Origin of the sequence: Pseudomonas sp. Q1-7, assembly GCF_028010285.1 — a bacterium.
Classification (GTDB): Bacteria; Pseudomonadota; Gammaproteobacteria; order Pseudomonadales; family Pseudomonadaceae; genus Metapseudomonas.
On record NZ_CP116304.1, the window covers coordinates 4,390,060 to 4,447,730 of the forward strand.

The 57,671-nt window shown below is 65.5% G+C and carries 45 protein-coding genes and 1 tRNA gene (2 of these 46 only partly in view); 21 read left to right on the forward strand and 25 right to left on the reverse strand.

What is annotated here, in order from left to right:
* Both PJW05_RS20370 and PJW05_RS20375 read right to left on the reverse strand, forming a co-directional pair.
* Positions 1–1,402 carry the 5' portion of a type I secretion system permease/ATPase gene (locus PJW05_RS20370; RefSeq protein WP_271408774.1) on the reverse strand. The gene continues 335 nt to the left of window position 1, outside the view, so only the first 1,402 of its 1,737 coding nucleotides appear in the window; it begins with the start codon at positions 1,400–1,402; the stop codon falls past the left edge of the window.
* A 392-nt stretch (positions 1,403–1,794) separates the two neighbouring features.
* Complete coding sequence (locus PJW05_RS20375) at positions 1,795–2,433, reverse strand: TetR family transcriptional regulator (protein WP_271408775.1); 639 nt, start codon at positions 2,431–2,433, stop codon at positions 1,795–1,797.
* A 202-nt stretch (positions 2,434–2,635) separates the two neighbouring features.
* On the opposite strand from PJW05_RS20375, the gene PJW05_RS20380 reads away from it, so the two are divergent.
* From PJW05_RS20380 to PJW05_RS20400, 5 genes are all read left to right on the forward strand, one after another.
* Positions 2,636–3,778, forward strand: a complete 1,143-nt coding sequence (locus PJW05_RS20380) for an efflux RND transporter periplasmic adaptor subunit (RefSeq protein ID WP_271408776.1) — start codon at positions 2,636–2,638, stop codon at positions 3,776–3,778.
* Between the two features lie 10 nt (positions 3,779–3,788).
* Complete coding sequence (locus tag PJW05_RS20385; RefSeq protein ID WP_271408777.1) at positions 3,789–6,923, forward strand: efflux RND transporter permease subunit; 3,135 nt, start codon at positions 3,789–3,791, stop codon at positions 6,921–6,923.
* On the forward strand, positions 6,920–8,353 hold the full coding sequence (locus PJW05_RS20390; RefSeq protein ID WP_271408778.1) for an AdeC/AdeK/OprM family multidrug efflux complex outer membrane factor: 1,434 nt from the start codon (positions 6,920–6,922) through the stop codon (positions 8,351–8,353). Before PJW05_RS20385 ends, PJW05_RS20390 begins: the two co-directional genes overlap by 4 nt.
* 382 nt (positions 8,354–8,735) lie before the next feature.
* Positions 8,736–9,029, forward strand: a complete 294-nt coding sequence (locus tag PJW05_RS20395) for a hypothetical protein (protein ID WP_271408779.1) — start codon at positions 8,736–8,738, stop codon at positions 9,027–9,029.
* Between the two features lie 290 nt (positions 9,030–9,319).
* Positions 9,320–10,021 carry a transglutaminase-like cysteine peptidase gene (locus tag PJW05_RS20400; protein ID WP_271408780.1) on the forward strand — a complete coding sequence of 234 codons (702 nt, stop codon included), beginning with the start codon at positions 9,320–9,322 and terminating at the stop codon, positions 10,019–10,021.
* 86 nt (positions 10,022–10,107) lie between these two features.
* On the opposite strand, the gene fusA is transcribed toward PJW05_RS20400, so the two are convergent.
* Positions 10,108–12,210 carry an elongation factor G gene (gene fusA / locus PJW05_RS20405; protein ID WP_271408781.1) on the reverse strand — a complete coding sequence of 701 codons (2,103 nt, stop codon included), beginning with the start codon at positions 12,208–12,210 and terminating at the stop codon, positions 10,108–10,110.
* Positions 12,211–12,547: 337 nt separating this feature from the next.
* Between fusA and PJW05_RS20410 the strand changes: the two genes are divergently transcribed.
* Complete coding sequence (locus PJW05_RS20410) at positions 12,548–13,201, forward strand: peroxiredoxin (RefSeq protein ID WP_271408782.1); 654 nt, start codon at positions 12,548–12,550, stop codon at positions 13,199–13,201.
* A gap of 55 nt (positions 13,202–13,256) precedes the next feature.
* The gene (locus tag PJW05_RS20415; RefSeq protein ID WP_271408783.1) at positions 13,257–14,015 is read left to right on the forward strand and encodes a Mut7-C RNAse domain-containing protein; all 759 of its coding nucleotides are present in this window, start codon (positions 13,257–13,259) and stop codon (positions 14,013–14,015) included.
* A gap of 272 nt (positions 14,016–14,287) precedes the next feature.
* Here the strand turns inward: PJW05_RS20415 and PJW05_RS20420 are convergent, their stop codons facing one another.
* A complete protein-coding gene (locus PJW05_RS20420; RefSeq protein WP_271408784.1) occupies positions 14,288–18,688 on the reverse strand; it encodes a DEAD/DEAH box helicase in 4,401 nt (1,466 codons plus the stop codon).
* Between the two features lie 300 nt (positions 18,689–18,988).
* Here PJW05_RS20420 and PJW05_RS20425 point away from each other — a divergent pair, with 300 nt between their 5' ends.
* From PJW05_RS20425 to PJW05_RS20435, 3 genes are all read left to right on the forward strand, one after another.
* On the forward strand, positions 18,989–20,035 hold the full coding sequence (locus tag PJW05_RS20425) for a class I SAM-dependent methyltransferase (protein ID WP_271408785.1): 1,047 nt from the start codon (positions 18,989–18,991) through the stop codon (positions 20,033–20,035).
* Between the two features lie 255 nt (positions 20,036–20,290).
* A complete protein-coding gene (ppnN, locus tag PJW05_RS20430; protein ID WP_271408786.1) occupies positions 20,291–21,688 on the forward strand; it encodes a nucleotide 5'-monophosphate nucleosidase PpnN in 1,398 nt (465 codons plus the stop codon).
* A 357-nt stretch (positions 21,689–22,045) separates the two neighbouring features.
* The gene (locus PJW05_RS20435; protein WP_271408787.1) at positions 22,046–23,317 is read left to right on the forward strand and encodes an MFS transporter; all 1,272 of its coding nucleotides are present in this window, start codon (positions 22,046–22,048) and stop codon (positions 23,315–23,317) included.
* A gap of 15 nt (positions 23,318–23,332) precedes the next feature.
* On the opposite strand, the gene PJW05_RS20440 is transcribed toward PJW05_RS20435, so the two are convergent.
* Complete coding sequence (locus PJW05_RS20440; RefSeq protein ID WP_442969183.1) at positions 23,333–24,154, reverse strand: MerR family transcriptional regulator; 822 nt, start codon at positions 24,152–24,154, stop codon at positions 23,333–23,335.
* Between the two features lie 251 nt (positions 24,155–24,405).
* On the opposite strand from PJW05_RS20440, the gene PJW05_RS20445 reads away from it, so the two are divergent.
* Both PJW05_RS20445 and PJW05_RS20450 read left to right on the forward strand, forming a co-directional pair.
* A complete protein-coding gene (locus PJW05_RS20445) occupies positions 24,406–24,612 on the forward strand; it encodes a hypothetical protein (RefSeq protein WP_271408789.1) in 207 nt (68 codons plus the stop codon).
* A complete protein-coding gene (locus PJW05_RS20450) occupies positions 24,609–25,586 on the forward strand; it encodes an alpha/beta fold hydrolase (protein ID WP_271408790.1) in 978 nt (325 codons plus the stop codon). Before PJW05_RS20445 ends, PJW05_RS20450 begins: the two co-directional genes overlap by 4 nt.
* A 122-nt stretch (positions 25,587–25,708) precedes the next feature.
* Here the strand turns inward: PJW05_RS20450 and rmuC are convergent, their stop codons facing one another.
* Together rmuC and PJW05_RS20460 are read right to left on the reverse strand one after the other, a co-directional pair.
* Complete coding sequence (rmuC, locus tag PJW05_RS20455; RefSeq protein WP_271412274.1) at positions 25,709–27,073, reverse strand: DNA recombination protein RmuC; 1,365 nt, start codon at positions 27,071–27,073, stop codon at positions 25,709–25,711.
* A gap of 166 nt (positions 27,074–27,239) precedes the next feature.
* Positions 27,240–27,650: a tetratricopeptide repeat protein gene (locus PJW05_RS20460; protein WP_271412275.1), complete on the reverse strand. Its 411-nt coding sequence runs from the start codon at positions 27,648–27,650 to the stop codon at positions 27,240–27,242.
* Between the two features lie 580 nt (positions 27,651–28,230).
* On the opposite strand from PJW05_RS20460, the gene PJW05_RS20465 reads away from it, so the two are divergent.
* The 3 genes from PJW05_RS20465 (at position 28,231) to PJW05_RS20475 (ending at position 29,451) form a co-directional block, all read left to right on the forward strand.
* A complete protein-coding gene (locus tag PJW05_RS20465; protein WP_271408791.1) occupies positions 28,231–28,713 on the forward strand; it encodes a GreA/GreB family elongation factor in 483 nt (160 codons plus the stop codon).
* Between the two features lie 28 nt (positions 28,714–28,741).
* Complete coding sequence (locus tag PJW05_RS20470; protein WP_271408792.1) at positions 28,742–29,149, forward strand: hypothetical protein; 408 nt, start codon at positions 28,742–28,744, stop codon at positions 29,147–29,149.
* 125 nt (positions 29,150–29,274) lie between these two features.
* Positions 29,275–29,451 carry a hypothetical protein gene (locus tag PJW05_RS20475; protein ID WP_271408793.1) on the forward strand — a complete coding sequence of 59 codons (177 nt, stop codon included), beginning with the start codon at positions 29,275–29,277 and terminating at the stop codon, positions 29,449–29,451.
* 218 nt (positions 29,452–29,669) lie between these two features.
* Here the strand turns inward: PJW05_RS20475 and PJW05_RS20480 are convergent, their stop codons facing one another.
* The 5 genes from PJW05_RS20480 to PJW05_RS20500 form a co-directional block, all read right to left on the reverse strand.
* Entirely contained in the window at positions 29,670–32,753 is a 3,084-nt protein-coding gene (locus PJW05_RS20480) for an error-prone DNA polymerase (protein ID WP_271408794.1), read from the reverse strand.
* Positions 32,750–34,171, reverse strand: coding sequence for a Y-family DNA polymerase (locus PJW05_RS20485; protein WP_271408795.1), 1,422 nt, complete (start codon positions 34,169–34,171; stop codon positions 32,750–32,752). Before PJW05_RS20485 ends, PJW05_RS20480 begins: the two co-directional genes overlap by 4 nt.
* Positions 34,172–34,178: 7 nt before the next feature.
* Positions 34,179–34,793 (reverse strand): translesion DNA synthesis-associated protein ImuA, encoded by a 615-nt coding sequence (gene imuA, locus PJW05_RS20490; protein ID WP_271408796.1) that lies wholly within the window; start codon positions 34,791–34,793, stop codon positions 34,179–34,181.
* Between the two features lie 183 nt (positions 34,794–34,976).
* The gene (locus PJW05_RS20495; RefSeq protein ID WP_271408797.1) at positions 34,977–37,814 is read right to left on the reverse strand and encodes an AMP-binding protein; all 2,838 of its coding nucleotides are present in this window, start codon (positions 37,812–37,814) and stop codon (positions 34,977–34,979) included.
* Positions 37,815–37,967: 153 nt separating this feature from the next.
* Positions 37,968–39,581 carry a M28 family metallopeptidase gene (locus PJW05_RS20500; RefSeq protein ID WP_271408798.1) on the reverse strand — a complete coding sequence of 538 codons (1,614 nt, stop codon included), beginning with the start codon at positions 39,579–39,581 and terminating at the stop codon, positions 37,968–37,970.
* 262 nt (positions 39,582–39,843) lie between these two features.
* On the opposite strand from PJW05_RS20500, the gene PJW05_RS20505 reads away from it, so the two are divergent.
* The gene (locus tag PJW05_RS20505; protein WP_271408799.1) at positions 39,844–40,545 is read left to right on the forward strand and encodes an SOS response-associated peptidase; all 702 of its coding nucleotides are present in this window, start codon (positions 39,844–39,846) and stop codon (positions 40,543–40,545) included.
* A 471-nt stretch (positions 40,546–41,016) separates the two neighbouring features.
* Positions 41,017–41,400 (forward strand): hypothetical protein, encoded by a 384-nt coding sequence (locus PJW05_RS20510; RefSeq protein WP_271408800.1) that lies wholly within the window; start codon positions 41,017–41,019, stop codon positions 41,398–41,400.
* Positions 41,401–41,513: 113 nt separating this feature from the next.
* Here the strand turns inward: PJW05_RS20510 and PJW05_RS20515 are convergent, their stop codons facing one another.
* The 7 genes from PJW05_RS20515 to PJW05_RS20545 form a co-directional block, all read right to left on the reverse strand.
* Positions 41,514–42,941 carry a TolC family protein gene (locus PJW05_RS20515; RefSeq protein WP_271408801.1) on the reverse strand — a complete coding sequence of 476 codons (1,428 nt, stop codon included), beginning with the start codon at positions 42,939–42,941 and terminating at the stop codon, positions 41,514–41,516.
* On the reverse strand, positions 42,941–45,109 hold the full coding sequence (locus PJW05_RS20520) for a peptidase domain-containing ABC transporter (RefSeq protein ID WP_271408802.1): 2,169 nt from the start codon (positions 45,107–45,109) through the stop codon (positions 42,941–42,943). The genes PJW05_RS20515 and PJW05_RS20520 overlap by 1 nt, the downstream gene beginning before the upstream one ends.
* 10 nt (positions 45,110–45,119) lie before the next feature.
* Positions 45,120–46,376 carry an HlyD family secretion protein gene (locus PJW05_RS20525; RefSeq protein ID WP_271412276.1) on the reverse strand — a complete coding sequence of 419 codons (1,257 nt, stop codon included), beginning with the start codon at positions 46,374–46,376 and terminating at the stop codon, positions 45,120–45,122.
* 955 nt (positions 46,377–47,331) lie between these two features.
* Complete coding sequence (locus PJW05_RS20530) at positions 47,332–47,556, reverse strand: hypothetical protein (RefSeq protein WP_271408803.1); 225 nt, start codon at positions 47,554–47,556, stop codon at positions 47,332–47,334.
* 57 nt (positions 47,557–47,613) lie between these two features.
* Complete coding sequence (locus PJW05_RS20535) at positions 47,614–48,933, reverse strand: hypothetical protein (RefSeq protein ID WP_271408804.1); 1,320 nt, start codon at positions 48,931–48,933, stop codon at positions 47,614–47,616.
* On the reverse strand, positions 48,917–50,083 hold the full coding sequence (locus PJW05_RS20540; protein ID WP_271408805.1) for a nucleoid-associated protein: 1,167 nt from the start codon (positions 50,081–50,083) through the stop codon (positions 48,917–48,919). The genes PJW05_RS20535 and PJW05_RS20540 overlap by 17 nt, the downstream gene beginning before the upstream one ends.
* Positions 50,084–50,298: 215 nt before the next feature.
* The gene (locus tag PJW05_RS20545; protein ID WP_271408806.1) at positions 50,299–50,517 is read right to left on the reverse strand and encodes a DNA-binding protein; all 219 of its coding nucleotides are present in this window, start codon (positions 50,515–50,517) and stop codon (positions 50,299–50,301) included.
* A gap of 174 nt (positions 50,518–50,691) precedes the next feature.
* On the opposite strand from PJW05_RS20545, the gene PJW05_RS20550 reads away from it, so the two are divergent.
* Entirely contained in the window at positions 50,692–50,907 is a 216-nt protein-coding gene (locus PJW05_RS20550; protein WP_271408807.1) for a DNA-binding protein, read from the forward strand.
* Positions 50,904–51,182, forward strand: coding sequence for a hypothetical protein (locus PJW05_RS20555; RefSeq protein ID WP_271408808.1), 279 nt, complete (start codon positions 50,904–50,906; stop codon positions 51,180–51,182). The genes PJW05_RS20550 and PJW05_RS20555 overlap by 4 nt, the downstream gene beginning before the upstream one ends.
* Before the next feature lie 94 nt (positions 51,183–51,276).
* Here the strand turns inward: PJW05_RS20555 and PJW05_RS20560 are convergent.
* From PJW05_RS20560 to dapA, 4 genes are all read right to left on the reverse strand, one after another.
* A tRNA-Ser gene (locus PJW05_RS20560) sits at positions 51,277–51,366 on the reverse strand.
* A 146-nt stretch (positions 51,367–51,512) separates the two neighbouring features.
* Positions 51,513–52,382 carry a phosphoribosylaminoimidazolesuccinocarboxamide synthase gene (locus PJW05_RS20565; RefSeq protein WP_271408809.1) on the reverse strand — a complete coding sequence of 290 codons (870 nt, stop codon included), beginning with the start codon at positions 52,380–52,382 and terminating at the stop codon, positions 51,513–51,515.
* 87 nt (positions 52,383–52,469) lie between these two features.
* On the reverse strand, positions 52,470–53,588 hold the full coding sequence (bamC, locus tag PJW05_RS20570) for an outer membrane protein assembly factor BamC (protein WP_271408810.1): 1,119 nt from the start codon (positions 53,586–53,588) through the stop codon (positions 52,470–52,472).
* Between the two features lie 18 nt (positions 53,589–53,606).
* Entirely contained in the window at positions 53,607–54,485 is an 879-nt protein-coding gene (gene dapA, locus PJW05_RS20575; RefSeq protein WP_271408811.1) for a 4-hydroxy-tetrahydrodipicolinate synthase, read from the reverse strand.
* Between the two features lie 177 nt (positions 54,486–54,662).
* On the opposite strand from dapA, the gene PJW05_RS20580 reads away from it, so the two are divergent.
* A complete protein-coding gene (locus PJW05_RS20580; protein WP_271408812.1) occupies positions 54,663–55,220 on the forward strand; it encodes a glycine cleavage system protein R in 558 nt (185 codons plus the stop codon).
* Between the two features lie 13 nt (positions 55,221–55,233).
* A complete protein-coding gene (locus PJW05_RS20585; protein WP_271408813.1) occupies positions 55,234–55,707 on the forward strand; it encodes a peroxiredoxin in 474 nt (157 codons plus the stop codon).
* Positions 55,708–55,751: 44 nt separating this feature from the next.
* Here the strand turns inward: PJW05_RS20585 and PJW05_RS20590 are convergent, their stop codons facing one another.
* Together PJW05_RS20590 and PJW05_RS20595 are read right to left on the reverse strand one after the other, a co-directional pair.
* A complete protein-coding gene (locus PJW05_RS20590; RefSeq protein WP_271407860.1) occupies positions 55,752–57,083 on the reverse strand; it encodes an IS4 family transposase in 1,332 nt (443 codons plus the stop codon).
* Positions 57,084–57,208: 125 nt separating this feature from the next.
* Positions 57,209–57,671, reverse strand: the 3' portion of a protein-coding gene (locus PJW05_RS20595; RefSeq protein WP_271408814.1) for an AI-2E family transporter. 605 nt of this gene lie beyond the right edge of the window; the window shows 463 of its 1,068 coding nt (coding positions 606–1,068); its start codon lies off the right edge, out of view — the gene reads right to left on this strand; it ends in the stop codon at positions 57,209–57,211.

Genomic DNA, 57,671 nt, shown 5'->3' on the forward strand with positions numbered 1-57,671 from the left:
GCGGGCTGCCATCCACGCCCAGCACAGTGTCGTAGCCCTTCTCGAAACGCAGGATCATCTCGTGCACCCCGGCACGCCTGGCGGCCAGGATCACCTCTTCGCTGTTCACCTCGCCGAAGCGAGCGATGTTGTCAGCGATGGTGCCTTCGAACAGCTCCACGTCCTGGGGCAGGTAGCCGATCCAGGGCCCGAGTTCTTCCTTGTCCCACTGGAAGATATCGGCGCCGTCCAGGCGGACCTTGCCCGACTGCGCCGGCCAGACGCCCACCAGCAGGCGGGCCAGGGTGGACTTGCCGGACGCCGAGGGACCGATGATGCCGAGGGCCTCGCCGGGCGCGAGGTTGAAGTTGATGCCGCGCAGGATGGTGATTACACCACCAGGGGCGGCGGTCATGGCCTGTTCCACCGAAAGCATGCCCTGGGGCTTGGGCAGCGACATGGCCTCCTTGCGTGCCGGGAAGTCCTGCAGCAGCTTGGACAGGCGCTCCCAGGAGGCGCGGGCGGAAAGCAACTGCTTCCACACCCCGATGGCCTGCTCCACCGGCGCCATGGCGCGGCCGCTGAGGATCGAGCAGGCGATCATCATCCCCGGCGTGATCTCGCCCTTGATAGCCATCAGCGCGCCAGCACCAAGGATCAGCGATTGCAGGGTGATGCGCACGAAGCGGCTGGCACCGTTGATGTAGGAGGCTCGGTCCGAGGCCAGGGTCTGCTTTTCGAGAATGCGCTTGTGGCTGCCGTACCAGCGTTCGCGGATCGCCGGCAGCATGCCCATGGCTTCGATCACCTCAGTGTTGCGCAGGTTGTTGTTGGCGAAGCTGCCGGAAGCCAGGGATGCCTGGTTGGCTTCCATCAGCGGCCCACGGGTGATCACCTCGGTGAGCAGCGCCAGACTGAAGAGGATCACCGAGCCGACCAGGGTGATCACGCCCAGCAGCGGGTGCACGAGGAAGATCACCAGCAGGTAGATGGGCGTCCAGGGCGCATCGAAGAAGGCGAACAGGCCATTGCCGGTAAGGAACTGGCGGACCAGCGCCAGGTCCTGCAGGGCCTGGGCCGGATTGCCGCCGGCACGCCGCAGGTTGCGCTCGAAGGACGCGTTGAACACGCGCTTGTTCAGGCTCATGTCCAGGCGGTTGCCGAGGCGGATCAACACCGTCGAACGCACCACCTCCAACAGCGACATGAGCAGGTAGAGACCGAGCATCAGTACCGTCAGCATCACCAGGGTGGTGACGTTGCTGCTCGCCAGCACGCGGTCGTACACCTGCAACATGTAGAGGGCCGGCGCCAGCATCATCAGGTTGATGACGCCGCTGAAGCCACCGACCACGTAGAAGGTATGACGCAAGCGGTTCAGGACTTCGGATAACTCGGAACGGGGCTGCGAGAAATTCTTCATCTCGGCGCTCCACTGGCTGAGTGATGGAGTCCGGCCTGGGTCTGGCCGCCTTTTTTGTAGTTCGAGCCCGTGGAGCCAAACGCCCTGCCCCCACAGAAGCCTACAGAAGGCTTAGCCAAGAGTCCCACAGGTCGCCAGCCATGGAGTCCCGTCACCGGACGGTTGCGGGATTAACCCCGACCAGCGTCACCCGCGGCCAGACGAGAGTTTTTCGCATTCATGCCCGAAGCCCCGCCACAGACGGCGCGTCGCCTGGTTTCGGAAGATAATCGGAGATTCCGCGAAGACGGATTGGCGTCAGACTAATGACACAACCCTGATCGCCGGCCGCGAAAGGACGGCGAGGCGGCTGCACGGGAGCGGAGAGTCGAGAGCAGCGGCGCCCTCGATCGTCATGTCCGGACGCGCAGTGCCGGGCTGAAGCGAAGCATGTCGATCAGGCTATCCACCAGTTGCTCGGCCTCCGCCGCCAGGGAATAGCCCTCCGGCACCAGCAGCCAGTTGGTCTGAATGCCTTCCAGATAGGCATGCACGCTGATCGCGGCGCGGCGGCAGTCCAGGTCGGCCGGCAACTGGCCACGACTCACCGTGTTGCGCAGCGCCTTGGCGATGCGCAGGTCGCACTCGGCGCCCAGGTCGCGCATTTTCTGCAGGAGGTCGCCCAGCTCGGCGGTGTACTCCACCTTATGCCGGAGAATCTCGTGGACGCGCCGGCTCTGCGGGTCCAGCTCCACACGCTTGAGCAGACGCACCATGAGTTGGCGCATGCGCCCGAGCGGGTCGGGCTCGTCCTCGCTCTCGCTGGCGCGGGCCAGCTCTTCGATCGGCATATGGATGCGTTCCAGCATGGCCTGGAACAGGTCGGTCTTGTTCTCGAAATGCCAGTAGATCGCGCCCCGGCTCACCCCGGCGGCGGCGGCGATCTCCGCGAGGGAGGCGCGGGAAACGCCCTTTTCGTGGAACACCCGCTCGGTGGCGTCGAGTATCTGCACGCGGGTTTCTTCAGCTTCCTCTTTGGTACGTCTGGCCATTCGCTACTGAAATCTATCCGGTTGCTTTCACAGTAAAAATCCTCGCAGCCGCGCAACAAAATCTGACATCGGCGGCGGAAGATTCGATTTACAAACATTCACGCACGTAAGTATATTCATCCACCTTCGCAAGAATCCACAACCTGCCCTGCGCCAGCCCTCCCCCAGGGCTGTATTCCAGAAAAAATTGAGGTCTCTTCAGATGCCCATGAAGCCAGCCTTTGCCGCCTTGGTTTCCGCCATCGTTCTGGCCACCCTTGGCCTCACCGGTTGCCAGGAAGCCTCGGCGCCTCCGCCCGCTCAGACGCCCAAGGTCGGCGTCGTCACGCTCCAGCCCCAGAGCTTCACCCTCACCACCGAACTCCCCGGTCGCACCAGCGCCTATCGGATCGCCGAAGTACGCCCGCAAGTGAACGGCATCATCCAGAAGCGCCTGTTCACCGAAGGGAGCGAGGTCAAGGCCGGGCAGCAGCTCTATCAGATCGACTCTTCCGTCTATACCGCCACCTACAAGAGCGCCCAGGCCAGCCTGGCGTCGGCGCAGTCCCTGGCGGCGCGCTACAAGGACCTGGTCAGCGACCAGGCCGTGAGCAAGCAGGCCTACGACGAATCCCAGGCCGCCCGCCTGCAAGCCGAGGCCGCGCTGGAAAAGGCGAAGATCGACCTGCGCTACACCAGGGTGCTGGCCCCCATTTCCGGCCGCATCGGCCGTTCGGCGGTGACCGAGGGCGCCCTGGTGAACAACGGCCAGGCCGCTGCCATGGCCACCATCCAGCAACTCGACCCGATCTACGTCGACGTCACCCAGTCCACCAAGGACCTGCTGCGCCTGCGCCGCGAAATGGCCGAGGGCCAGTTGGAGAAGGCCGGCGACAGTGGTGCCAGGGTGTCCCTGCTGCTGGAGGACGGCAGCGAGTACCCGCACAAGGGCAAGCTGGAGTTTTCCGAAGTCGCGGTGGACGAAGGCACCGGTTCGGTGACCCTGCGCGCGGTCTTCCCCAACCCGGAACACACTCTGCTGCCGGGCATGTTCGTCCATGCCCGCCTGGGTTCGGCGGTCAAGCAGGAAGCCATCCTCGCGCCGCAACAGGGCGTGACCCGCGACCTCAAGGGCCAGGCCACCGCCCTGGTGGTGAACGCCGAGAACAAGGTGGAACTGCGCCGCCTCAAGGCCGAACGCACCGTCGGCGACCGTTGGCTGGTCAGCGAGGGGCTCGCCCCCGGCGACCGTTTGATCACCGAAGGCCTGCAATTCGTGCGCCCGGGGATCGAAGTCAACGCCGCGCCGGCGACCAATGTGGCGGCCCAACCTTCCGCGAGCGACAACCTGGCCAAGAGCCACTGAGGAGTCCCAGATGTCGAGATTCTTCATTGATCGCCCGATCTTCGCCTGGGTGATCGCGCTGGTGATCATGCTTGCCGGCGGCCTGTCCATCCTCAAGCTGCCGATCAACCAGTACCCCAGCATCGCCGCACCCGCCGTGGGTATCCAGGTCAGCTACCCCGGCGCTTCGGCGCAGACGGTACAGGACACCGTGGTGCAGGTGATCGAGCAGCAGCTCAACGGCATCGACGGCCTGCGCTACATCTCCTCGGAGAGCAACTCCGACGGCAGCATGACCATCACCGCCACCTTCGAGCAGGGCACCAACCCCGACATCGCCCAGGTGCAGGTGCAGAACAAGCTGCAACTGGCCACCCCGCTGCTGCCCCAGGAAGTGCAGCAGCAGGGCATCCGCGTGACCAAGTCGGTGAAGAACTTCCTGCTGGTCATCGGCGTCGTCTCCGAAGACGGCAGCATGGACAAGAACGACCTGGCCAACTACATCGTCTCCAACATCCAGGACCCGATCTCGCGGACCAAGGGCGTGGGCGACTTCCAGGTGTTCGGCGCCCAGTACGCCATGCGCATCTGGCTGGACCCGGCACGGCTGAACAACTACCAGCTGACTCCGGTGGACGTGAAGACCGCCATCCAGGCGCAGAACGTGCAGATCTCCTCCGGCCAGCTCGGCGGCCTGCCCGCCTCCCCCGGCACCCAGCTGAACGCCACCATCATCGGCAAGACCCGCCTGCAGACCCCCGAACAGTTCGGCGCCATCCTGCTCAAGGTGAACCGTGACGGTTCCCAGGTGCGCCTGCGCGATGTGGCGAAGATCGAACTGGGCGGCGAGAACTACAGCATCAGCGCCCAGTTCAACGGCAAGCCGGCCTCCGGCATGGCCATCAAGCTGGCCACCGGCGCCAACGCCCTGGACACCGCCAGGGCGATCCGCGCCACCATCGCCGAGCTGGAACCCTTCATGCCCGCGGGTATGCAAGTGGTCTTCCCCTACGACACCACCCCGGTGGTCTCCGCCTCCATCGAAGGCGTGGTGCATACCCTGGGCGAGGCCATCGTCCTGGTGTTCCTGGTGATGTACCTGTTCCTGCAGAACTTCCGCGCCACCATCATCCCCACCCTGGCGGTGCCGGTGGTGCTGCTCGGCACCTTCGGCGTGCTGGCGATGTTCGGCTTCACCATCAACACCCTGACCATGTTCGCCATGGTGCTGGCCATCGGCCTGCTGGTGGACGACGCCATCGTGGTCGTGGAGAACGTCGAACGGGTGATGGCCGAGGAAGGCCTCTCGCCCCTGGAAGCCACCCGCAAGTCCATGGGCCAGATCCAGGGCGCGCTGGTGGGCATCGCCCTGGTGCTCTCGGCGGTGTTCCTGCCGATGGCCTTCTTCGGCGGCTCCACCGGCGTGATCTACCGGCAGTTCTCCATCACCATCGTCTCGGCCATGGCCCTGTCGGTGCTGGTGGCGCTGATCTTCACCCCGGCCCTCTGTGCCACCCTGCTCAAGCCCATCGCCAAGGGCCACCACGAGAAGCGCGGCTTCTTCGGCTGGTTCAACCGCAGCTTCGACCGCAGCGTGCAAAGCTACGAGCGCGGCGTGCGCGGCATCCTCAAACGCAAGGCGCCCTACCTCGCCCTGTATCTGGTGATCATCGTCGCCATGGGCTGGCTGTTCACCCGCATCCCCACCGCCTTCCTGCCCGAGGAAGACCAGGGCGTGCTGTTCGCCCAGGTGCAGACCCCGTCCGGTGCCAGCGCCGAGCGCACCCAGGCGGTGGTGGACCAGATGCGCGAATACCTGCTGGAAAACGAGAAGGACACCGTGAAATCCGTGTTCACCGTGACCGGCTTCAACTTCGCCGGCCGCGGCCAGAGCTCGGGCATGGCCTTCATCATGCTCAAGCCCTGGGAAGAGCGCACCGCCGAAGGCCAGAGCGTGTTCGATCTGGCCCAGCGCGCGCAGAAGCACTTCTTCAGCTTCCGCGACGCCATGGTCTTCGCCTTCGCCCCGCCGGCGGTGATGGAGCTGGGCAACGCCACCGGCTTCAACCTGTTCCTCCAGGACCGCGCCGGCATCGGCCACGAAGCGCTGAACACCGCCCGCGACCAGTTCCTCGAACTGGCGGCGAAGAACCCGGTACTCAACCGCGTGCGCGCCAACGGCCTGCGCGACGAACCGCAGTACCAGTTGCTGATCGACGACGAAAAGGCCCGCGCCCACGGCGTCTCCCTGTCCGACATCAACAACACCGTGTCCATCGCCTGGGGCGCCAGCTACGTCAACGACTTCATCGACCGTGGTCGGGTGAAGAAGGTCTACCTGCAGGGCGAACCCGAAGCGCGGATGAACCCGGAAGACCTGAACAAGTGGTACGTACGCAACGACCAGGGCCAGATGGTGCCGTTCAGCGCCTTCGCCAGCGGCGAATGGACCTACGGCGCGCCCAAGCTGGCCCGTTACAACGGCGTGCCGGCGGTGGAAATCCTCGGCGAGGCGGCTCCGGGCCACAGCTCGGGTGAAGCCATGGCCGCGGTGGAAGAAATCGCCAAGCAGCTGCCGGCGGGCGTCGGTTATTCCTGGACCGGCCTCTCCTACGAGGAGCGCCTGTCCGGCGCCCAGGCCCCGGCCCTCTATGCGCTGTCGCTGCTGGTGGTGTTCCTCTGCCTGGCGGCGCTCTACGAGAGCTGGTCGATCCCCTTCTCGGTGATGCTGGTGGTGCCGCTCGGCGTGATCGGCGCACTGCTGTTCACCAGCCTGCGCGGCCTGTCCAACGACGTGTTCTTCCAGGTCGGCCTGCTCACCACCATCGGTCTCTCGGCGAAAAACGCGATCCTTATCGTCGAGTTCGCCAAGGAACTGCACGAACAGGGCAAGAGCCTGTTCGACGCCGCCGTGGAAGCCTGCCGCATGCGCCTGCGCCCGATCATCATGACCTCGCTGGCGTTCATCCTCGGCGTGGTGCCCCTGGCCATCTCCAACGGCGCCGGTTCCGGCAGCCAGCACGCCATCGGTACCGGCGTGATCGGCGGCATGCTCACCGCCACCGTCCTGGCCATCTTCTGGGTGCCGCTGTTCTACGTGCTGGTCTGTTCGCTGTTCAAGGACAAGGCGAGCAAGGCCGCAATCAAGAAGGAGGCCCTGCAGTGAGGCGTTCCCTGTTATCCCTCGCGGTCGCCGGCCTCCTGCTCGGCGGCTGCTCCATGATCCCCGACTACCAGCGCCCGGACGCCCCGGTGGCGGCCGACTGGCCCCAGGGCGAGGCCTATGGCAACGGCGCGGCCCAGGTGAACACCGCCGCCGCCGACCTCGACTGGCGCGCATTCTTCCAGGACCCGGCGCTGCGCCAACTGGTGCAATTGGCCCTGGACAACAACCGTGACCTGCGCACCGCCGCGCTGAATGTCGAGGCGTACCGCGCGTTGCACCGCATCCAGCGCTCCGAGCTGTTCCCCAGCCTTTCCGCCGACGGCGGTGCCACCCGCCAGCGCACGCCGGGCATCATGAGCCAGAGTGGCGAGGCCGACACCAGCAGCACCTACAGCGCCACCCTCGGCACCAATGCCTGGGAACTGGACTTCTTCGGCCGCCTGCGCAGCCTCGATGAGCAAGCGCTGCAACAATACTTCGCCACCGAACAGGCCCGTCGCAGCACCCAGATCAGCCTGGTGGCCGCGGTGGCCACCGCCTACCTCGACTGGCAGGCCGACCAGGCCCTGCTGCAACTGACCCGCGACACCCTCAAGACCTACCAGGAAAGCTACGCCCTCACCCAGCGCAGCTTCGACGTCGGCGTGGCCGACGCCCTGGCCCTGAGCCAGGCGCGCACCGCCGTGGAAAGCGCCCAGGTCAGCCTGGCGCAGTACACCCGCCTGGTGGCCCAGGACCGCAACGCCCTGACCCAGTTGCTGGGCACCGGCCTTCCGGCCGACCTGCCGAAAGGCCTGGCGCTGGATGCCGACCTGCTGGCCGAAGTGCCGCCGGGGCTGCCCTCCGACCTGCTGCAGCGCCGCCCGGACCTGGTCCAGGCCGAGCACCTGCTGAAGGCGGCCAATGCCAACATCGGCGCCGCCCGCGCGGCCTTCTTCCCCAGCGTCAGCCTGACCGCCAACGCCGGCACCATGAGCAACGAACTGTCCGGCCTGTTCGATGCCGGCTCCGGCAGTTGGCTGTTCCAGCCGAGCATCAGCCTGCCGATCTTCACCGCCGGCCGGCTGAAGGCGAACCTGGACTACAGCGAGCTGCAGAAAGACATCCAGGTGGCGCAGTACGAGAAGGCCATCCAGGTCGCCTTCCAGGAAGTCGCCGACGGCCTCGCCGCCCGCACCACCTACCAGCAACAGCTCGGCGCCCAGCGCGACCTGGTGACCACCACCGAGGAGTACTACCGCCTCGCCGAACGCCGCTACCGCACCGGCGTGGACAGTTACCTGACCCTGCTGGACGCCCAGCGCCAACTGTTCAGCGCGCGCCAGCAACTGATCGGCGACCGCCTCAACCAGTTGGCCAGCGAGGTGAACCTGTACAAGGCCCTCGGCGGCGGCTGGAAGGAACCGGGGGAAAGCACCCCGAGCGCTTGACCCGCGACACCCCGATCCTCATGGACGAGGAATCCACGCGGCGCCCCTGCCCTTCTTGGCGGGGGCGTTTTTTTGGGGACTGACTGGCTCCGTACGACGCCCCTCCCCCACCCTCTCGCAGAGGTAGCGGGGTGACTCGCGCTGGCCCCCACCCAACGATCGCAACCCGCTGGGAAATGCGCTGACAGGCTCTCCGAACGCCCGCATCAGCGCCCTCAAATCGGGCAGAAACCCCGGAAATCCCCATGCCATTCATGAACTTGCAAGCGCCCGCCGGTCCAATTCCTCGCCACCTGTCAGCCCGCCGCCGCAGGCTGTAATAAAAGCCGATCCTGATTTTCCAACTCGTGGGGAGGCGAGTGGGAAACACGAGGACACGACGATGAAATCGACATTCAACATGACGACCCTCAGCGGCCTGCTGTTGGCCCTGGCGGTGACAACGGGACCGGGCGCAGCCCTGGCGGAGAATGGAAGCGACCGCCTGGACGAGTACCGGATACGCAACCAGCAACTCTTGCAAATGCGGGAAGACTCCAGCGAAAGATTCTCCCGAATGGTGGAGCAACAGCCGACCGCGGCCGGCTACCAGGTTGACGACATGCAGTCGGAGACACGGCGTCCACCCAAGTACCAATCCTGGATCCACCAGCAGAGGGTCGAGTTCGGCAAGTGACCTGAACCGCCCGCCGGATGCGCCCCTCCGCGCACCCGGTGGGCAGCGACCCACGCCTTTTCCGACAATCGGCGTCCCCCGAGCAGGCCCGTTCCAGAGCCCTGCCGTCACGCGGTCCGTTACGTGCGCCGCGCCATGCGTCTCCTGCGGCTTGCAGGGGCGGCCGGCATGCCCCTAGTGTGCAACCCATCCCCGCACCGGTGGAGGGGGCTCCTTTCCCCGGACATTCGCTCAACGGATTGATTCACTGAACCCGGCCCCGGCCGCTTTCACCCTGGAGAGTCAACCCGTTGCAGAAGCCCGCCTGCCGCCGCTTCGGCTCGCCCCTGTTCTGGCCCCTGTTCACCCTGACCCTGTTCGGCGCTGGCCTGCTGCTGGGCGCTGCCGACGCCAAGGCCGCCTGGAGCAGCCTCGAACCCGTGCTGCGCAAGGCAGAGAAACGTTTCGGACGCAATGGCCCGGCCAAGGATCGCCTGCACGCCTGGCGCGACCTGCTGGAAAGCGCCGGCCGGCTTCCCGAGCGCGAACGACTGCGGGCGGTCAATCGCGAGATCAACCGCCAGGTGCGCTTCGCCGACGACACCGTGGTCTGGCAACGCCGCGACTACTGGGCGACGCCCCTGGAAACCCTGGCCAGGGGCGCCGGCGACTGCGAGGACTTCGCCCTGGCCAAGTACTTCACCCTGCTGCAGCTCGGCATCGCCCCGGACAAACTGCGCCTGACCTACGCCCGTGCGCTGGAACTGAACCAGGCCCATATGGTGCTCACCTACCAGGATGGGCCGGACGCCACCCCGCTGGTGCTGGACAACCTGGTGGACGAGATTCTCCCCGTCGCGCAGCGCAGGGACCTCGCCCTGCGCTACGCCTTCGACGGCCAGGGGCTTTACAGCCTCAAGGGCGACGCGCCGAAGCGCATCGGCAACACCGCCGAACTGCCGGTCTGGCAGGGCCTGCTGGCGCGGATGGAACGGGAAGGCTTCGCGCCCTGAACCGATCCCCCATGAGGGTTCGATGCCATCGCGGGCGGGTGCCGAGGAACGAGGCCCAACGCGGGACGCCGTCTGTTGCCCCGACCTCAAGCCGATTTCTTCACGATCGCCTCGGCAATGCTCGCCGGCACTTCGGCGTAACGGGCGAACTCCATGGAGAAGCTGGCGCGGCCCTGTGACATGGAGCGCACGTCGGTGGCGTAGCCGAACATTTCGCCCAGGGGCACTTCGGCGCGGATGATCTTGCCGGAGACGCCGTCGTCCATGCCGTGGATCAGGCCACGGCGGCGGTTGAGGTCGCCCATGATGTCGCCCATGTAGTCCTCGGGGGTGACGACCTCCAGCTTCATCACCGGCTCCAGCAACACCGCGCCGCCCTTCTGCGACAGCTGTTTGGTGGCCATGGAGGCGGCAATCTTGAAGGCCATCTCGCTGGAGTCCACGTCGTGGTAGGAGCCGTCGAACACGGCGGCTTTCAGGCCGATCAGCGGGTAGCCGGCGAGCACGCCGTTCTTCATCTGCTCCTCGATGCCCTTCTGGATGGCCGGGACGAACTCGCGGGGCACCACGCCGCCCACCACCTCGTTGACGAACGCCAGGCCTTCCTGGCCTTCGTCCGCCGGGGCGAAGCGGATCCAGCAATGGCCGTACTGGCCGCGCCCACCGGACTGGCGGACGAATTTGCCTTCGATCTCACAGGTCTTGCGGATGGTCTCGCGGTAGGCCACCTGGGGTTTGCCGGTGTTGGCCTCGACGTTGAACTCGCGCTTCATGCGGTCGACGATGATGTCCAGGTGCAGCTCGCCCATGCCGGAAATGATGGTCTGCCCGGTTTCTTCGTCGGTCTTGACCCGGAACGACGGGTCTTCCTGGGCCAGGCGGCCGAGGGCGATGCCCATCTTTTCCTGGTCGGCCTTGGTCTTGGGTTCCACGGCGATGGAAATCACCGGCTCGGGGAAGTCCATGCGTTCGAGGATGATCGGTTTGTTCAGGTCGCACAGGGTATCGCCGGTGGTGACGTCCTTCATGCCGATCAGCGCGGCGATGTCGCCGGCCCGCACTTCCTTGATCTCGGCACGGTGATTGGCGTGCATCTGCACCATGCGCCCGACCCGCTCCTTCTTGCCCTTCACCGAGTTGAGCACGGCGTCCCCTGAATTCAGCACGCCGGAATAGACGCGGACGAAAGTCAGGGTGCCGACGAAGGGGTCGGTGGCGATCTTGAAGGCCAGGGAAGAAAACGGTTCGCCATCATCGGCGTGGCGTTCGTCTTCCTTCTCCGGATCGTCCGGGTGGGTGCCACGGATGGACGGAATCTCGGTGGGTGCCGGCAGCAGTTCGACCACGGCATCCAGCACCAGCGGCACGCCCTTGTTCTTGAACGACGAACCGCACACCGCCGGCACCACTTCGCAGGACAGGGTGCGGATGCGCAGGCCGGTCTTGATCTCGTCCTGGCTCAGGTCGCCCTCGTCCAGGTACTTGGTCATCAGTTCCTCGTTGGCCTCCGCCGCCACTTCCAGCATCACGCTGCGCCAATGACGGGCCTCGTCCAACAGCTCGGCGGGAATCTCCTCCTCGCGGAAGCTGGCGCCCTGGTCGGCGTCGTTCCAGTAGATGGCCTTCATGCGGATCAGGTCGATCTGGCCGTTGAAGTGCTCTTCCTGGCCGATGGGCAACTGGATCGGCACCGGGGTGTGGCCAAGGCGTTTCTTGATCTGCTCCACCACCCGCAGGAAGTCGGCACCGGCGCGGTCCATCTTGTTCACGTAGGCGATGCGCGGCACATGGTACTTGTCGGCCTGCCGCCACACGGTCTCCGACTGCGGCTCCACACCGTCGGCGCCGCTGAACACCACCACCGCGCCGTCCAGCACCCGCAGCGAACGCTCCACCTCGATGGTGAAGTCGACGTGGCCGGGGGTGTCGATGATGTTGATGCGGAACTTGTCCAACTGCTTGCGCGAGCCGCTCCAGAAGGCGGTGGTGGCCGCCGAGGTGATGGTGATGCCGCGCTCCTGCTCCTGGACCATCCAGTCCATGGTCGCGGCGCCGTCGTGCACCTCGCCCATCTTGTGGTTGACCCCGGTGTAATAGAGCACCCGCTCGGTGGTGGTGGTCTTGCCGGCATCCACGTGGGCCACTATGCCGATATTGCGGTAATGGCTGATGGGGGTTGTACGGGCCATGGCGATCACCTCAGTGCGGGTTCGTGGGGTGTGGCGAGACCGCACGCTATCCGCCGATACCGCCAGGCATCGGACGCGGGAGCGTAGGGTTGTGCGCAGCCGAACCGGACGGTCCCGCTGCAAGGGCACGGCGCGGCCTCTGGCCGGCACCTCCCCCTCTCCTAACGCTAGCACTGCCATCGCCTTGCCACCGGCCACTCATCCGGACGCCAGGGACCGAACCCAGACCTATACTCAAGGGCCCGGTAGGGTGATGGCATGTCCCGTCCCCCGGCCACGACGGCCGTCGCCAGCCGGTGGCGGCGCCCTTTCATAACCAGCATCCAGGAGGTCGAACATGGCTATCCGCATTGGTGACGAAGCGCCCGATTTCACCGCCGACAGCACCGAAGGCACGATCAACTTCCACCAGTGGATCGGTGACCAGTGGGCCATCCTGTTCTCTCACCCCAAGGACTTCACCCCGGTCTGCACCACCGAGCTGGGCTACATGGCCAGGCTCAAGCCCGAGTTCGACAAGCGCAACACCAAGGTGGTGGGGCTTTCCGTGGATCCGGTCAGCGACCACCGGCGCTGGGTCGGCGACATCGAGGAAACCCAGGGTCATGCGGTGAACTACCCGATGATCGGCGATGACAATCTGGTGGTGGCCAAGCTCTACGACATGATCCACCCCAATGCCAGCCCGGGCCCGCGCACCGCCGTGGACAACGCCACGGTGCGTTCGGTGTTCATCATCGGCCCGGACAAGAAGGTCAAGGCCATGCTGGTCTACCCCATGAGCGCCGGGCGCAACTTCGACGAGGTGCTGCGCCTGTTGGACTCCCTGCAGCTCAACGCCAAGCACACGGTGGCGACCCCGGTGAACTGGCGACCGGGCGATGACGTGATCATCCCCACCTCGGTCTCCGACGAAGACGCGAGGAAGAAGTACCCCGAGGGCTTCAAGACCCTGAAACCCTACCTGCGGGTCGTCGCCCAGCCGAAATGACCGCCGCGCGCCCTCCGCCCGGAGGGCGCGCCCCGGCCAGTCCGGCTCGTCCTCCATGGTCAGCGCGACGTTCCGCTTCTACGAGGAGCTCAACGACTTCCTTCCCGCCGAGCGCCGCCGGCGTTCCTTCACCTGTGCCTGCGCGCGGGCGGCGACGGTCAAGCACATGATCGAAGCCCTGGGCGTGCCGCACACGGAGGTGGAACTGGTGCTGCTCAATGGCGAATCGGTGGGGTTCGAGCGGGTGATCCTGGATGGCGACCGGGTGGCGGTCTATCCCAAGTTCGAGGCCCTGGACATCCGCCCGCTGCTCAAGGTCCGCGCCCACCCGCTGCGGGTGCTGCGCTTCATCGCCGACGCCCACCTGGGCGGCCTGGCCAGCCTGCTGCGCATGAGCGGCTTCGACACCCTCTACGACAACGGCTTCGAGGACGGCCAGATCGCCGAGATCGCCGCCGCGCAAGGCCGCATCGTGCTCACCCGCGACCGCGAACTGCTCAAGCGCCGCATCATCACCCACGGCTGCTACGTGCACGCGCTCAAACCCGCGCTGCAACTGCGCGAGCTGTTCGAACGCCTGGACCTGGCCCGCAGCGCCAACCCCTTCAGCCTGTGCCTGCACTGCAACCGGCCGCTGCGGGAAATCGCCCCGGAACTCGCCCGTCCGCGCCTGCCACCGCGCATCGCCGCGCTCTATTCACGCTTCCTCAGTTGCGACGCCTGCGAACGCCTGTACTGGGAAGGCTCCCACTGGCGCAGCATGTGCGTCCTGCTGGAACCCCTGCTGTCTGTGGATAAGTCCGACGAAGCCTGACCGGCGGTTACCCACAAAGCCAGTGGATGAAGTTGTGGATAAGCTGTCGGGCGATGGCCAGAGGCCAGAAGTGGCGCGGGGCGACCTGGGTCGGGTCAATTTCTGAGCGGATTCAAGCGTTTAGAGCAACGCAACAACCCAAAACCTGTGGGAGCGAATTCATTCGCGAAGGGCAGCGTAGCTGCCCCTTGTGGATCCACAGGGCAGACCTTCGGCCTGCATTCGCGAATGAATTCGCTCCCACAAGAAGGATTGGGGAAACGGTTCAGCGCCTACAACGTCATCCGCGCCCTGCGCGACTGCTGCCCCAGCGGAGTCGCCGCCGGCTGGCGAATCAGCGCCTCGCGCCAGGCATGGGTCGTGGCGCCGTCCACGTCCTGTAGCAACGTCACCTTGCCTGCCACCAGAGTCGCCACCGGCACGCCGTCGCGGAACAGCAGGCGATTGCCCGCCAGCGCCGGCACCTTGGCGCCCGGCAGCAGGGTGCCGAGCAGGTTCAGCGGATCGCAGGCGGACAGGCTGACCAGGCCGCCGTCCAGCGGACGCTTGCGCACGTCGCGCAGCAGGCCCACGGCGTCCGGCAGGGCGAACTGCTCGCCCGACACGCCGGCGACGAAGCGGCCGCCGCGAATTTCCCCGCGTGCTTCCAGGCGGTGGTAGACCCGCAGCAGGTCGCGCCACGGCGGCAACCAGCCGGCCTCCCGTTCCAGCAGATGCCAGCCCACCACACCATAGCGGCGCAGCAGGCTGCGGGCGACATGCTCCAGGGCCTCGGCGGGAACCTTGCCGCCGCCCTCCTCCGCCTTGCCACGCAGCAGCGACCAACGTCCGGCGTCCTGCATGTTGGCCAGGGCCAGGCGCGCGCGGCGGTCATGGCGGCTGCGGCGGGCCGCCGGCAGCAACAGCGAACGCAGGCCGGCGAAGCTGTCGGCATTGGCCAGGCCCAGGGCCACCAGTTCGCCGAGACAGTCCTCCAGCTCACTGCGCAACAGGTGCGCCTCGTCCATCAGCTCATCGAAGAACAGCGCGCCCTGGCTGGCCAGCACCTGGCGCACGCGCTCGGCGCGGGGCGAGGGTTCGGCCGTGGGCAGGTCGTGCAGGCAGGCCCGCCAGAGGCCGAGGCTCTTGCGCGGCAGCAACAGAATCGGCGTGCCGCGTACCGGCCCGGCGGCCGTCTTGCCCCGTCCGCCGAGGCGACACCAGACGATGCGTCCGGCGCGGCAGAGATCGTCGAGCCAGTTGATGCCGTAGTCGGCCACCCGGCTCGGCAGTATCTCGCTCTCCCAGGCGCCGGCCGCCGCCTCGAAGCCTTCCAGTTGCCCCAGCACGCCGGCCAGAGCCTCGGCGCCGCGGACCTGGGCCGTGGGCGCGACGCGCTGCCAATCGAACAGGAAGCGCATGAAGTCGGCCCGCTCCACGGGTTCGATCTCCCGGCGCAGACGCTTGACCGTGTAGCGGTGGATGCGCGCCAGCAGGTGGCGTTCGCACCATTCATCCTCCCCGACGCCAGGGGTAAAACGGCCGCGCAGCACCTGGCCTTCGCGCTCCAGGCTGGCCAGGGCATAAGCCAGGCCGCCGGACTCCTGGCGCAAGTCGGCCGCCAGCCGCGCCAGGGTCAGCGGGCCATAACCGCCCAGGCGCGCCCGCGCCACGTCCACCAGGGCCACTTCGGCTTCCCAAGGTGCAGTGAAACCCTCCGGCGCGACGATGGATGGTTTCAGGCGCGCCTGTGGATAGAGCGCCTGCAGTTGGACCAGGCGTTCGGCCGCCAGCCACAGCGCGGGTTCGTCATTCACGTACAGACACGTGGCGCGGCGGGCCTTGGCCAGTTGCGCGAGCCAGCCAGCCCAACCGTCGTTGGCCGCCACCTCGGCCGGGGTAATGCAGGCCAGGGCCAGCAAGGCCTCGTGCATCTCATCGGCATCGCGCACCTGGGGCCAGGCTTCCTCGGCCACGGCGGCGATGGCCTCGGCATCCAGCGCGCCGAGGTCGTCGGCGGACGCCGGGTCGGTCCAGCGGCGGTTCTGCACGGCCTGGGTACGGCGCTCTTCCAGGGGCGCGTCGTCGAGGAAGGCATAGGGCCGCGCACCGAGGATTTCCGCCGCCAGTGCCGAGGGCGCCGGCAGGTCGCGGGCCACCAGCTCCACATCGCCGCGCTCCATGCGCCGCAGCAGCGCCAGCCAACCCTCGGCGTCCATGGCCTCGTGCAGGCAGTCGTCGAGGGTCTGGGCCACCAGGGGGTGGTCGGGAATCTCGCGCTCGCCCACCAGGTTCTCCTGGCAGGCCACCTGGTCGGGGAAGACGCTGGCCAGCAGGTCTTCGCTGCGCATGCGCTGGATCTGCGGCGCCACCTTGCGGCCCCCGCTGTAGCGCGGCAGCGCCAGGGCGGCGGAGGCGTTCCAGCGCCAGCGCACGCCGAACAGCGGCGCATCGAGAATGGCCTGGATCAGCAGGTGCTCGGCACTGTTGGCATGCAGGTAGCGCCAGACCTCTTCCAGCGGAAAGCTGTGGCTGGTGGACAGGGACAGGATCAGCGCGTCCTCGGTGGCCGCGGCCTGCAGCTCGAAGTTGAAGCTGCGGCAGAAGCGCTTGCGCAGTGCCAGGCCCCAGGCGCGATTGAGCCGGCTGCCGAAGGGCGAATGGATGATCAGCTGCATGCCGCCGGTTTCGTCGAAGAAGCGCTCCATCACCAGCCGATCCTGGGTCGGCAAGGCTCCCAGTGCGGCCCTGGCCCGTGCCAGGTATTCGACGATCTGCCGCGCCGCCGCCTCTCCGAGGCCGATGCTGTCGCGCAGGCCCTCCACCGCCCGCTCGATGCTGCCTGTCTCCCCTCTCCCTCTGGGAGAGGGGCCGGGGGTGAGGGAAGCCTCAGCCTGCACGGACTCCCCTAACAACCGCTCAACGTCAGCTCGCAACCGCGCCACCGCCGCCGACAGCTCATCCGTCCGCCCCGGTGCTTCGCCCAGCCAGAAGGGAATGTTCGGCGGCTGGCCCTGGGCATCCTCCACCCGCACGCGCCCCGGTTCGACACGGAGGATGCGGTAGGACTGGTTGCCGAGCTGGAATACATCGCCGGCCAGGCTTTCCACGGCGAAATCCTCGTGCACGCTGCCCACCGGCACGCCCTGCGGCTCCAGCAGCACGGCGTAGTCGGCGGTCTCGGGAATGGCGCCGCCGGAGGTGAGCGCGGTCAGGCGTGCGGCGCGACGGCCACGCAGGCGACGGTTCACCGCGTCGCGATGCAGGTAGGCGCCGCGCACGCCCTGGCGACCGCTGTACCCCTCGGACAGCATCCTCACCAGGGCATCGAACCGGGCCCTGGGCAGGTCCGCGTAGGGCATGGCGCGGGTCATCAGTTGGAATAATTCGTCCTCGTCCCACTCCTGGCTGGCCACTTCCGCCACCATCTGCTGGGCCAGCACGTCCAGCGGCGCCTGGGGAATGACCAGGGCATCCAGTTCATCGCGGCGCACACAGTCCAGCAGCGCCGCGCATTCGATCAGGTCGTCCCGCGACTGCGGGAACAGCCGCCCCTTGGGCGTGCCGCCGACACTGTGGCCGGAACGCCCGACCCGCTGCAGGAAGGCGGCGATACTGCGTGGCGAGCCGAGCTGGCAAACCAGTTCCACGTCGCCGATGTCGATACCCAGTTCCAGGGAAGCGGTGGCCACCAGCACCTTGAGTTCGCCACGCTTGAGGCGCTGCTCCGCATCGAGGCGCAGGTCGCGCGCCAGGCTGCCGTGGTGCGCAGCCACCGCCGCATTGCCCAGGCGCTCGGAAAGGTGACGGCTGGCGCGCTCGGCCAGGCGTCGGGTGTTGACGAAGACCAGGGTGGTGCGGTGTTCGGCCACCCGCTCGGCCAGGCGGTCGTAAACCCTTTCCCAGGCCTCATTGCTCATCACCGCATCCAGGGGCACCGGCGGCACTTCCAGGGCCAGGTCGCGCTCGCGGCTGTAGCCCACGTCCACCACCTCGCAAGCCGGGCGTCCCCGCCCCATGAGAAAGGCCGCCACGCGCTCGATGGGTTTCTGCGTGGCGGACAGGCCGATGCGTTGCAAGGATCGGCCACAGAGGGCTTCCAGGCGTTCGGCGCTGAGCATCAGGTGACTGCCGCGCTTGCCGCCGGCGATGGCGTGGATTTCGTCGATGATCAGGCTTCGGCAGCCGGCAAGCATGACGCGGCCGGATTCGGAGCCGAGCAGGATGTAGAGGGATTCCGGCGTGGTGACCAGGATATGCGGCGGCCGCTTGCGCATGGCGTCGCGTTCGGCCTGGGGCGTATCGCCGGTGCGCACGGCGGTGCGGATAGCCACGTCCGCCAGGCCCTGGCGCGCCAGTTCCGCGCGGATGCCCGCCAGGGGTTCCTCCAGGTTGATGCGGATGTCGTTGGACAGCGCCTTCAACGGCGAGACGTAGACCACCGTGCAACGGTCCGGCAGGCTGCCCCGCTCCAGGCCTTCGTGGACCAGTTCATCGATGGCCGAGAGAAAGGCGGTCAGCGTCTTGCCCGAGCCGGTGGGCGCGGCGACCAGGGTGCTGTGCCCGGCGCGGATCGCCGGCCAGGCACGGGCCTGGGCCGCCGTGGGGGCGGCGAAGGCCGCGCGGAACCAGGCGGCGACAACGGGATGGAAACCGTCCAGCGCGGCCCGGAGGGAATGGGGAGTCGTGGTCATGGCCCCACTATGGTAGCCAGGATTGGGGCTCTCAACGCCGGCGGACCGATGGTCGTCCCCGGCCGCGTCCGTACCGCCGGGTCTGCCGCTTATCGGTTGCCCGCCCCGCGCGGCCGTTGGCCGGTGCCCGGCCACTACACTGAAATTGTCCTGCGATTGCGGGACCTGGGAGGAGCCACGGCAGCCGTGCACGACTCGGCTGCCGCGGCTCCTTCCTTTCCTGTTTCCAGCTTTTCCCGCCGACGCATTCCGCCGTCGTTCCGGCCAGTGACCGCCGCCCTTTGCAGAGGAGGACAGGTAATGGACGAATCCAGGCTCAACGATTTCATGGGCAAGCTGGTGACCGACATGGGCGGCGCCGCCATGCTCGCCAATGTCGTCCTCGGCGAAGAACTCGGCCTGTATCGCGCCATGGCCGACAGTCAGCCGGTGAGCCCGGAAGACCTGGCCGCCAAGACCGGCTGCAACGCGCGCCTGCTGCGCGAATGGCTGAGCGCCCACGCCGCCTCCGGCTACATGGAACACGACGATGGACGCTTCCGCCTGCCCGAGGAACAGGCCATGGCGCTGGCCTTGGAGGACTCGCCGGTGTACGTGGCCAGCGGCGCCTCGGTGATCGCCTCGCTGTTCCACGACAAGGACAAGCTGGTGAAGGCGATGCGCGGCGACGGCGGACTGCCCTGGGGCGACCACCACCCCTGCATGTTCAGCGGCACCGAACGCTTCTTCCGTCCCGGCTACCGCGCGCATCTGGTGGCCGAGTGGCTGCCGGCGCTGGACGGCGTGGTGGACAAGCTCAAGGCCGGCGCCAAGGTCGCCGATGTCGGCTGCGGCCATGGCGCCTCCACGGTGATCCTGGCCCAGGCCTTCCCGGCCTCGCGTTTCGTCGGCTTCGACTACCATGCTCCATCCATCGAGACCGCCACCCGCCGTGCCGAGGAAGGCGGCGTGGCCGACCGGGCGACCTTCACCCAGGCCAGCGCCAAGGACTACCCCGGCAGCGACTACGACCTGATCTGCTACTTCGACTGCCTGCACGACATGGGCGACCCGGTGGGCGCCGCCCGGCATGCCTACCAGACGCTGAAGGCCGATGGCACCGTGCTGCTGGTGGAGCCCTACGCCAATGATGAACTCGACGCCAACATGACCCCGGTGGGCCGCCTGTTCTACTCCGCGTCCACCTTCATCTGCACGCCCAATTCCCTGTCCCAGGAAGTGGGCCTCGGCCTCGGCGCCCAGGCCGGCGAAGCCCGCCTGCGCAAGGTTTTCGAGGAAGCCGGTTTCACCCGGTTCCGCCGCGCCACGGAAACACCCTTCAACCTGATCCTGGAAGCACGCAAATAAGACGCCGGGTGGACGGCACCGCGCCTGTCCACCCGGCGGCTGCCGCCGAACGTCGCCAAGAAAGTCCTTGTCAGATGCCTCGTAACCCCGCTATTAGGATGAGCAGACCCCCGATCATCCATCTGCAACCTATCTGTAACCTCGCAGTGCCCAGATAAGAACGACCTCCGCAATCGTGCGCCATGGAATCCGGCGTCCCGCATTCCGCCGCGCAAGGCCCCACGGCCCGCCGGCATCGCTTCAAGGAAATCTCGAATGCCCAAAAGACACGTCATCAATGCCCAGGTCAGCCCCAAGGGCAGCCTGGAAACCCTCTCCCAACTCGAAGTGCAGCAGCTCAGCGAAGCCGGTTCCGGCCGCATGTACCAGCTGTTCCGCCAGTGCGCCCTGGCCATCCTCAACACCGGCGCGCAGATCGACAACGCCAAGACCATCCTCGACGCCTACCAGGACTTCGAAGTCCGCATTCACCAGCAGGACCGTGGCGTGCGCCTGGAGCTGATCAACGCCCCGGCCGACGCCTTCGTCGATGGCGAGATGATCGCCAGCACCCGCGAGATGCTGTTCAGCGCCCTGCGCGACATCGTCTACACCGAGAACGAACTGAAGAACCGCGGCTTCGACCTGGAAAGCGCCCAGGGCATCACCGACTACGTCTTCCACCTGCTGCGCAATGCGCGCACCCTGCGCGCCGGCGTTGAGCCGAAGATCGTCGTGTGCTGGGGCGGCCACTCCATCAGCACCGAGGAATACAAGTACACCAAGAAGGTCGGCCACGAGCTGGGCCTGCGTCACCTGGACATCTGCACCGGCTGCGGCCCGGGGGTGATGAAGGGGCCGATGAAAGGCGCCACCATCGCCCACGCCAAGCAGCGCATCCACAGCGGCCGCTACCTGGGCCTGACCGAGCCGGGCATCATCGCCGCCGAAGCCCCCAACCCCATCGTCAACGAACTGGTGATCCTGCCGGATATCGAGAAGCGCCTGGAGGCCTTCGTCCGCGTCGGCCACGGCATCATCATCTTCCCGGGCGGCGTCGGCACGGCGGAGGAGTTCCTCTACCTGCTGGGTATTCTGATGCACCCGGACAACCGGGAACTGCCCTTCCCGCTGGTCCTCACCGGGCCGAAGAGCGCCGCCGCCTATCTGGAGCAGTTGAATGCCTTCGTCGGCGCCACCCTGGGCGAAGCGGCCCAGAGTCGCTACCGGATCATCATCGACGACCCGGCCGCCGTGGCCATCGAAATGGCCCAGGGATTGAAGGCGGTGAAGCAGTTCCGCCGCGAACGCAACGACGCCTTCCACTTCAACTGGCTGTTGAAGATCGACGAGCGCTTCCAGCACCCGTTCGAACCGACCCACGAGAACATGGCCAGCCTTGACCTCAGCCGCAGCCTGCCGCCCCACGAACTGGCGGCCAACCTGCGCCGGGCCTTCTCCGGCATCGTTGCCGGCAACGTCAAGGACAAGGGCATCCGCCTGATCGAACAGCACGGCCCGTACGAGATCCACGGCGACGCCGCGGTGATGCGGCCGCTGGACGAACTGCTCCAGGCCTTCGTCCGCCAGCACCGCATGAAGCTGCCCGGCGGCGCGGCCTACGAGCCCTGCTATCGGGTGGTTCAGCGTGCCACGGAGGAACTGGCGGGCTGAGCCTCCTCGCCCCGCTTTTTGCCCCCGATAGGGGGCATCTCGGGGCAGGCGGCCAGATCGTTGCCCAAATAATCCGGGAGCGGCGGGGTTCTCCCGGATTGCATCCGAGGCGCGGCGAGGCCCAATAATCCGCGCATCGCTGGGCTTCGCACGCTCGGCACCCGCCTACGCAATACCTTTGGCCCAGCCCGTTAACCAGCACGCCTCACAGGCAGAGCCGGTGCCGCATGTCCACCTGAGGACCTGGTTGCCCGAGTTCAAATGCATTCGCTCACACACGATGGGAGTGGTTCCGCGACGCGCGACGTTTCAATCGGGGCTAGGCTGTCCGGGACGCTCGACAGGGGGAAAAGCGCCATGCGATCCAGCCTTGCCACCGGCGTGAGCCGCCGGGAAATCTGGGCCTGGGCGATGTTCGATTTCGCCAACTCCGGCTACACCACCGTCATCATCACCGCGGTCTTCAATGCCTATTTCGTCGCCGTGGTCGCCGAGGGGAAACCCTGGGGCACCCTGGCCTGGACCAGCACCCTGGCGGTTTCCTACTCGATGGTGATCCTCACCGCGCCGCTGATTGGCGCCCATGCCGACGCCACCGCGCGGAAGAAACGCCTGCTGCTGTTCAGCACCCTGGGCTGCGTGATCTTCACCGCCGCCCTTGCCCTGGCCGGGCCGGGCGGCCTGGCGCTGGCGGTGGTCTTCGTGGTGCTGTCGAACTTCTGCTTCGGTACCGGCGAGAACCTGATCGCCGCCTTCCTCCCCGAGCTGGCCCGCGACGACGCCCTGGGCCGGGTGTCCGGCTGGGGCTGGGGCCTGGGCTACATCGGCGGCCTGGTCAGCCTCGGCGCCTGCCTGGGTTACGTCAGTTGGGCCCAGGGCCAGGGCCAGACGGCGGCGCAGTTCGTGCCGGTGTGCGTGCTCATCACCGCCCTGCTGTTCGCCCTCGCCAGCACCCCGACCTTCCTTTACCTGAAGGAACGCAGCCTGCCGCAGCCTTCCGCCGTGCAAGGCGCCTGGGCGCGCTTCGCGCGTACCCTGCGCGAGGCCGGCCGTTACCGCGACCTGCTGCGCTTCCTGGCCTGCACGGTCTGCTACCAGGCGGGCATCGCCGCCGTGATCAGCCTGGCCGCCATCTACGCCGACCAGGTAATGGGCTTCACCACCCAGGACACCCTGCTGCTGATTTTCATCGTCAACATCACTGCCTCGGTGGGGGCCGTACTGTTCGGCTGGCTGCAGGACCGCATCGGCCATCGACCGACCCTGGCGCTGACCCTGCTGGGCTGGCTGGCGATGGTGGGGATGATGTGGTTCGCCAGCGGCCCGGCCCTGTTCTGGGCCGCCGCCAACATTGCCGGCCTGTGCATGGGCGCCAGCCAGTCGGCGGGGCGCGCCATCGTCGGCCTGCTCGCCCCACCCACGCGGCTGGCGGAGTTCTTCGGCCTCTGGGGCCAGGCGGTGAAGCTGTCGGCCATTCTCGGCCCCATGACCTACGGGCTGGCCAGTTGGCTCTCCGGCGGCGACCACCGCCTGGCGATGCTGATCACTGGTAGTTACTTCGTGCTCGGCCTGCTGCTGCTCGCCAGCGTACACCTGGAGCGTGGCCGGCGAGCTGCGCTGACCGGGTGACGCCCGCGCTCACCGTCAGCGCTTGAGGAAACCCGTCAGCAGCTCGCCAACTCGCTCGCCCAGCTCCTGATTGGCCGACAGTTGCAGACCCCGGGCCAGCTCGCTGTCCACCACCTGTTCCACCAGCGGGCGCAGGGCCAGCAGTTGGCGATTCAGGCCATCCAGTTCGCTGACATGGGGCAGGCTGCCGGACAGCAGCGGGTTGACCAGGTGGGCCACGATCATGCGCACGATGCCGGCGGAAACCGGTTCCACCTGGCGGCGGATGGCAGCGAACTGCTCCAGCAGCACATCCAGCGGGATGCCCGAGCGGTACAACTGCACCCCGGCCCTGAATACCCGAGGGTTGAGCACCCGCAGGTGATCGCCGGCGAATTCGATCAGGCCCAGCTCGCGAGCGCGGTCCATGTAGTCGTCGGTAAGGGCGTCGCCGAACAGCGCCTGCACTTCGTCGAAACCCAGGCGCTCCGGCTCCATCGGGTTCCAGGCACCGACGATGGCCTGCTCCAGCCCCAGTACGTGAGCCAGATCGCGCCCCTCCGCCCAGGCGTCCAGCAGCTCGCGGATGCTGGCGATGCTGTAGCCGCGCTCCAGCAATTGGCCGATCAGCCGCAGCCGCGCCAGGTGCTCGCCGCTGTAGATGCCCACCCGCCCGCGCCGCTCGGGCGGTGGCAGCAGGCCGCGATCCTGGTAGGCACGCAGGTTGCGCACCGTGGTCCCGGCTTCGCGAGCCAGTTCATCCACCGTGAATTCGGCGTCCGTGGCGACGCTGTCCGCGGCGGCCGGGTCGAGCCGTTTGCTGAGGAAGGAAGGGACATTTTTCATGGGCCGGATCATATCGCCGCCCCTCTCACCCCAACAACAGCACCCAGCCCGCCCCAACCATTGGCTGGACGTGCGCCCCGGCGGCATTTGCCGGTAGCGCCTGCAGCGCCCTCCAGGTGCTCTGGAATGGGCCTTTCCCTTTCCAGGTAACGCGGTAACAGCCACGCCGGCAGCAGCGCCCGGGCTCTGGCCAGGGCGGGATTTCCTGTCCGAGAATGATCGTGACATCGATTGATGTCACAGTCCCGACACCGGAGAGCCCCATGCCCGTCCCTGCCCTCAACGCCGAAGACCTGTCCGCGTTCCACCTCGTGCAGCAACGAGCCTGTCACCGCGCCCAAACCATCGTCGGCGAACTCGGGCCCGGCATCCGTGAACAGGAAACCGCCGCCCGGATGACAGCCTGGCGGCAGGATCACGGCGTGCGCCGCTGGCAGGTCCGCCAATCGGACAGGCAGGCGGCAGCATGATCGCGTCCGTGCAACGGGAGCCGCAGCGCCTGGCGGTGAAAGGCGATGGCGTGGAACTGGCGGCCTATCGCTGGGGCGACGCCGCCGGCCCGACACTGCTGCTGGTACATGGCTACCCGGACAGCCACGAGGTCTGGCTGCCGCTGATCCGTGAACTGGCGGCCGACTACCAGATCATCGCCTACGACGTGCGCGGCGCCGGCGCCTCGGATATTCCACGCAAGACGCAGGCCTACCGTCTGGAGAAACTGGCCAATGACCTGGAGGCGGTGATCAGGGCCGTCAGTCCCGAGCGCCCGGTACACCTGGTGGCCCACGACTGGGGTTCGATCCAGTCCTGGGAGGCGGTGACCGAACCGCGCATCCAGCCGCTGCTGGCCTCCTTCACCACGGTATCCGGGCCCTGCCTCGACCACATCGGCCACTGGATGCGCACCCGTTTGAAGACGAAGCGCCCGCGCGCCCTGGGGCAGGTGATCGGTCAGTTGCTCAGCTCCTGGTACATCGCCTTCTTCCATACCCCGCTGCTGCCGGAACTGGCTTGGCGCTTCGGGCTCGCCCGCGCCTGGCCAAGCCTGCTGCGGCGCCTGGAAGGCGTGCGCGATCCGCGACCCAATCCCACCCGGGCATCCGACGGTTGCCATGGGGTGAAGCTCTACCGCGCCAACTTCATCACCAGCCTGCTCCGGCCGCGCCAGCGCCCGACCCAGGTGCCGGTGCAACTGATAGTCCCCACCCGCGACCGCTTCGTGAAACCGCAGCTGTTCCAGCAACTCGACCAGTGGGTGCCGCGCCTGTGGCGCCGCGAAGTGGCGGCCGGGCACTGGCAACTGCTGGCCGAACCGGACCGACTGGCGGCCTGGATACGGGAGTTCGTCGAACACCTGGAAGACGGCGGGGCCAGCCGCGCCGAAGACCGGGAACACCTGCCGGGCGCGCAGTCATTCGCGGTGCAGGACGCCGCCCTGCCGTAGGCTGGCGCCGAGGAACGAGGCCCAACGCTGCCGACCCGATGGTTGGGTTTCGCTGCGCTCTACCGCAACCTACGCCGGTCCGGTGCAACGCCTGGTGGCCCCCTTCGCCGTGAAGACGGCCCTCAGCTCTCCACGTGCTCATCCAGCAGCGGCATCCCCGCCGCGCGCTCCAGCAGGTCGTTGGGCAGGCTCTTGCTGGCGCGGGCGCCGAGGAGTTTGAGGTTTTCCACCCGGCCGATCAGGTTGCCACGCCCTTCCACCAGCTTGTTGCGGGCATTGGCATAGGCCTTGTCCAACTGCTGCAGACGGCTGCCCATCTCGTCCAGGTCCTGGACGAAGGCGACGAACTTGTCGTACAGCGCCCCGGCGCGCTCGGCGATCTCGCGGGCGTTCTGGCTCTGCCGCTCCTGGCGCCAGAGGCTGTCGATCACCCGCAGGGTGGCCAGCAGGGTGGTCGGACTGACGATCACGATGTGCTGCTCGAAAGCCTCCTGGAACAGGTCGGGATCAGCCTGCAAGGCCGCGGCGAAGGCGGCCTCGATGGGCACGAAGAGCAACACGAAATCCAGGCTGTGCAGCCCTTCCAGGCGCTGGTAATCCTTCACCGAAAGCCCCTTGAGGTGGCTGCGCAGGGACAGTACATGCTGTTTCAGCGCCTGGCTGCGGGCGGCTTCGTCGTCAGCGGCGATCAGTGCCTGGTAGGCGGTGAGGCTGACCTTGGCGTCCACCACCACCTGCTTGTCCCCCGGCAGCCGGATCAGCACGTCGGGCTGGAAACGCTCGCCCTCGGCGCTCTTCAAGCTCACCTGGGTCTGGTATTCGCGGCCTTTTTCCAGGCCGGCGTGCTCCAGCACCCGCTCCAGCACCAGCTCACCCCAGTTGCCCTGGGTCTTCTGCCCTTTCAGGGCGCGAGTGAGGTTGGTGGCTTCGTCGCCGAGGCGCTGGTTGAGTTGCTGCAGGCGCTCCAGCTCCTTGCCCAGGGAGAATCGTTCGCGCGCTTCCTGTTGATAGCTTTCCTCCACCCGCTTCTCGAACGCCTGGATGCGTTCCTTGAGCGGGTCGAGCAATTGGCCGAGACGCTGCTGGCTGGTTTCGGCGAAACGCTGTTCGCGCTCGTCGAAGATCTTTCCGGCCAGTTCGGCGAACTGCGCGCGCAGGTCGTCACGGGCGGCCTGCAGGTCGCCGAGGCGCTGTTCATGGGCTTCGCGCTGCTCGCGCAGCTCGGCTTCCAGGCCGGCACGCTCGGTGTCCAGGCGGCGCAGCTCGACGTCCTTGCGCTCGCGCTCCTGGTTCCACGCCTGCAAGGCTTCGCGGGCACTCTCGCGTTCGACGCCGAGCAACTCGGCCTCGCGGCGCAGGGCGGCGAGTTCAGCCTGCTGGGCGGCGTTGAGCTGGCCGAGCTCGCGGTTTTCCTCGCGGCTGTCGTCCAGTTGCACGGCCAGGCCGTCCTGGGCCAACTGGGCATTGGCCAGACGCTCTTCGAGCAAGGTCCGTTCGGTTTGCAGAAGGCTGAGCTTGCGCTGCTGTTGCCAGGCGAACCCCAGCAGGGGCACCGCGGCGGCGAGCAGGCCGATCAACAGGTTGGGGATATCTAGGGGCATGAGCGGCTCCGCGCTGGAATGCCGGGAGTATACCCAGCGGCGCGCGGCGCGATCAGGATTGCAGCGGCAGGCGGCCGAGCAGGCGTCGGGCTTCGTGGGAACCCTGGGCGGCGGCCAGCTCCAGCCAATGGCGGGCCTGCTCCGGTGCGTTGATGCGTGGCTGGCTGCACAGGCGCCCCAGCTCCAGCTGCGCGCGACGGTCACCGGCGCGGGCGGCCTGACGCAGCATGTCCAGGCCGATGCGGCGGTCTCGCGGATTGCCGCAGTCGCGGCAGAGCATCTGCCCCAGGCGGCTCTGCGCCACCACCACGCCATCGCGTGCCGGTTGCTTGAGCAGCTTGCCGGCGAAGCGCTTCACGCTGGCGGCCTGGCCCAGGCGCGGGCTGTCCAGCAGCCAGAGGGCCACTCGGGTGGGCAGGGTTTGCGGGGTGGAAACCGAATCGGCGGGAACGCGGTATTTCATGAAACAGAGGCAGGTGGCCGGAAAGGCGCGCAACTCTACTCCTTTTTCCTGACAGGTAAAGTCTTGCAATTGCCGCGGGGCGCGATCTAGAGCAAGTGCTCGGGACAAATCCACAGAAGCTGTGGATAACTCTGTGAAGAAGATGCTCGAAACGTCACCAAGTGCTTATGGGTCGTGGCCTTCAGTCAAACTGGCGATTTTTTCGCCAATTATAAAACTCTTTATTTTTCATGTACTTATGAAGCAACCACGAAGAATCAAGGCCTTACGGTGGATTTCGACAGTCTTTGCCGAAGGCGCTCCGCTACTGTGCACAACTTGCAACTGTCAATACCTCATCCGCCCCGTTGCGGGGCATTTTTCCCCGGAATGCCGCTGGAACCTGTGTTGCACGGGCGTTCCAGGCGGCGACGAATGGCACGAAAAAGACCCTCCAGAGGGCCTCGGGCAAATGGTACGGACGTCCATCTGCGCCAACGCTGTGCACAGATTCATCGTCATCTTGTACGGACTCCGTTTCCCGCCGCCGCCCTCGGGCCCTTAGAATGCCTCGCCTGCCCCCGCCCGACAGCCTCCGCCCATGGACAAATCCCGCATCCACCGCCTGATCCTCGACACCCTCGCCGCCGACCTCGATCTGTTGCAGCGCGCGGCACAGACCGCCTACGAGGCGGCGACCCATGAGGAAAACATCGCCGAGAACAAGTACGACACCCTCGGCCTGGAGGCTTCCTACCTCGCCACCGGCCAGGCCCGCCGTGCCGCCGAGATCAGGCAGGCGCTGGCTCTTTTCCAGAGCCTCGTCCTGCGCCCGTTCGACCCGGCGCGGGGCATCCAGCTCGGCGCCCTGGTGCGGCTGGCCGCCGAGGACGGCAGCGAACAGCGGCTGTTCCTGGGCCCCGAGGCCGCCGGCCTGAAGGTGATGGAAGCCGGCGAGGAAATCACGGTGATCAGCCCCCGTTCGCCCTTGGGCCAGGCCCTGCTGGGCAAGCCCGAGGGGGCCGAGGTGACCCTGGTCATCGGCAATGGCCAACAGACCTTCGAGGTGCTGGAGGTACACTGAAGCTGCCGTCCACCGCTTCGGAGGCACCATGGCTCGCCCACGCCGCATCCTGCGCATCAGCTTCAACCCACTGGCCCTGACCCTCAGCGTCGCCCTGGGGGTGTGGCTCGGTTTCATCGCCATCGGCCTGACCGGCTTCCTCGGCTACCGGCTGTACATGGCCGACAACGCGGCCCCGGTGGCCCAGGTGTTCATCCCAGCGCCCGCGCCGCCCCGGCAGGCCCCCGCACCGACACCGCCGCCGAGCGTCGGCGAGGAACGCCTGCAGCAGTACGAGGACACCTACAACGCCGCCCAGCGCGCCGATAACGAACGCCTGGAACGGCTGGAGGAACAGCGCCGGCTGAGCGACGCCAAATGTCAGTTCTGGACCGAGCAGTACCGCAACGCACCGACCGAGAAGGCCAAGCGCAACATGGACCAGGAGTGCCGCTGAGCGGCACTCCGTCCGATTCCCGCCGACCACCCGACCAAAGGCGGCGGCCTTCAAGGGACCGTCATACGGAGACGGCTAGACTGAAACCGTGCGCCCTTCCACTTTGGCGCCAGAGGCGGTTCGCAATGGGTCCCGAAATTTTCATAGCCCTGATGGTCATGGGCTGGCTGCTGGCAGCGGTCGCGCTGCTGTGGGCCATGCTCAGGATCTCTCACCACCATCACCATCATCACCACCACGGCCGGCCTTCGCCGCCGCACTCCTCCCGCACCTTCCGGCGCCACAAGGCGACGTCGCACTGAGCGCTCGTGCGCTCGACCGGGAGTGAATTTCCACAGGCTGGCACATCCTGGTCGGATTAAATCCGCGAGCGGTGGGTGGACGTGCGGCGGGGGTGAGGGGCGCGTCAGGCCGGCGCGGAAGCCCCCGTACTAAAGGCTTCCATTCCGCACGGCAACAGCCGACTCAGCCACAGCCAATGTTTTCGCCTCACTAAGAACCTGCGGCGATCTACGCCGATCTAGTGGAAATCGCGGCTCTTCACATCGAGTCCGGACAGCAACGGCGTGAGGTCGTGCAGGCGACGGGCGATCAGGTGACGCACGCCGTCGACCGACTCCAGCCGGCCATCCACCTGCAGCAGTCGCGAGCCCACCAGCACGCGGCGCTGACGTTCCGCCAGGTCGTGCCAGACCACCACGTTGACCATGCCGTGTTCGTCTTCCAGGGTGACGAAAATCACTCCGCTGGCGGTTTGTGGGCGCTGTCGCCCCACCACTAGGCCGGCGACGCTGACCTGCCGGCCGTGCTCCACCGCCGGCAAGTCCCGCGAGCTGCGGCAGCGCCGCCGGCTCAGGGCGCCACGCAGCAGGGCGATGGGGTGCGGCCCGAGGGTCGTGCCCAGGGTGGCGTAGTCGGTAAGCAGGTCTTCCCCCACACTGGGCAGCGGCAGGGACACCTGCGCTTCTTCCGCTTCAGGCAGGCCATCGAAGAGCGGTGCCTGCGTCTCGACGCCCGCCACCGCCCAGCGTGCCCGATGCCGGTGTCCGGCCAGGCCGCGCAGGGCGCCGGAGTCGGCCAGACGCTCGCAGGCCCGGGCGTCCAGCCGGGCGCGCCGACTGAGGTCGCCGACGCTGGTGAAGGGCGCCGTCTGGCGAACCGCTTCGATGCGCCGGGCATCCTCCTCACGGAAGCCGCGCACCATCCGCAGCCCCAGGCGAATGACCGGATCGCCGCCCTGCCCCGGCGCCTCCAGGGAGCAGTCCCAGTCCGAATGGCGCACATCCACCGGACGGACCCCGATGCCGTGGCGGCGGGCATCCTGCAGCACCTGGTCGGGGCTGTAGAAGCCCATGGGCCAACTGTTGACCAGGGCACAGGCGAAGGCCGCCGGTTCATGGCATTTCAGCCAACTGCTGGCGTAGGTGAGCAGGGCGAAACTGGCCGCATGGGACTCGGGGAAGCCATAGCTGCCAAAGCCCTTGATCTGCTCGAAGATCCGTTCGATGAAGGCCTGTTGATACCCCTTGGCGAGCATGCGCGAGGTCAGCCGCTGGCGGTGGTGCTCCAGGCCGCCGTGACGCTTCCAGGCGGCCATGTTGCGGCGCAGTTCGTCGGCTTCGCCGGGCGTGTAGTCGGCGGCGACCATGGCCAGTTGCATCACCTGCTCCTGGAACAGGGGGACGCCCAGGGTGCGCTCGAACACGGGACGCAGCTCCCCGGACGGATACTCCACCTTTTCCAGCCCGTTGCGCCGCCGCAGGTAGGGATGGACCATGTCGCCCTGGATAGGCCCCGGCCGGACGATGGCGACCTGTATCACCAGGTCGTAGAACGTCTCGGGCTTGAGGCGCGGCAGCATGGACATCTGCGCCCGCGACTCGATCTGGAACACGCCGATGGTGTCGGCGCGGCTGATCATCGCGTAGGTGGCCGGGTCGTCCTGGGGCAGGGTCGCCAGGGTCCAGCGGGTGCCGCGATAACGCTCGATCAGGGCGAAGCAGCGGCGCAACGCGCTGAGCATCCCCAGGGCCAGCACGTCCACCTTGAGCAGGCCCACCAGGTCGAGGTCGTCCTTGTCCCACTGGATCACGGTGCGCTCGGCCATGCTCGCGTTTTCCACCGGCACCAGGCTGTCCAGCGGTGCCTCGGAAATCACGAAGCCGCCGGGGTGCTGGGACAGGTGGCGGGGAAAGCCGATCAGTTCGCCGGTCAGCGCCAGCACCCGGCGCAGCACCGGGCTGTCCGGGTCGAATCCCGCTTCCCGCAGGCGTTCCGCCGAGGGGGCCGTGTCGCTCCAGCCACCACAGCAATCGGCCAGGGCGTTGACCTGGTCGGGCGGCAGGCCGAGGGCCTTGGCCACATCGCGGATCGCCCCGGCGCCGTGGTAGGTGCTGACCACCGCGGTGAGCGCCGCCCGGTGCCGGCCGTAGCGACGAAAGACGTACTGGATCACCTCCTCGCGGCGTTCGTGCTCGAAGTCGACGTCGATGTCCGGCGGCTCGTTGCGCTCCCGGGACATGAAGCGTTCGAAGAGGAATTCGGCGCCGCCCTGGCAGGGGTCCAGCTCGGTGATGCCCAGCGCGAAGCACACCACCGAGTTGGCCGCCGAGCCACGTCCCTGGCAGAGGATGTCCTGGCTGCGGGCGTATTCGACGATGTCGGCCACGGTGAGGAAGTAACTCTCGTAGCCCAGCTCGGCGATCAGCGCCAGCTCCTTCTCCACCAGCATCCGCGCCTTTTCCGGCACCACGCCGGGCCAGCGCCGCCGCAGCCCCCGCTCGCTCAAGGCTCGCAGCCAGGTGGTCGGGCCGTAGCCATCCGGCACCAGCTCGCGGGGGTACTGGTAGCTCAATTCCCCCAACTGAAAGGTGCAGCGCCGGGCGATGCGCACCGACTCGGCCAGCAGCGCCGCCGGATAGAGAGCGGCCAGCCGCTCGCGCCGACGCAGGTGGCGCTCGCCGTTGGCAAAGAGCCGATGCCCGGCCTCGGCCACCGTGCAGTGGTGGCGCACGGCGGTCATGCAGTCCTGCAGGGCGCGGCGGCCACGGGCGTGCATATGCACATCCCCCGCCGCCACGGCAGGAACGCCGCAGCGTTCGGCCAGGGCCAGCAGACGCCCCAGGCGACCGGTATCGTCCGGGCCCTGGTGCAGCTCCACCGCCAGCCACAGCCGCTCGGGGAAGCACTGGCGCAGCCAGCGGCCTTCGCGGTCGTCGCCTTCATCGTCGGGCACCCAGAGGGCCAGCAGGCCGTCGCCGGGTTCGGCCAGGTCGTCCCGCAGCAGCCGATACTCGCCTTTCTTCGCCCGCCGCCGGGCTGCGCTCACCAGGCGGCAGAGGCGCTGGTAGCCGGCCAGGTTCTCCACCAGCAGCACCAGCCGTGGCCCACCCTCGACACGCATTTCGCTGCCGATCACCAGGGGCAACCCGGTTTGCCTGGAGGCCTGCCAGGCGCGGACGATACCGGCCAGGGTGCATTCGTCAGTGATCGCCAGGGCCTCGTAGCCATGTTGCCGAGCACGCCCGAACAGCTCGCTGGCACTGGAGGCGCCACGCTGGAAGCTGAAGTTGGACAGGCAGTGCAGTTCGGCGTAGGCGCTCATGCGAACCAGCCGTGCAGCAGCAGCGGCCCCTCCCCCTCCCCGCCCACCTCGCGGAAGGCCCAGCCACGCTGGCCGGCACGGGTCTCCACCCGGTAGTAGTCGCGACGCACATCACCGCCGTCCCACCAGCCGGACTCGATGCGCTCGGGGCCGGCAAGGATGCGCACACTGCCCACCCGCAGCGGCACCGGCTCCCGCAGCAACCAGCCGGGGCGGGGCGGACCGGGCGGGAGCGGCGTCTGCGGGCCGTCCGCATCCAGTTGCCAGGCACATTCGGGGCGGTGGTCGGCACGGGCGGCCAGGCGATGCACAGACTCATCCCCCAGCCGCGCCCGCAGGCGTTCGCGCAGTTGTTCCCAGGGCAGGGATTGCTGTGGGCGCTCGTCGAACAGCTCGCGGCGCTCCGGCACGAAGGCCGGCAGGTCCCGCGCCTGCAGGCGAAAGGCCCGCACCGGCGCCGGCACCTGCACGTGCTCCAGGCGGCCGCGGGCCAGTTCGAAGAGCATGGCCGCCTCGCGCTCGGCGCTGAGCAGGCCCACCGGCACCGGGGTATCGGCCTGGGTGCGGTGCTCCAGGTAGAGGGTGAAACGCTGCACGCCGCTGTCGCGGCCGGCGAGGAAGGCAGCCAGGTCAGCGGTGAGGCGGCGCAAGGGGAAAAGCAGCGCCTGGTGGGACTCCACGTCGAAATTCAGCTCGATGCGCACATCGAACTCGTCCGGTGGCCGGTAGCACTCCAGGGCCAGGTGACGCTCGCCAAGCAGTGTGTCCAGGTGCCGCAGTACCTCGGCGGGAAAGCGCCGGACCAGGGTTTCCCGTGGCAGCGCCACGACCTGGGCCAGGTCACGCAGCCCCATGCGCATGAAGGCAGTGGCGACATCGCGCGCCAGGCCGGCGCGCTCCACCGGCATCCGCCCCAGGGCTTCGCGCAGTTCATCCTGGCTCGTCACCACCAGACCGTCGCCGGCATTGGCCAGAACCCGCGCCGCCGCCGGGTTGGGCGCGACGACGATGCGATGGCGAAACCCCAGGGCCGCCAGTTCCCGCCGCAGACGCGCCTCGAAGCGCGGCCAGGGGCCGAACAGGGAAAGGCTCGACGCCACCTCCAGCAGCAGGCAGCGCGGGTAGTGCAGGCTGACCTGGGAGCTGAAGCCGTAGGCCCAGGCGGCGAGCAATTGCTCCCAGCGCGCGATGGCGGCGGGGTCGTATTCCACCAGGCGGAAAGCGCGGGTCAGGGCATGGGCGGCGGTCAGCGACTGGCCGGGGCGTAGCCCCAGTTCCCTGGCCGCCGGGTTGAGGGCGCGCAGCACCCGGCGCTGCGCGGTGCCGGTGACCAGCGCCAGGGGCGCCTCGGGATCGGGATGGCCGCGCAGCACGCCATCCAGCGCCAATTGCGGCAGCAATATGCAGGCCCAACGCATGCGGGCGTCACCGGGCCAGGGCGATGGGCGCCGCCGGTGGCAGGCCGCCCCGGCACTTGAGCACCCGCAACTGCGCCGGCTGGCCTTCGACGGCGATGCGCAGGGCCGCCGGCGAAGGGTTGAGAGCCGCCTCCAGCGGGCGAAAGGCGAAGGCCAGGGTCTGGCCGGTTTCGGCGGCCACCTGCAAACGGCGCAGGGCACGGTCGTCGGCCTGCTGCGGCCAGCACAGCACCGCACCGCAGCTGCCGGAGCGCAGGCACTGCTCGGCGGCCCAGAGGGCGTCGCGGCCACTGGCCTCCACCAGCGCCAGCCAGCGCAGGTCCACGCCGGCCGCCTGCCAGGCCTGTGGATAAGGAATATGCGGCGGCGCCACCAGCACCACCCGTTCGGCACTGGCGGTCAGCCGCGCCAGGGTGGGCCAGAGCAGACCCAGCTCGCCCAGCCCCGCCGCCGGCACGAGGATTTCGCTGAGGGCGGCCTCCGGCCAGCCAGCGCCGGGAAGGACCCTGTCCAGGGCGGCGAGCCCCGTGGGCTGGTCGCGGCCGGCCGGCTTCGCGCCGGGCTGGCCTTTCCACACCCGCCGCTCGTTGAACAGGGACTCGAGGGCAACGACAGCGCCCATCAGCGCGGCCCATTGCCGGAAGAGAAAAACGGCAGCCCCGGGGAAGGGCTGCCGAAAGGGCCAGGAACAATCACCAAGGCCATTGGGGGAAATCCTACGAATACTGTATTTATATACAGTAAATCGTGCAGACTTCCCTACGTCAATCCGGGAAGACGGAAGGCAGGTTTCCGGAAAGCGCCGTCAGCTCCAGCTCAGCGTGCGCTCCGACTCATCCAGGCGTTCCAGCAGCGCGGCCCGGGTCGCCTCCCGCAGCCTGACCGACTCCGGCCAGCCCGGCCCCTCCGCCAGCAAAGGCGTGCATACGCTGACATGGATCGCCCCACGGAGCGGGAACCACTGGCCGTCGCGCAGCACGGTGCGCGTGCCGCGGATGGCCACCGGCAGCAAGGGCACGGCGGCATTCGCGGCCAGCACGAAGGCGCCCATGTGGAAGGAACGCAAACCCGGCTCACGGGTAAAGGTGCCCTCCGGGAAGAACAGCAACGACTGGCCAGCCCGCAGCGCCGACTCCAGTGCTGCGCTGTCCGCCACGCTGCGCTGCAGGTCGAAGCGCTCGACGAAGAAGGCCCCGAGCTTGCGCAGGAACAGGCTGGGAATCCACTGGCTCGCCAGTTCGCGCTTGGCGATGAAACCGAACCGTGGCGGCAGTGCGGCACAGAGGATGACGCCATCGAGATAGCTCGCATGGTTGGCCGCCAGCACGCAGGCCCCGTTCTCCGGCAGGTGCTCCAGCCCTTCGACACTGAACGGCACCCCGGCCATGCGGATGAACAGTCGCGCCGCCCAATGGACGAAGGCGCGGCAGCCGTTCCGGTGCGGCAGGATCGCCACGCCCAGCCAGATCAGCGGCGTGACCAGCCAGAACAGCAGCCAGACATAGACGGCATAGGCCAAGGTACGCCCCCCCTGCCAGCCACGGCCGAGATGCCCGCGCGCGGCCTGCAGCAGCAAGCGCAACACCTGGCGCCATGGCGCCAGGCGTGGCTGCCCTGCTTCACCGCGCTCGTACAGCTCGCGGCAGGCGGCCCGGCGAATCTTGCCGCTCGAGGTCTTCAGCACGCTCTGGGGCGGGACCAGGACGACCTCGTCGGGGGGCACGCCGACAAGGTCCACCACCCTGCGGTTGATCTCCAGCCGCAGGCGTTGCAGCGCCTCCTTGTCCTTCACCGGGGACTCCGCCATCACCACCAGGCGGTCGGTTCCGGTGGCCGGGTCACGACTGCCGAACACCGCGACACACCCCTTGCGCAGACCGCCCAGGTTGCCGACCGCCGCTTCGACGTCGTAGGGATAGATATTGCGCCCGGCCCGGATGATCAGGTCCTTCGCGCGGCCGGTGAGAAACACCTCGCCATCGGCCATGTAGGCAAGGTCGAGCGAGTCCATCCAGCCATCGCGCAGGACCCGGTCGGTTTCCTCCGGGGCCCGGTAGTAACCCGTGGTGGTCGACGGCCCGCTGAATTGCAGGTGGCCTTCCCGGCGTTCGGGAAGCTCGACGCGACGGTCGTCGACAATGCGAATCTGGTGGCCCGGCAGGGGGCGGCCGCACGCGACGAAGCTCAGCGTGGCGTCGTCTTCCGACGCGGGCGCGAGCGCCTCGCCGCGTAGCTGGAACGCCTCGCGCTGCACCCGATCGATCAGGGGCCCTCGGCCCAGGGGCGGGAAGGACACGCCCAGGGTGCCCTCGGCCAGGCCATAGACCGGCGTCAGTGCGCCGGGCGCCAGGCCGTAGCGCGCAAAACGCGCGGCAAAGCGCTCCAGGGTAGTCGGATTGATCGGTTCGGCACCGTTGAGGGCCAGGCGCCAGCAGCTCAGGTCCAGGCCCTCGAGCTCGCTTTCCGTGAGCTTGTTCAGGCACAGCTCATAGGCGAAGTTGGGCGCCGCCGACAGGGTGCCGCGATAACGGTCGATGGCCCACAGCCAGCGCGCCGGCCTGGACAGAAAGGCCAGGGGCGACATCAGCACCAGGTTGAATCCGTAGTAGAGGCTGCCCAGCCAGGCACCTATCAGGCCCATGTCGTGGTACATCGGCAGCCAGCTGACGAACAGGTCGTCCGGCCCCACCCGCAGCGCGCGCCCCATGGCACGCAGGTTGGCCAGCAGGCTGGCGTGGCTCACCATCACGCCCTTGGGCTGGCCGGTGCTGCCCGAGGTGTACTGCAGGAAGGCAATGGCGTCAGGCTGCCGCGCCGGGCTCACATACTCGCGCGCTTCGTCGCCCAGTTCGGCAACGCTGGCGATGCGCGCCAGGCTCGGGACCAGGGGGCGGAGCAGCCGGGCCAGCAGCTTCGCCTCGTCGACGGTGACCAGCATCCTGGCCTCGGCATTGCGCAGGATGCCGGCCTGGCGCTGCAGGTGGTCCTCGATCTGCGACAGACGCAGCGGCGGATAGATGGGGACCGGGATGCCGCCGGCCAGCAGGATGCCAAAGAAGCCCAGGAGAAAATCACGCCCGGTCGGCAGCATCAGCGCCACGGTCTGCCCCGCCAGCAGGCCGCCACGCTGCAGACCGGCCGCGACCGCCAGGGCATCCCGCTGCAGGTCGCCGTAACTGATGTCCTCCAGTTGTTCGTCGTCCCCCAGCAGGCGCACGTGGGTTTGCCGGGGATGCTGGCGCACATGCCAGTCCAGCACCTCGACCAGGGTAAGCGCGCTGTCCGGTGTCTGCCGCTCGCCCGTGGCGGGCGCGGAGAGGGGGCTGGAAAAGGACGGAGGTAGCGGCCCGGGGAGCCCACGGCGTTGCAGCACCTGCAGCACATCGGCGGGGGTGTTCGCCGAGGCGAACAACTCCTGCGGCAGACGAACGCCGAACTCCTGCTCGATGCGCGACCAGAGTTCGACCCGGGTCAGGCTGTCCACTCCAAGGTCGCGGTCCAGCACGCTGTGCAAGCTAACCCGCACACCTTCTGCAGCCTGCGGGCGCAACTCGGCCACGGTGCGCTGGACGATCTCCAGCAGCTTTTCCGCGGCCCCGTCACAGGCGGCAACGCTGCCGGTTTCCGCAGGTCGGCGAGACATAAGGCGGCCCTCATGGCTAAAGGATTTCGCCTCTGTCCAGTATGGGCCCGTACCGGCATTGCCGCGCCATGGGCCGGCGAAGCTTCGTATCGGCTCGTGTCTTGCCCTGGCCCCGGCTCTGCGCCGGTCACCCGGCGCAGAGGGGTTCAGGCGTTACTTGATGTAGTGCTTGCCCCAGCGCTCGGCCTGGCGTACCGACTGCACGCGCAGGCTGGCGGCACCCTTGGCTTGCTGCTGGGCGGCGGCGATCTCGTCGTCGATGATCTTCGTCGACAACGACAGCCAACTGGTGGCGAAGGCCATGGCATCGCCGTTGATCTCCAGGGCGTTCAGGTCGATGTTGGCGATGCCGTCGCAACCCTGGTGGTAGCAGGGGTCGAAGGGCTGGCCGGCAGCGCCGCCGTAGCGCTGTGCCTGCTCTTCACTCTTGATGTCTTCGGCACCGGTGAACAGGCCACCGAAGGGGATGCCCACCTCGAAGAACTGCGCATAGTCAGAACGGAAGTCGATCTGCGTGCCTTCGAAGGGTTCGCCGCGCAGCCTGAAGTAGGCCTCGAACAGACGCTCGATGGCGGCCGAGCCGGGCGGGCCCTGCAGGCCGAAGGAGGAACCGTCGCCGTCATAGATGAAGTTGGCGAAATTCGGCGAGCCGATCATGTCGAAGTTCAGGTACGCCTTGATCTTCTTCCGCTCCCCTTCGCTCAGGCTGTCGACATAGAAGGTCGAGCCCACCAGCCCGGATTCCTCCGCGCCCCACCAGGCGAAACGCACCTTGTTCTGCGGATGCGCCTTGCGCAGCAGCACCGCCATCTCCAGCAAGGCCGCGCTCCCCGAACCGTTGTCGTTGATGCCGGGGCCTTCGAACACCGAGTCCAGGTGCGCGCCGGCCATCACCACGTTGTCCGGGTTGCCGCGCCGGGTCTCGGCCACCAGGTTGAAGGTCTGCGTCTTCTCGCGGATCACGTCCGCCACCATGCGCACTTGCAGGCCGGCGGTCTGCGACCAGGCCACGCCGTTGTCGTAGGTGGCGAAGAACACCGGGATGCCGCCTTCGTAGGTATCGCCCAGGGTGACGTTCTCCAGGCCCTTGCGGTCCTCGGTATTGCCCTGGTTGAAGAGGATCACCCCGGCCGCACCGGCGGCCGCGGCGTTCTCCGCCTTCGTTTCGAAGGTGCAGCTGCCGCGCTGGACCAGGGCGATGGCGCCGCTGGGGAAGCCGGCGAAATCCTCCACCTCGCAGCCGCTGGAAGAGGTGTTGCCGGCACCGAGGGACAGGTCCACCGCCACCACCGGAGCACTCACATCACCAGGGTCGGTCTGCGACAGGTAGTTGAAGTCCTCCTCCCAGACGTAGTTCGCCGGTTGCGGCGTCAGAGCCTGCAAGGTGCCCGGCCCCTTGGGGAAGAACGCCGTGAAGGGGAATGGCTGCACGCGCACCTGGTAGCCGGCGCGTTCCAGGGTTTTCTTCACGTAGTCGATCGACGCCTGGTAGCCCGACAGGCCGGCTGCGCGGTTGCCGTCGTTGAGGCTGGCGATGTCCTGCAGCTCATTCAGGCGGTGCATCACGTTGCCCGCCTGCAGGCAACGCGGCAGCCCCAGGGGCGTCCCCACCAGCACGGGCGACTTGCAGAGGGCGGGATTGGGCTTGCCGGGGCTCCAGAAATCGCCGAAGGCATCGCCTTCAGGCACCGGGGCGGCAAGGGTGGACGTGGAAGCGGCGAGAACCAGGGAACCAACAACACATCTGACACTGTTCTTGTGGGTCATGACTTCAATCCTTTTGAAGTGGTTGCAGGCAGGCCGGCTATGGCGTGGCGCCATTGTCCTGTACGGCATCCTCGGGACGGGCCTGGGGGAAGAGACTGGCGCACGCGCGCTCGACTCTCTGGGGTTTGCGCTGAAAACGTGCAGTTCGTCGCTTTTGGGCAATGTTTCACGACAAATGGATGCAGGCACGACGCCATCAGCGGCAGTCCCGTATTCCGGCCCAGGGCCTATGCTGGTGGAATGTTCGATATCGGAGCCTGGTATGTGCGGCCGCTACGTCAGCCCTTCCGAGCGCGCCATCGAGGACTACTGGCACATCGGCGCCCGCCAGTCAGGACGCTGGGTCCAGTGTTTCAATGTCGCCCCCACCACCCAGGTGCCGATGCTGCGCCTGGACCCACTGGGCACGCTGGAACTGCTGCCGGCCCGCTGGGGCCTGATCCCTTCCTGGTGGAAGGACCTGAAACCGCCGGGCATGGCCTTCAACGCCCGCAGCGAAGAGGCCGCCGCCAAGCCCCTGTGGCGGCAGAGCCTGCGCGGCCAGCGTTGCCTGCTGCCCGCGCGGGGCTGGTACGAATGGCACCCGCACCAGCAGGTGCGCAATGCCGGCGGACGCCTGGTCCACCAGCCCTACTACCTCTACAGCCCCAATGACCCGATGCTGGCGATAGCCGCCCTGTGGGCCAGTTGGAACGCCCCGGACGGCCGGACCATCACTTCCTGCGCCCTGCTCACCCGCGAGGCCGCACCTTCCATCAGCACCCTCCACCCCCGCATGCCGGTGATCCTGGCGCCTGCGCAGTTCGACCGCTGGCTATCGCCCGCCACCCCGGGCGATCAGGTGCAGCAGGCCATCGCACAGGCACGCGGAGACTTCGCCGGGCATCCGGTATCCACACGGGTAAACGATGCGCACAACGACGACGAGGCGCTGATCGAAGCGCTCGCGACGGCGCCGGAGTAAAGATCCAGGATCGTGGAAGCAGGACCTGCCTTTACCACCCACAGCAGGGTGATTCCTTGCCTGGCCTGACGCCGCTGGTGGATGGGAAAGCGCCATCCACCCTATCGGGCCGCTGAATGAATTCGTTCCCACAGATTCAGGGCAACTGGCTGGCGAGGCTGGCCGCCGCGAGTCCCCCCTACCGCTTGCGGAAGAGGGGCCGGGGGAGAGGGTCGCTGCCGGCCGGCGCGGAACCGACCGGTCCAGCATTCGCGGCCCGGCCTGGCCCTACAACCAGTCGCCAAAGGCTGCGACACGCGGCCAGTGCGCCTTCGGCGATTGTGCATAGACTTACCGGGGACAGGCAGCGGCCACCCGGGGGAAGAGTCCCGCCCCCATCCGTCGACGGCCTCCGCTTCCAGGCGCCCTGCCTCAACAGGCCAGCCGGCAACCCGCCGGCCTGTCCGTCCGCCTCAGCCTGGAGCAACAACCATGAACACCACCCCCCCCGGCATCCCATCGGTATCGTTCCGCAGCAGCATCTGGCTTATTTCCACCCTGCTGATCGCGACAGGCTGTGCGCAAACCCCGGATATCCGATCCAGCCGCGACGGTACGTCGGGCGTCACCGCCGGGGGCAATCCCGCATACCTGAGCTGCGTGAAGGCCGACATCCGCCAGGACGCCCGGACCTTCATCCAGGAAGAGGACGGCAAGACCCTGCTCTTCGTCGGCAGCACCGACCCCACCACCGCCTCGGGGCTCGTCGAACTCTCCAACACCCAAGGGCCCGGCCGGTACGCCGTCTACCAGCGGCATGCCTGGCAGGACAAGGGCCGGCTGATCAATGCCGCACGCGCGTGCGCCAGAACCTGACCCGATGAAAAAGCCCCGCGGACCTGGGTCGGCGGGGCTGCCATACGGGGCGGGAAAGGGACTTGAGCCCCCGTCCGCCTCCTGGCTCCGGCGGAGGCCGGCAGCGCCATGGATCACTGCCTTGAGTCGATTGCCCAGAACCCTAGACGCCCGAGGCCGGCCGCCAGTTTCAGCCGCGAAACCTGCCAGTTGCCGAGGGCCTGAGTGTGCTGTTCCTCTGCGCTGGCGTAGGCGGTCAGGGCGTTGAGCAGTTCGACCATGCTGCCGACACCGGAACGATAGCGTCCCTGCACCACCTCCAGACTCTGCCGCGACTGCTCGACCAGTTCGTGGGTGCGCAGGAGGCTGCGGCTCTCGACACTCAGAGACTGGTAGCTGTTCCAGACCTCCAACGATACCTGCTGCTCGGCATCGGCCAGTTCCGCCTGGCTGGCCTCCCGACGGGCCAGGGCGTTGCGAATCAGGTAGGTACGCTCGAAGCCCTCGAACAGCGGAATCTTCAGTTGCAGGCCGATACTGCGGTCGCTCGCACGAGTATCGCCGCTGAATGCCGGCGACTGGTCGTTGTGGCTGCGCGCCAGATTGGCGGTCAGGGCCAGACTCGGTCTGCCAGCGGCACGGCTTTCCTCCACCCTGGCGTCGGCGGCCTCCAACCGCGCCCGTGCGGCCACCAGGGCCGGGTGCTCGTGGCGAGCTTCGGCGAGCAGTTCGTCGACGGCTCGTACGAAGGCGGTATCGGGACGTGCATCCAATTCGCTGGTGAGGCGTAGCGGCGTGTCCGGCGCCAGCCCCATGCGCAGCGCAATGACACCGAGGGCAGTACGCAGGGAGCCTTCGTCACGGATCTGGCGCAGGCTTGCCTGAGACAACGCGGTCTGCGCCTGCAATCGGTCGGAGAGCGCGGCGGCACCGCCCCTGTACTTGGCGTCGGCGGCCTCGAAGTTCTGCGCCGCCATCTCCGCCACCTGGCGCGAAGCGGCCAGGCTGCTCTGGGCGGCCAGCGCGTCATAGTAGGCCTGCGCGGCCAGGACGAAGGCGTTCTGCAGGGTCGAGTCCTGACTGGCATTGGCCGCCAGCAGGAGTTGCTGGGCATTGCGCAGGGCAGCACTGCGTCGGCCGAAGTCAAACAGCACCCAACTCAGTTCGAGGCTGGCGCTGCGACGCTCGCGATGGCCGTCGCCGGACAGGTAGGGGTTGTCCCGGTAGTCGACGTCGCTGTAGCTCCGGCTCCCGTCGAGGCTTCCGTCGAGGCGGGGCAGGAAGGCCGCGCGGCTGATCCCGACCTGCGCCGCCTGGGCCTTGGCGCTGGCCCAGGCCAGACGGGTCTGCGGATCGCGGCAGAGAATCCGCTCGACGGTTTCCTCCAGGGTCAGCTCCTCCGGCGGCGGCAACCCGGACCGACAGGGAATGCCGTCGCTCCCGACGTCGTGTGCCGCGCGTTCGGCGACCTGCCTGGCGGTACCGAACACGTCTGGTTCGTAGGCCGCGGCGAACGGTGCCATGCCGAGCAGGCCGGACAGCAGGCAGGCAATCGCACGCATCAGGCTTGCTCCTGCGCGGCGGCGTTAGCCTGCCGTTGCTGCTGAATCATCCGCTCGGTGCTTTCGTCGAGCGTCACCCTGCCCTCGCCAAGGACCACTACCCGATCCGCCGAGGCGATGGTTTCCGGTCGGTGGGCAACCATGATGCGGGTAATGCGCAAGGCACGGATGGCGGCATTCACGCGCTGCTCGCAGTGGACGTCGAGGTGGCTGGTCGCTTCGTCGAGGAACAGGATCCTGGGTTTCTTGTACAGCGCACGGGCCAGCATGACCCGTTGCTTCTGCCCGCCGGAAAGTACGGTGCCCATGTCGCCGACCAGCGTGTTGTAGCCCATCGGCATGGCCTGGATGTCGTCATGGATGGCGGCCATCTGCGCGCATTGCACCAGCCACGGCATGTCGACGTTGGCGTCGAAGAAGCTGATGTTCTCGGTCAGCGAGCCGGCGAACAGCACGTCGTCCTGCATCACCGTACCGACCAATTCGCGCAACCCGTCCAGCCCCAGTTGCGAGAGCTCCAGGCCGGCCACGCGGACCTTTCCTTCGCAGGGCGGGAGGATGCCGAGCAGGACGTTGCACAGGGTGCTCTTGCCCGAACCCGAGGGGCCAACGATGGCCACCGATTCGCCGGGCTCGATACGCAGGTCGAGCCCGTCGAGGACCCAAGGTTCCTGATCGGAGTAACGGTAGCGCAGCCCCTGCACCTCGATGCCGGCTTCGCGCACGCGAAGGCTGTCCAGGTCGACCGCGCAATGGCTGTCTTCCGGCGGGTGCAGGACGATGTCGGCAAGGCGTTCACCCTGCAACTGCAGCATGCGCAGTTCGAAGAGCTTGTCGATCAGACTGCCGACACGCCCATCGAACTGCGACTTGTAGGCATTGAAGGCCATCAGCACGCCGACGCTGAACTGGCCGTCCATCACCAAAGTCGCACCGAGCCAGATCACGAGGAGGTTTTCCACGCCGAACAGCAGGCCGTTCATCTGCTGATAGAGCAGTTGCAGCTTCTGCGTGCGCAGGCCGGCATTGATCTGCTCCACCAGCAGGCCCAACCACACCGAGCGACGCTCGTCCTGGCGCTGGAACAGCTGCAGCGGGCGGATGCCGCGCACGGTTTCGAGGAAATGACTCTGCTGCCGCGCGGCATGCACGATCTGCTCTTCGGTGGCATTGCGCAGCGGCCGGTACCAGATCCAGCGGCCGAAGGCATAGAGGCTCATGGCGGCGATGGCGATGGCCGCCAAGGGCGGGCTGTAGAGCAGCATCATGCCCAGGGTGGCGGCCGTCATCAGGCCGTCCAGCACCGCAGAGAGGAAGGCGGCCGTGAGTGTTCTCTGGATAGTGTCGACAGCGCCGAAGCGCGAAACCACATCGCCCAGATGGCGCTTTTCGAAGTACTGGGCCGGCAGCCGAAGCAAATGGCTGAAGACGTTGGCCTGCCACTGCACGCCCAGCAAGGTACTCATGTGCATCATCACCCAGGCGCGCACACCACTGACTGCCTGCTGCATGAGCAGCAGCAGGCCAAAGCCGATGGCGAGGGTGACAAGCAGGTCACGGTCTTCGCTGACGATGACGTTGTCGAGGGTCCATTGCAGGAAGAACGGGCTGACCAGCGAGAACACTTCGAGGGCGCCGGCCAGCAGCAGGACCTGGGCCAGCGAGCGATACAGTCCGCTGACCTTGCCCAGCATGCCCAGCAACTTGACCCGCGGCGGCGCTTCCTGTTTCTCGAAGCCGCTGTCGGGCCACAACTCCATGGCCACCCCGGTGAAACACTTCGACGTTTCCTCCAGGGTAAGGCGGCGCTCGCCGTGGGCCGGGTCATGCAGGGTGATGCCACGGGCACCCACTGCCTTCAGCACCACGAAATGATTGAAGTTCCAGTGCAACACACAGGGCAGCTTGAGCTTGCCGAGGTCGTCCAGTGCCAGCTTCACCGGTCGCGTCCCCAGTCTCAGTTGGTGCGCTGTCTGGATCAGTTGCTTCAGGGACGCCCCCTTGAGCGATACGGTGAATCGCCGTCGCATGTCCCTCAGGTCGGCGCGGTAGCCGTGGTAGCCGGCGATCATCGCCAGGCACGCCAACCCGCATTCGGTGGCCTCGGTCTGCAAGATCAATGGCAAACGCCGCCCCAGGCGCAGTGCGAGTGCGTCGAGAAATCCCATCGTTTTGTTCCTAGAGTTTGCCAGTCAGGCTGAAGAGCGGTTCGAGCACCCACTCGTAGAGGCGGCGGGTGTCCTGAAGTACGTCGGCATCGAGCAGCATGCCGCTCTGCAGTGGCTGCGCGCGGCCGTAGGCCAGTACCGTCTGGCTGTCCAGGCTGACCCGCAGCCGGTACAACTGCTCGCCATCCCGCCCCAGTCCGGGCATGCCGCCGATCATGCTGGACAGCTCGGCGGCAGGCACGCTGGTGCGGGAAATCGATTGCACCCGGCCGTGGTACTGGCCGAATTTCTGGTAGGGATACGCCTGGTAGCGGATCAGTACCGCATCGCCCGGTCTGATGAAGCCGATGGCCCTGCTCGGCGCATAGAGCTCAGCCTGCAGGAAACTGTCGGCGGGGACGATGCTCAGCAGCGGGCGCGTGCTGTCGACGGTCTGTCCGGCTTCGGCGAGCACGGCGGTGGCGATGCCGGCCTCCGGCGCGGTAATCAGCAACGCGCGCTTGGCTTCGCTTTCCGCCAGGCTCTGCTCCATGGCCGAGAGCTGGCGCTGGGTTTCCGCAAGCTGGTTGGCCTGGCGGGCAGCCAGGCCGGCCAGGTCGTTGCGGCGCTCGGTCAGTTGCTGTTGCAGCGACGTGCGCTCTCGCTCCAGCCCTTGCAGGGTCTGCCGTTGGCCCAGCAGTTCCGCCTGGCGTTGCTGCAGCTGGTCCATGGAAATGTAGCCCTTGTCCATCAATCCCTGATAACGCTCGACGGCATCGCGGGTCAGGGCCAGCAGGCGACGCTGGCTGTCGGTCTGCCCGGCAAGGGTGGCCAGTTCTCGCTGCAGGCTGGCAACCTTGCTGGTCAGGCTGTCGCGCTCGTCGGCCTGCAGCCGGCGAATCTTCTCCAGCTCGTCGCGCAGGGAGTCGCGGCGCTGCTCGAGGCGACGGCTGATGCCCGCCTGCACCGGCCCCGCATCACTGCCGTAGCGTTCGCTCGAGAGGGTCATCAGGCGGTCGCCACGCTTCACCACCTGGCCCTCGTGGACGAACTTCTCGCGCAGGATGCCCGCCTGGGGAGCATAAACCTTGACCTGGCCGCCAGCGGGAACCAGCTGGCCGCTGATGGTGCTGCGCTTGGTGTAACTGCCGAAGACGAAGAACGTCACCACGAGCAGCGCCATGGCGCACGCCAGCAGGGTAAGGAAGGTGAAGGAAACCGGACGAACCAGCACGATATTGCCCAGGCTGCTGGCGCGCTGGGCGTCGAGCGCTTCGCTACGGAACAACGGTGTAGCTGTCATCGAACGAACATTCCTGTCATTGCGAACTCAAGAGCCACTGGCCAATCCGTGGAAGCCGTCACCAATGACTGGCGGTCGCCTTGATTCCAGGTATGGCTCGACTCTTGTACTGAAAACACCTTCCACGCGACCACAGCCTGAATAGGCCTGATTGGTTGGAAGACGTTTAAAACCAGACTATTGAGCCCCCGGAAAGACACCCCGTTATCTGGACGGATACACTCACTTAATTGAGTCAGGGTATTTACTTACTGATCGCCGAGACTTTCAGAATATGGGCCATGACTGTCGTGGCGTCATTGGCAAGATCCATCGCCCTGCCCACCAGATCCGACGAATCCCCATGGATGGGCCGGGCCCATCCCGCTTCATCTGCCGCGTTGTTTCACACGCGTCACCACATTCCTTTGATGTTGCGCGTCGCCAGCCAACTTCACCTCGCATCGACGCAACACGTTCATTACCTTTTTCCTTTATTCGAATCTTGAGGATTAGTGAACGATCAACTTGCAGCCCAGTGATCCTGAAGCAATCCTCCACCCATAGAAATAAGACCGGATTAGGAACCTTCCTATTTCAACTGCGGATAACGCTGAGGACACCGCGAGTTCGGCAAACTATTCCAACGTCACTCACCGCGTGACCCGACGTAGCAGATATGGCCGATGCCGAAGCGGGAGCGTCGTCGCCCGCGGCGTTTCAAGGTAATTGGCACTGCGCGGCCCAAGCAGGCCCGCCCTTGCCGTGATGGGGTTGCCTGGAGTTATGAATTTCAGGGGCTTGGGCTATTGGATACGGCGGGAAGATAGGGATTTGAACTCTAAATTTGGATGGCTCAGTGCGTCGCAAAGCCGCTCGTTATGGGGCTTCCAGTCAATCGCCGGTGTCGATCTTCGACAGTGCGCGCCTGTGATTTCGACACATTTTCGACAGTTTTTACCTACCGTTTCCTCCGCAGGATCAGCACGGTAGCTACCGCAATAATGATGTAGCCGATGAAATTGGTCGTTGAGGCATCAAGCAGCATGTTGGGGTTGTCGGCCGTGTTCATGATCCGACTCGACAAGCCCAGGCCAAGCGGTTCATCCCGAACAGCCAGTAGAACCCCAGCCCCAAGCAAGAGCAGTTTTGGCCACGCCTCGTGTAGAATATCGGTGATCTTCATCCGTGTTGAACGTTGCTATTGATTCTGTGCCCTTTTCCTTTATCTAAAACAAAGCGCTCAATTAGCATTGGCGCAGGATTTTTTCAGAGCCGGCTCATTTGTTTGAGAGCAAAGTCTTTCCCTCACATCGGCCCAGCGATGGCGAGAGCCATAATCCTCTAAGCATCTAAAATACTGATGGCGCTCCGAGTGGATTTTCTCAAGAAATGCCAAGGCTTTATCGTTCACGCAAACAGAGTAAACGCACCCCAATAAAAACACTGCCATTGACAAGCCGTTAATAAATTTTAATCTTGCTCTTGATCGACCAATTAATCCTAATAACTTTGACTTTGCCTCTCCTGCACTTACCCTTACTTCATTCTCATCTTTCATCACCTCGTACCGTTTTAGAGAGCGTTGAACTTGCTCTCCGAGAGCGGCATAGGCTTCATCATGAATGTTGTTAGCAATTACAGTTAGCAGCCACACACACAAAAGACCAAAGCAAACCAGGAACAATGCAAGGCTATCTGTATTCTTAATTAAAGCAGCGATCGCTATAATTGCACCAGGAATTGCAAAGGCCTTAGATTGACTAGAAGATATTGACTCATTAATTTTTGATATATAGTCAGTTGACTTCTCCTCAATCTCTGCCAGCAACTTGTTGACAGAAAATTTATGAAGATATATATCATAATTCTCTTGATATTTTTTCTTGAGCCGCTTGCCCTGCTTTATGATCCAAGGCATTTCCGAAACAGAGTCTTCTTCTTCCAGCAGTTCAGAAAGGGACGTCCGCAGAACATCCCTCCTTTCTTTCTGATGCCCATCATTCAGATCAAGATCACTCTGAAGTTTTTTGACTTCATCCGTTGAAATATTCGAAGACGGTATTGCCATAAGCTCATCCAAGGAAATTTTCCTTGGATTAATTTCATAAATTTTCGCCCCTTTCTCCGTACTTATAAAGTATATAAGCGTAGAGTCATTCCCTTGCGATCCAATATGATCCTTTAAGGAGCTGAGCAAGGCTCGCCAGCCAAGGTAGTATTCAAAGCGCTTTACAGGTTCTGATCTGGTTTCTTGCCCGCTATGAACTGCTCCGTCTAGAACATAATAATTCCCTGGAATCGAAGAGTTTTGTACGACATGACGCCATAATTCCTCTAGTTTTGGGAAAAATGGTGAATTACCCTGCCAGGAATCTGAATCAAGATTCACAGAGAGGCACTCTCCATCCTCCCCTCTATCAACGACCCTGCTTCTTTTATAGCCCGCCCCCTGTAAGGCTGAATATAAAGCATCGATCTTTTCAGGATTCACATAAAGCTCAAGCACACCATCCGCCATAGCGTGCTTAGCATTAGCAAGTAACTCAGCTATCGCCTTCATCATCGCTCTCGGGGATGCCTAATACTGCGAGAATGGCGTCCTTGTCGGCCTGGGATAGCGGAATTCTCATATACTCAAGGTCGTCATCTACAATAACCGGCTTATTAGAGTCACTGTAACCAATTGATGATGCTTTTACCGAAAGCGCGTAGTTGCTTTGGTAGTCGGAAATCTGGATTGAAACACTTTTCTCCAGGGCGTACCTGGTTGCTTCGAAAACAGCGTTTACCTGAAAGCCATTTTCGTTCGCAAATTTTGAAAACTTACCAACCGCCGAGTGATTGTCAGGAAGGTTCTTATCTATGATGTGCTGAATTGCCCCGAGCGGAATCTGTGAGCCTAAATTATTTTCAATATGCTCATAAACCTTCTCAGCAATCTTTTGCTGCAACTTGCTCTTTATGCCATTCAGTGCAGAAAACTGACTTATCGCCTTAAATATATTCTCTACACTTTTCTTGTTGGAAACGCTTGAGTCGCAACCTAGCGCAACTTTGAAAAACTCTGCCTTTGATCGACCCTCGATGAAGTGCAGATAGGCGTCCCCCTCTTTTCGGGGATAGGTTACTTCGAAAAGTGTCAGATCAAACATTGCCGCTTGTCTTAATGCATCGATGTCGATGGGCTGCAATCTTTTTGGCTCGAGAGTTTTCTCATCAAACTCAAAGGCACCTTTCTTGTCCACCATCACAATCATTAAGCGCCCAAGGTCGTCTTCGTCGCCTACGGACTTGTAATGCATGAACACAAGATTGCCACCAACCAGTGACCCTCTTTCTGACTCATTTGCGATATGAGTAAGGAGCTTCATCTCAGCTTCGGCAAGCTCCGCGAAGCCAAGGTTTGCATTGATATATTTACTAAGATTGCTCGGGGTTTGATTTGATGGCAATCCGGAGAAGTAGCTGTGAAATTTATTTTTCCGCCTAAACTTCTTCTCTATTTTTTCGACAAATTCGATAGAGGCCTTGCTGGAGAGATTCCAGAGATTGCCAACCACGTACTTGAACGGATGACCATCTTGTGAAAGGTCTCTTTCAAGCGAGGAAGTAATGCCAGCAACCATCTTGAATTTCTCGCTCTTTACTTCGCTATCGGCCTCTGCATCATCAAAATCTTCAACTTCCGGCACAGAGTATTGCTCGTCCATAACCCCCTCCCATCTAGGTGCTTACAATAAACTTCAATGTTGGCTAGGAGGGAGCTCTTTGACTCTCGCAACCTCCCTGTTGCTGATAGTATGGAATAGACTATCTATCACTTTCCCTTACGCACTAACCTGTCTAAGAGTAATGCCTGAAAGTTCTCTTCGGCTGCGTCGCTAGTAGCGATCACCGACAATAACTATCTGATCCCAAGATTAGTCTAATTTCGATCAACTTCATCATAGCTAGGGCTCGTTTGCCCTATCTCGGGGGCAATTTGACCACTGGCCAGCCATAACGCGTACTGCGGAAAGACCTTCACTAGCACGTCGATTTCTTCCGTGCTGACCCGTACAGCGCCTTTGCTAACACTCCGCCAGCGGTCGTGATTGCCCCCGCCAAGCTCGCTGGCCTTCTTCGGACCAAGCAGCTTGATCAATGCTCGCGCTCTATCGCCCGCTGTCTGCATAAAACCGTCATTCACCGTGCAATCTGGGCAATAGCTTCCCAGATCGTCATTCCGTGGGATATAGTTTCCCTCGTGGGAAATAGCTACCCAGAGGATGAAGGCGGACCGGCCTTCAAAACAGCCACGAATAGTGACGGAACGAGCATGGAACTGGAAGAGCTCTCCCCGGCCAATCTGGCCGGCCCTCAACAGGACGTAGAACCCATCGCCGCCTGGGCGGATCGCAACGGTGTCACCTGCGACACCGCCCGCGCCTGGGTGTATCGGGGAATCATCCCCTCGGTGAAGCTCGGCAAGCTGCGCATGATCAATTGCGCCCTGCCACGCCGTTGGCTGCCTGAACTGGAGCGAAGCGCATGAAGGAACGTACGCAGGAACGCGTTGAGCTGAACACCAGCCGGGCCCTGTCCTTTCTGGGCCATACGGTGCTTGCGGAACTGGCCTGGGACGACGAGCCACGGTCGCTGTGGAACTGCTACCACATCGTAGGCGTGGTGTTGCCGGTGGAAGGTATCTACGAGGCCGGTTACTTCCTGGTGATGAACGCACTGGAAGAGGAGTGCTTTCTGGACGAGCTGTTCTGGTCGGATATCCACAGCATGAAGACGTTGGAACGGCGCAGGCTGAAGGATTAGGACTTACCCGCTGGCCGGGTGCGTCTTTGTCAGGCTTGAGCACCCTGAAAGCACAAAGCCCCTGACTCCGGGGAGTCAGGGGCTTTGCTATGTATGGCGGGAAGATAGGGATTTGAACCCTAGGTGCCATTGCTGACACAACGGATTTCGAATCCGTCCCGTTCGGCCACTCCGGCATCTTCCCGAACGGCGCGCATGATACCAGCTCAGCGGCCGTTGGCGAAGCCTGTGGCGCGATTTTTTCGCGTGGTTTCAGATGGTTGCGATTGTGGACAGGCCCAGCAAGCCCCCCCGCCCCTCTCCCAGGGGGAGAGGGGAGATAGACGCAGCTCAGGAAGTCAGCTTGGTCAGCGCTTCGCGGTACTTGTCAGCGGTCTTCCGGGCGACGTCGGCGGGGACGGCGGGAGCCGGCGGCTCCTTGTTCCAGCCGGTGGATTCCAGCCAGTCGCGAACGAACTGCTTGTCGAAGCTCGGCGGGTTCTTGCCTTCGACGTAGCTTTCCACCGGCCAGAAGCGGCTGGAGTCGGGGGTCAGGACTTCGTCCATCAGGGTCAGGGTGCCGTCTTCGTCGAGGCCGAATTCGAATTTGGTGTCGGCGATGATGATGCCGCGGGTGGCGGCGTATTCAACGGCGGTGCTGTACAGGGCGATGGCGGTGTCGCGGACCTTGGCGGCCAGTTCCTTGCCGATGATGGCTTCGCACTGTTCGAAGGAGATGTTCTCGTCATGGTCGCCGACGGCGGCCTTGGTCGAGGGGGTGAAGATGGGCTGCGGGAGCTTGGAGGCTTCCTTCAGGCCCGCCGGCAGCTGGATGCCGCAGACGGTGCCGGTCTTCTGGTATTCCTTCCAGCCGGAGCCGACGATGTAGCCACGCACGATGGCTTCGACGGCGACGGGCTTCAGGCGCTTGGCGACCACGGCGCGGCCTTCCACCAGGGGCAGTTCGGCGGCGGGCACCACGTCTTGCACTTGATCACCGGTGAAGTGGTTGGGCACGACGTCCTTGAGCTTGTCGAACCAGAAGTTGGAAATGGCGGTGAGGATCTTGCCCTTGTCCGGGATCGGCTGGTCGAGGATCACGTCGAACGCGGAAAGGCGGTCGGTGGCGACCATCAGCATGCGCTTGTCGTCGATCTCGTACAGGTCGCGGACCTTGCCCGAGTAGATCTTCTTCAAGCTGAGGGTGGTGGGTGTGCTCATGTCGTTTTCCGCCTTTATCAAACGAAACAGGCGAAACCCGAGGGTTTCGCCTTGTTGTTTCCACGATTCGCCGCGGTGCGGCGTACCTTAGCCGAGGTTTTCCTGGATCAGGGTCAGCACGCGGCGCGCCACGTCGGCGGGCGCCACGGTGTTGATGTCCTTCTCGACGGTCACCTGCACGGTGTCGCCGACGCGGGTCAGGCGCACCTGGTAGCGCTCGGCGCGGGCTTCGATTTCTTCCTCGCTGGGGTCGCTGCCCCACAGGCGGCTGAAGAAGCCGGGTTTCTCGTCCTTCTTCTGGGCGCCTTCGGCCAGGTTGATGTAGTAGACGCCCAGGCTGCGGTTGAGGTCGTCGACGCGGACGTCGCCGGTTTCCAGGGCGCGGCCGACGCTGGACCAGGAGCGGTCGAAGTCGGCGCCGAGGCTGAGCATGGGGTTGCCGTTGCCGTCTTCGGAGAGGGTCACGCGGCTCGGTGCGTCGAAGTCGCGGGCGGCGAGCAGGGACACGGAACCGCCTTGCTCGTTGCTGCGGACCATGCTGGCAAGCATTTCATCCAGCAGGGCGGCTTCCAGGCTCGGGCTGTCGGAGCGGCTCGGCCAGCCGGTATCGGCGGTGCTGCCGGCCGGACGGTGGACGGTGGTGACGAAGACTTCGCTGGTGTTGCGCTGCACGCCCGGCTCGATGCGCACACGGGCGCGGATTTCGCTGTCCGGTTCGACACCGCTGACGCGGCTGCCGAGACGCCGGGCCAGGGGGCCGGAGAGCTGGTCGAGGCGCTGCCAGCCGGTGCTGAATTCACCGGTCTGCGGCCGTTCGTCGGCGATGCGGAAACCGCCATCCTCGAAGAACTGGCGAGCCACCGGCCAGACTTCCGCCGGTACGCGCTGGGCAACCACCCAACGGGAGTCGCCGCTCTTCTGCAGGCTGTAGTCGCTGACTTCGCCCTTGGCCTGGATGGCCAGCGGGCGGGGTACTTCGAATTCACCTTCGGCACGGCTGTCGGCCACGTTCATCGGAACCGGCAGCAGCGGGTCGAGGCGCTTGGCGTCGGCATCCGGCGGGAGCTGCATGGGCGCGGCCTGGCGCGCCTCCAGGTAGTCGCTGCCACGGTCGCGGAAGTAGCCATCTTGGCCCCAGAGCCAGCCGCAACCGCTGGTGCTGGAAATGATCAGGGCGAGTGCGGAGAGTCCGGCCAGTCGCTTCATGCGGAATGTTTCCTTGGATTAGGCCAGTACGCCGGTCTGGCGCATGGCTTGGCGCAGAGGCTCGTGGCAACGCGGGCTGAGCCAGGTCAGCGGCAGGCGGATACCGTCAGGGATCAGACCCATTTCGTGCAGGGCGAACTTCACCGGAATCGGATTGGATTCGATGAACAGCGCCTTGTGCAGCGGCATCAGTTTGTCGTTGATCGCACGGGCGGCGTCGGCCTCGCCTGCCATGGCGGCAGCGCAGAGGTCGGCCATGGCGCGCGGGGCGACGTTGGCGGTAACGGAGATGTTGCCCTTGCCGCCCATCAGCATGAGCTCGACGGCGGTGGCGTCGTCACCGGAGTAGACGAGGAAATCCTTGCTCACGCGGTCCAGCACTTCCTGGCCGCGCTGCAGGTCGCCGGTGGCTTCCTTGATGCCGATGATGTTGCTGATCTTGGACAGCCGCTCGACGGTTTCCGGGAGCATGTCGCAGACGGTGCGGCCCGGTACGTTGTAGAGGATCTGCGGGATGGCCACGGCTTCGGCGATATGGCGGAAGTGCTGGTACAGGCCTTCCTGGGTCGGTTTGTTGTAGTAGGGGGTCACCAGCAGGCAGGCGTCCGCGCCAACCTGCTTGGCGGCGGCGGTGAGTTCGACCGATTCACGAGTGGAATTGCCGCCAGTGCCGGCGATGACCGGAATGCGACCCTTGACCTGGTCGACGACGCGGCGGATCACTTCGACGTGTTCGGTGACGTCAAGCGTGGCGGATTCGCCCGTGGTGCCGACGGCGACTATGGCGTTGGTGCCCTCTTGAAGATGGAAGTCAACGAGCTTGGAAAGGCAGTCCCAATCCAATTGTCCCTGCGCATCCATGGGCGTAACCAGTGCCACCATACTGCCCGCAATCATGCAACCGCTCCTGCCGGAAAAAGTGAGCCGTAATGGTACTGTCGGCTCTGGCCTTGCACAAGGTGAACGCAAGCGCCGTCAGGCGGTTACGGCATTTCCCTCGGCGCCGCTTTTCGCTAACCTTCCCCGTTTGAACAGCGCGGTCCCGGCCGCCTCCCCACGCTTTAGGAATGCTGCATGTCCACCACCCCGCCCCGCGAACAATTCCTCCTGATCAGTGCCCTGGGCCGCAACCCGATGGAGCTGACCAATGTGCTGTGCCGCGCCAGCCAGGAAAACCGCTGCGCCGTGGTCAGCAGCCGGCTGACCCGCCACGGCGAGTTCTGCGCCCTGGTGCTGCAGATCTCCGGTAGCTGGGACGGCCTGGCGCGCCTGGAGTCGGGCCTGTCGGCGCTTTCAAAGCGTCATGGCTTTACCGCAAACGTGACCCGCAGCAGCGCTCTGGAGGTCCGTCCCCAGGCCCTGCCCTACGTCGCCTACGTCAGCGCGGCCTACCGTCCGGACATCCTCAACGAGCTGTGCCAGTTCTTCCTCGACCACCGCGTCGAACTGGAGAGCCTCACCTGTGACACCTACCAGGCTCCGCAGACCGGCGGCACCATGCTCAATGCCACCATCACCGTGACGCTGCCGGCCGGCACCCAGATCAGTTGGCTGCGCGATCAGTTCCTGGATTTCGCCGATGCCTTGAACCTGGACGCCCTGATCGAGCCCTGGCGCCCGCAACATCCTTGAGGAGTCGAGAAACATGGTCGTTTCCCTGAACCAGCCCGTCGCCGATTTCACCGCCCAGGCCACCAGCGGTCTGGAGGTCAGTCTGTCGGCCCTCAAGGGCAAGCAGGTCGTGCTCTATTTCTATCCGAAGGACAGCACCCCCGGCTGCACCACCGAAGGCCAGGGCTTTCGTGACCAGCACGCGGCCTTCCTGGCGGCCAATACCCTGATCTTCGGGGTTTCCCGCGATGGCCTGAAGTCCCACGAGAACTTCAAGTGCAAGCAGGAATTCCCCTTCGAGCTGATCTCCGACAAGGACGAATCCCTCTGCCAGCTGTTCGACGTGATCAAGCTGAAGAAGCTCTACGGCAAGGAATACCTGGGTGTCGACCGCAGCACCTTCCTGATCGACAAGGACGGCGTACTGCGCCAGGAATGGCGCGGCGTCAAGGTGCCGGGCCACGTGGACGCGGTGCTCGCCGCCGCACAGACGCTGAACGCGGGCTGAGGCCCCAGTGCAGTGAAAAAGCCCGGAAATGTCCGTAATGCTGTTCACTTAAGCGGAGCAGCCTTGCGGTCCACCGGGTAGCGGGTCTTGGAAATCTTCACCGTCCTGGGTCTTGATGGCTTGGGGCGGTGATCCAGAAACAGCCCGCCAATACCGGCTCGCAACTCCGACAGGCGACGGCCCGTGGCCGAAATCGGGTTGGCCGCCGCCATCACGATCAATTGCACGGCGATATAGTGAGCCACCGGCTTGAAGCGGATGTCGGCGGGTGAGCGGCCGAAGGCGACTGCCGCCTGACCGGCCTCACGGCGGATGATGTTGTAGGCCAGCAACAATCCCCAGACCTCCTGGTAGACCAACGCCTTGACCTTGCTGCGCAGGGTCACCGCATTCTGCTGCAGGGAACTCTTGATGTTCCGGAAACCCAGTTCGATCTCCCAGCGCTCCCGGTACAGTGTGGCGACCGCCTTGGCGCTGTAGCGCTCGGCCGGCAGCGAGGTCAGAACGGTTTTTACCTTGCCCTGGACTTCGTAGCTGACCTCGCGCACCTCCCAGTGCGTGGGTAGGTTCGGGTTACGGTTTCGCGCCTGGGGCGACACCTTCATGCGCAACAGGCGATCCCCTTTGCCATAACGCGTCACTTCCTCGCTGACTAGACCCTGGCGGGCCGGGATCAACCAATGTCGGTGGTCACCGCCCTTGTTCAACCCCAACAGCAAGTCGGCGCTCCAGAACCCCTTGTCGAACAAGGTCACCGAATGGTCGGGAATCTGCTGCACAAAGGCATCGGCCAAGCGCATTTCACTGCGCCTGTATGGGCTCAGCTGGGCATCCAGAATCAAGTGCGAGCGCACATTCATCAGGGCCACGAGCCGCAGCATGGGGAACGGCGTCTGACGGTCGGTAGCGGTATTGCCAGAGCCGAAATGCTCCCGCAGTTCGGGTGTATCCGGGGTGCGCAGCAGTGCACCATCCACCGCCAACACCTGCAGGCCCTGCCAGCTATCGCCGTCATAGCGCTCACACCCCCATTGCTGACCCGTCTGGCGAAACAGCCATTCAACCGGATCGGCCCCCAGCCGTTTGCGTGCCTCGGTGACCCCACTTCTGGCCAGCAGGTGGTCGGAGGCCAGACCCTGGGCGCAGATGTTCAGGCGCCGCGCCACCTCATGGACCGGCTCGTCGCGGAACAAGGCCATGCCGAGCACCAGCCAGAGCACCTGATCACTGGGCAGGCGCCGGCGGCGGATGGTGGCTTGGGCAGAAAGGTCCAGCGCCGACGCCACCCACTCGATCGGGATGTTTTGGGTGAAGGTGCTCAAGTCGGAGAAGTTGAACAACTCGCCCAGGTCGAGCAACTGCTGTTGAAAGGACATAAAAAATCCGATGCCAGAGGTCTGGCATCGGATTCTCGGGGAGCTTCGGCTGCAGCTCAAATGCTTATGTGAACAGCATTACGGAAATGTCCGGGCTTTTTCATGTCATCCACCGACGCGAACGCCTAGATGTTCCGCGGAACCGGGCCGGCGCGCGGCCAGGCGTCCAGCACGGCCTTGAACAGGGTCGCCAGGGGGATCGCGAAGAATACACCCCAGAATCCCCACAACCCGCCGAACAGCAGCACGGCACAGATGATCGCCACGGGGTGCAGGTTCACCGCTTCGGAAAACAGCAGCGGCACCAGCACGTTGCCGTCCAGGGTCTGGATCACGGTGTAGACCACCATCAGGTAGATGAACTGGTCGCTCCAACCCCACTGGAACAGCGCGATCAGCGTCACCGGCACCGTCACCACCACCGCGCCTATATAGGGCACCACCACCGAAAGCCCCACCAGCAATGCCAGCAGCGCCGCGTAGTTGAGCCCCAACCAGACGAAGGCCACGTAGGTCACCGCGCCACAGATGAGGATTTCGATCACTTTGCCGCGGATGTAGTTGGCGATCTGTGCGTTCACCTCGACC

Bases quoted from the DNA above. Each gene is read 5' to 3' on its own strand.
- PJW05_RS20375 (WP_271408775.1), bottom strand. From the start codon at position 2,433: ATGGCCAGACGTACCAAAGAGGAAGCTGAAGAAACCCGCGTGCAGATA.
- PJW05_RS20380 (WP_271408776.1), top strand. From the start codon at position 2,636: ATGCCCATGAAGCCAGCCTTTGCCGCCTTGGTTTCCGCCATCGTTCTG.
- PJW05_RS20385 (WP_271408777.1), top strand. From the start codon at position 3,789: ATGTCGAGATTCTTCATTGATCGCCCGATCTTCGCCTGGGTGATCGCG.
- PJW05_RS20395 (WP_271408779.1), top strand. From the start codon at position 8,736: ATGAAATCGACATTCAACATGACGACCCTCAGCGGCCTGCTGTTGGCC.
- fusA (WP_271408781.1), bottom strand. From the start codon at position 12,210: ATGGCCCGTACAACCCCCATCAGCCATTACCGCAATATCGGCATAGTG.
- PJW05_RS20410 (WP_271408782.1), top strand. From the start codon at position 12,548: ATGGCTATCCGCATTGGTGACGAAGCGCCCGATTTCACCGCCGACAGC.
- PJW05_RS20415 (WP_271408783.1), top strand. From the start codon at position 13,257: ATGGTCAGCGCGACGTTCCGCTTCTACGAGGAGCTCAACGACTTCCTT.
- PJW05_RS20420 (WP_271408784.1), bottom strand. From the start codon at position 18,688: ATGACCACGACTCCCCATTCCCTCCGGGCCGCGCTGGACGGTTTCCAT.
- PJW05_RS20425 (WP_271408785.1), top strand. From the start codon at position 18,989: ATGGACGAATCCAGGCTCAACGATTTCATGGGCAAGCTGGTGACCGAC.
- ppnN (WP_271408786.1), top strand. From the start codon at position 20,291: ATGCCCAAAAGACACGTCATCAATGCCCAGGTCAGCCCCAAGGGCAGC.
- PJW05_RS20435 (WP_271408787.1), top strand. From the start codon at position 22,046: ATGCGATCCAGCCTTGCCACCGGCGTGAGCCGCCGGGAAATCTGGGCC.
- PJW05_RS20440 (WP_442969183.1), bottom strand. From the start codon at position 24,154: ATGATCCGGCCCATGAAAAATGTCCCTTCCTTCCTCAGCAAACGGCTC.
- PJW05_RS20445 (WP_271408789.1), top strand. From the start codon at position 24,406: ATGCCCGTCCCTGCCCTCAACGCCGAAGACCTGTCCGCGTTCCACCTC.
- PJW05_RS20450 (WP_271408790.1), top strand. From the start codon at position 24,609: ATGATCGCGTCCGTGCAACGGGAGCCGCAGCGCCTGGCGGTGAAAGGC.
- PJW05_RS20460 (WP_271412275.1), bottom strand. From the start codon at position 27,650: ATGAAATACCGCGTTCCCGCCGATTCGGTTTCCACCCCGCAAACCCTG.
- PJW05_RS20465 (WP_271408791.1), top strand. From the start codon at position 28,231: ATGGACAAATCCCGCATCCACCGCCTGATCCTCGACACCCTCGCCGCC.
- PJW05_RS20470 (WP_271408792.1), top strand. From the start codon at position 28,742: ATGGCTCGCCCACGCCGCATCCTGCGCATCAGCTTCAACCCACTGGCC.
- PJW05_RS20475 (WP_271408793.1), top strand. From the start codon at position 29,275: ATGGGTCCCGAAATTTTCATAGCCCTGATGGTCATGGGCTGGCTGCTG.
- PJW05_RS20480 (WP_271408794.1), bottom strand. From the start codon at position 32,753: ATGAGCGCCTACGCCGAACTGCACTGCCTGTCCAACTTCAGCTTCCAG.
- PJW05_RS20485 (WP_271408795.1), bottom strand. From the start codon at position 34,171: ATGCGTTGGGCCTGCATATTGCTGCCGCAATTGGCGCTGGATGGCGTG.
- imuA (WP_271408796.1), bottom strand. From the start codon at position 34,793: ATGGGCGCTGTCGTTGCCCTCGAGTCCCTGTTCAACGAGCGGCGGGTG.
- PJW05_RS20495 (WP_271408797.1), bottom strand. From the start codon at position 37,814: ATGTCTCGCCGACCTGCGGAAACCGGCAGCGTTGCCGCCTGTGACGGG.
- PJW05_RS20500 (WP_271408798.1), bottom strand. From the start codon at position 39,581: ATGACCCACAAGAACAGTGTCAGATGTGTTGTTGGTTCCCTGGTTCTC.
- PJW05_RS20505 (WP_271408799.1), top strand. From the start codon at position 39,844: ATGTGCGGCCGCTACGTCAGCCCTTCCGAGCGCGCCATCGAGGACTAC.
- PJW05_RS20510 (WP_271408800.1), top strand. From the start codon at position 41,017: ATGAACACCACCCCCCCCGGCATCCCATCGGTATCGTTCCGCAGCAGC.
- PJW05_RS20515 (WP_271408801.1), bottom strand. From the start codon at position 42,941: ATGCGTGCGATTGCCTGCCTGCTGTCCGGCCTGCTCGGCATGGCACCG.
- PJW05_RS20520 (WP_271408802.1), bottom strand. From the start codon at position 45,109: ATGGGATTTCTCGACGCACTCGCACTGCGCCTGGGGCGGCGTTTGCCA.
- PJW05_RS20530 (WP_271408803.1), bottom strand. From the start codon at position 47,556: ATGAAGATCACCGATATTCTACACGAGGCGTGGCCAAAACTGCTCTTG.
- PJW05_RS20535 (WP_271408804.1), bottom strand. From the start codon at position 48,933: ATGAAGGCGATAGCTGAGTTACTTGCTAATGCTAAGCACGCTATGGCG.
- PJW05_RS20540 (WP_271408805.1), bottom strand. From the start codon at position 50,083: ATGGACGAGCAATACTCTGTGCCGGAAGTTGAAGATTTTGATGATGCA.
- PJW05_RS20550 (WP_271408807.1), top strand. From the start codon at position 50,692: ATGGAACTGGAAGAGCTCTCCCCGGCCAATCTGGCCGGCCCTCAACAG.
- PJW05_RS20555 (WP_271408808.1), top strand. From the start codon at position 50,904: ATGAAGGAACGTACGCAGGAACGCGTTGAGCTGAACACCAGCCGGGCC.
- PJW05_RS20565 (WP_271408809.1), bottom strand. From the start codon at position 52,382: ATGAGCACACCCACCACCCTCAGCTTGAAGAAGATCTACTCGGGCAAG.
- bamC (WP_271408810.1), bottom strand. From the start codon at position 53,588: ATGAAGCGACTGGCCGGACTCTCCGCACTCGCCCTGATCATTTCCAGC.
- dapA (WP_271408811.1), bottom strand. From the start codon at position 54,485: ATGATTGCGGGCAGTATGGTGGCACTGGTTACGCCCATGGATGCGCAG.
- PJW05_RS20580 (WP_271408812.1), top strand. From the start codon at position 54,663: ATGTCCACCACCCCGCCCCGCGAACAATTCCTCCTGATCAGTGCCCTG.
- PJW05_RS20585 (WP_271408813.1), top strand. From the start codon at position 55,234: ATGGTCGTTTCCCTGAACCAGCCCGTCGCCGATTTCACCGCCCAGGCC.
- PJW05_RS20590 (WP_271407860.1), bottom strand. From the start codon at position 57,083: ATGTCCTTTCAACAGCAGTTGCTCGACCTGGGCGAGTTGTTCAACTTC.